Genomic DNA, 57671 nt, shown 5'->3' with positions numbered 1-57671 from the left:
TATGCGCGCCGGTTTTTGTTAAGTGAAAACCTCGCCGGTTGGCTAATATCGCTCGAGTTTCTCTGTCCGAATTTCTTTGCCACTTAGAAGCATTTCGTTTCTTTACCGAAAATATCGGAGAGAAGGAGATTTGCCAGTCGACTGGTACCCAGGCGGAACAGTTTGTTATCCAGCCACTCTGTACCCAAGACCTCTTTGACGATGGTATAGTATACGACGGCATCGCGAACCGTATTAATGCCTCCTGCCGGTTTGAAACCCACCTTCCGACCAGTTTTCTTATAGTATTCCTCTATCGCATCGCACATTACCAATGCGGCGAACGGGGAGGCTCCGGGGATATCCTTTCCGGTTGAGGTCTTGATAAAGTCGGCGCCCGAATACATGGCGAGGAGTGCCGCTTTTTTGATATTCGTTGCGGTTTGAAGCGCACCGGTTTCGAGGATGACTTTTAAGATATGTCCGCCGCAAACTTCTTTCAATTCGTTGATTTCATCGCACATTTCGCGGTATTCTCCGTGGAGGAACTTGCCTACGGGGATTACGATGTCTATTTCGTCTGCTCCTTCGTGTAGGGCCATAGCCGTTTCCGCTACTTTCACTTCCATGAATGTTTGAGCGGACGGGAAGCCTCCGCTGACGCAAGCAATGTTCACGCTGTCGACTTCGAGCGTGTCGCGGACTATTTCCGCAAAATTAGGATAAACGCAAATCGCTGCGACATTCTCCATGTCGGGATAGTCATTATCAAAGTCGTTGACCTTCTTGGTAAAGTTCATGACGCTTACGTCTGTGTCGGTAGTTTTCAGGGTAGTCAGGTCTATACAGTTGAATAGCAGTTTCTTTACTTCGACGGTATCGTTTTCTGCAGCATGCTCTTCAACGAGATGATGTAAAATGTGTGCTACTTCGTCGTCATGGAGGTGGGTATTATACATGGCAAGTGCTTCCGTATACTTGTTGTGCCATTCTTCGGGTGCATGATCATGTTTTCGGGTGTGATCGTGAGTATGTTCCATTACGCTTTTAATTTTAGATTGTTTATATGTCTTTCTTTATCTCTCTCGGTTTTCTTTTTCAAGTTTTGTTCGAAAGCTTCCGTCAGATCGACTCCCGTTTGGTTGGCTATGCAAAGCAAGACCCACAGGATATCAGCCATTTCATCGGAAAGATTGTCTTTTTCGCCGAGTTTAAATGATTGGTCACCGTACTTTCTGGCCATGATGCGTGCTAATTCGCCTACCTCTTCCGTAAGAATTGTCATGTTGGTCAATTCGCTAAAATAACGCACGCCATAAGTCTTGACCCAATCGTCGACTTGTCTTTGAGCTTCCTCGAGTGTCAGTTCGTTCTTCATATCATAATTTGTATAAGGTGATGAGTGCAAGCATACTCGGCATGACGGTTAAAATCACGACAATATAGACAAAAATTCCCGTATTTAAAACATCTTTCAGCATTAATGATGCCACGATTGCAGAATTGATGTATTCGATATACTGTTTCATCCGTTTTACTCTTTGTTTTTAGAGTCCATACAAATGGTTACGGGGCCATCATTAACCAATGTGACTTTCATATCGGCGCCGAATTCACCTGTTTGGATCGGTTTTCCCAAATCTTCGTTTAATCGCTTGATGAAATATGTATAGAGAGGAACGGCGATTTCGTGTTTGGCAGCCTTGATATAAGACGGACGGTTGCCTTTTCTGTACGATGCGTGCAGCGTAAATTGGCTGATCAGCAAGATGTTGCCGCCTGTTTCTACGATGGATTTGTTCATAACTCCTTGCTCATCATCGAAGACTCTTAAGTTTACTATTTTTTTGCTTAGCCAATCCGCATCTTCTCGCGTGTCGGCTTCCTCTATTCCGACCAGAATTACAAAACCTTCCCGGATCGACGATTTGCAAATGTCGTGGACGGTTACTGCAGCGCTGCTTACTCTTTGAATGACGATTCGCATACTTAATTTATTCTTCTTTATTTAATCCGTTTAACACCTTTCTGGCAGCAGCAGGGCCGATTATTTTCGCAATCTCGTCTTCCTGAGCCATCTTGATCCTTGCTATGCTTTTGAATGTTTTCAAGAGGGCATTTTTTCGTTTTTCCCCGATTCCCTGAATCTGATCGAGCGCGGAAGCGATTTGTCGTTTGCTTCGTTTTTCCCGATGAAAAGTAATGGCGAATCGGTGTACCTCTTCTTGTATATTTGCCAATAAGTGGAAGAGCGGAGTATCTTGTTGGATGCCGATGACTTGCGGAGGAAATCCATATAGCAGCTCGTGGGTACGGTGACGATTGTCTTTTGCCAAGCCTGCAATCGGAATATTCAGGTGCAATTCGTCTTCCATGATTTCTCTTACGACTTCCATCTGTCCCTTTCCCCCATCCGTAATGATTAAATCGGGTAAGGGGAGATGTTCATTCATTAATCGGCGGTATCTTCTGGAGATTACTTCTTTCATCGAGGCGTAATCGTCGGGGCCTTCCACCGTTTTGATGGTATATCTTCGATAATCCTTTTTACTCGGTTTACCCATTTTGAATACTACGCAGGCAGCCACGGCATCACTCCCTTGAATGTTCGAATTATCGAAACATTCTATCTGGGCGGGCAATTTTTCCATGTGAAGTTGATTTTTTATCTCGGTCAGTATTCGCACCTTCTTTTGTTCCGGATTCAGTTTATCGGCTTGTTTTAACCGGTCGATTTTGTACTGTTTGACATTCATTATGGACAGGTCGAGCAGGTGTTTTTTCTCTCCTCGTTGCGGGATGGTAAACATTACTCCGTCCATTTCCATGTCTAATTTAAAAGGTACGATGATCTCTTTCGAAACGCTGCGATAGCGTTCACGCATTTCGACAATACCCAATTGGAGGAGCTCTTCTTTGGTTTCGTTCAGTCGGATTTTGTATTCGAAGGTAAACGCTTGATTGATGCTTCCTTTGACTATGTGCAGGTAATTTATGTATGCTGATTTCTCGTCCATTTCGATGGAGAATACATCTACGTTATGAATGCTCGAATGGACCACTTCGCTCTTCGAGCGATAGTTCTCTAACAGTTCGTGACGCTCCTTCATGATTTGCGCCTCTTCGAATTTCAATTCGTCTGAAAGTCTGTACATTTCGTCTTTCAGTATATCGCTTACTACCTGTATATCTCCTTTGAGAATATTTTTTATTTCAAGAATATTTTTCATGTATTCTTCTTGAGACTGTTTTCCGATACACGGCGCCTTACAATTTCCCAAATGATATTCTAAGCATTCTTTAAATTTCCCCTGCCTTATGCCTTCCGGTGTGAGGTTTAAGCGGCATGTGCGCAGAGGATATAGTTTCTTGATCAGGTTCAATGCGGTGTACATTATTTGCGGATGACTGTACGGGCCATAATACGTCGATCCGTTTTTGATAATTCGTCGTGTTTTAACTATTCGAGGAAAATATTCGTTGCTTACGCAGATCGACGGATATGTTTTGTCATCCTTTAATAAGACATTGTATCGGGGTTTATAACGTTTTATCAGATTGTTCTCCAAGAGTAAAGCGTCTTCTTCCGTATTCACTACGATATACCGGATATCCTGTATCTTGCTTACCAGCATTCGTGTCTTTGCGCTCTGTTGCCCTTTGTTGAAGTAGGAAGAGACTCTGCGTTTCAGGTTTTTAGCCTTTCCGACGTATATGATGGTTCCTTCTTCGTTCCTGTACTGGTAGATTCCAGGGCTTTCCGGGAGATTGTGAATAATTCCCCAGAGATAATCCATCCTTTTTCTTTCCTCCTCTTTTTCTTTCATCGGCAACTGTCGTTTAATGGTGTTCGCTGACAGATAGGAGCGTATAAATGTCTGTATCTTTGGGGAAGACGTCGCGTCCTTTTAAGTCTTTTATTTCGATGATGAAGTTGACATAGATTTTCTTTACACCGAATTTTTTTACCAAACGTTCCGCTGCGGCCATCGTGCCCCCCGTGGCTAAGAGATCGTCGTGCAACAGGACGATATCGGTTCCTTTTAGCGCATCTCTATGTATCTGGATCGTGTCTGTTCCATATTCCTTGTCGTACGTTTCTTCCAACACGTCGGCCGGCAATTTTCCCGGCTTCCTCGCCATAATTAGTCCCGCACCCAGTCGCTCGGCTATGGCTCCTCCTAAAACGAATCCGCGCGATTCTATGCCCACCACCTTGGTGATGCCTTTATGCTTGTAATAGTCGTATAGGTCGTCCGTCATGATTTTAAGGCATTCCGCATTTTTGAATAAGGTCGTTACGTCGTAGAATAAGATTCCTTTTATAGGAAAATCGGGAATGATTCTGACGTTGGCCAAAAGTTTTTCTGTATTCATAATCCGTATTTTATCGTTCTTCTTTAATTTGTTTGTTTCACGTGAAACAGGGTTTTCTATCTCCCTAACAGAACCAGCAATACGTTGATATCGCTCGGCGATATTCCGGGGATTCGGCTGGCTTGCGCGAGGGTTACCGGATCTATCTTTTTCAGCTTCTGCCGGGCTTCGATCGTGAGGGAGTTGAGTCGGTCATAATCGAATTTCCCTTTTATCCGAATGGATTCTAACCGATGGATTTTATCTGCTATAATCCGTTCGCGATGAATGTAACCCTGATATTTCATTTGCACTTCGGCGGCTTCGATGATTTCCTCTTTTCTGTCTGTCAGCTGATCCAGTACTTCGTTGAATGCGGGAATATATTCGGCGATGCGGGTCAGCGTAATTTGAGGACGGTTGATAAGATCGATCAGTTTGCAGCCGCGGAGCAGGGGGGAAGTTCCTAATTTCTCGAGAGCATCGTTCACCCATGAAGCTTTGATCGGATAAGATTCGGCGAATTCGACAATCGACTTTATGGCCTCTTTCTTGCTGTGCATCCTCTCATACCGGTCTTGTTTCGCTAAGCCTATTCGATAAGATCGTTCCGTCAGACGCATATCGGCATCGTCTTGACGGAGCAGGATTCTGTATTCAGCCCTGGACGTGAACATGCGGTACGGCTCGTCCACGCCCTTGGTTACCAGATCGTCGATCAAAACTCCGATATATGCTTCGTCGCGACCTAAGACGAAGGGCTTGCCGCCGAAGCAGTTGACGGCAGCGTTGATACCGGCTATAATTCCCTGTCCGGCGGCTTCTTCATAGCCTGTGGTGCCGTTGACTTGTCCGGCGAGGAATAGATTCCTGACGATTTTAGACTCCAGCGTGTGTTGAAGCTGTGTAGGATCAAAGAAATCATATTCGATGGCATAACCGGGGCGGAAAACGACCAGATCTTTGAAAGCGGGAATCTTTTTCAGGGCATGGATTTGTATATCGATCGGTAGAGAAGAAGAGAATCCGTTGAGGTACATCTCATGGGTCGTCTCTCCTTCCGGCTCTAAGAACAGCTGATGTTGCGCCTTGTCAGGAAAAGTGAAAAGCTTTGTCTCTATGCTCGGACAATACCGAGGGCCGATGCTTTTGATCTGTCCGTTGTACAGCGGAGAGTCGGGAAGTCCTTTCCGGAGGATGTCGTGTACCTCTTTGTTGGTGAAGCATGTCCAGCAATCTAATTGTTTCAGTTTGCGAGGTTCGCTTAAGAATGAGAAACGGTGGAAGTCATTTTCTCCCGATTGAGGTTCCATTTCCTCGAAATGAACGCTTCGACCGTCGATGCGGACGGGAGTGCCCGTCTTCATCCTTCCCGCAGAAATGCCGTTCTTGGCGATCGACTCCGTAAGGCGGTACGAGGCCGGTTCGGCCGTTCTGCCTCCCGGGACTTTTTTTCTTCCGATGTGCATCAGTCCGTTCAGGAATGTCCCTGCCGTGAGGATGACGCATTTAGCTTTGAATGTAACTCCCCAGAGGGTAGTAATGCCAGTCGCTTCGCCGTTCTCAGTCAATAATTCCTCTGCGGTGTCTTGCCAGATAGTAAGGTGGGGAGTATTCTCCAATATTTCCCGCCAGGTCCATATGTATTTTCCTCTGTCGCATTGTGCCCGCGGGCTCCACATGGCCGGACCTTTCGAGCGGTTCAACATCCGAAATTGAATGGCGGTACGGTCTGTAACGATACCCATATAACCTCCCAATGCGTCTACCTCCCGAGCGATTTGCCCTTTGGCAATACCTCCGATGGCCGGATTGCAGCTCATCTGGGCGATCTTGTTCATGTCCATGGTGATCAGACACGTTTTTGCACCGAGATTGGCGGCAGCGCTGGCGGCTTCGCATCCGGCATGGCCGGCGCCGATAACTATGACATCGTAGTTGAACTCCATGAATATCCCTTTGTTTTTACCGTGCAAAATTACGAAAAGTTAGCGTAATCCGGTCGTTTCCGCCTTTATAAAATCCGTTCAACCGTTTGAAACGTTCCCCGATTCGAGCAGGGACAGGGCCTTGTTTTCTGCTGCTTCCATGATTTCGCGTTCGCCCGGACCTTTGTCATTGATTCCGCAAAGGTGGAGAATGCCGTGAACGAGAACCCGATGCAGCTCTCTGTCGTAGGTTTGCCCGAAGAGCTCTGCATTGGAGCGTACGGTATCCAAACTGATGAAAATATCGCCCGAGAGGCTGGAACCTGTACAGTAGTCGAAAGTGATGATATCCGTATAGTAATCATGTTGCAGATATTGGCGGTTGATGGCTAAGATTTTCTCATCCGAACAGAAAATGTAAGCAATGGTTCCTATTTTTTTTTCGTAGGAAGCGGCCACCCGTTTGATCCATTCGGTTATTTTTGCTCGGCTTATGGCGGGCATTCCGATATCTTCGCTTTGATAACTGATCATAATGTTTGCATTTGTACGCCAAAGTTACCCATTTTTCTTAATGCACGAAAAGGGTTTGAACATATATTTATCCTTTCTTTTTTCGATGTTTATCAGCATCATTCAATACGAGCTCCAGTATCAATGCAAACGGTATTCCTTGAAAAGTGTAGATCTCGCATAAGGAATACGTGTTTGCTTCAAAGGGGATAAAAATCTCTACCGTTTAGGTACGAGATCGATTCGTCGACGTGGTGCAACCTGTCCGTCGACGTTCCGAACCCCGTCGGACACGTTGGGTAACCTGTCCGTCGACGTTCCGGACCCCGTCGGACACGTCCCGAACCCCGCCGGATACGTTGGATAACCTCAAATTTGACGTTCCGGACCTCGTCGGATACGTTGGGTAACCTGTTCGTTGACGTCCCGGATCCCGTCGGATACGTTCTGGACCCCGCCGGATACGTTGGATAACCTCAAATTTGACGTTCCGGACCTCGCCGGATACGTTAGACAACCTCAAATTTGACGTTCCGGACGTATCCGGATAGGTTGTACTACCTATCCGACGGGATAAACAACCTCGCCGACGGGGTTCGGGACGTGTCCGGTCAGGTTTTCGATGAACTTCTTTTATCGAATAAAAGGGAAAGCCATATAATTTTCGTATCTTGTGCCCGTGTTGCGGAAGAGAAATGAATGGATTAAATAACGATTTAACCTTTAGCGCTATGTCTAACTATCAATTAGCTATTGTCGGCGGCGGTCCTGCGGGATATACGGCAGCCGAGTGTGCCGGAAGAGCCGGGCTGCGTGTCGTGCTTTTCGAGAAAGGAAAGATGGGAGGGGTTTGTCTGAACGAAGGCTGTATTCCGACCAAGGCATTGCTTTATTCGGCGAAGATTTACGACTATGCCAAACATGCCAGACCGTACGGGGTAATCGTCCCTGAAGCTACTTGCGACCTGGAGCAGATCATGAAGCGAAAGGCGAAAGTGGTCCGCAAATTGGTATTGGGTATCAAGGCCCGCTTGAAAGCCGCGAACGTGACGATGGTGGAGGGAGAAGCGCGGATCGTCGATAAGAACACGATTCGATGCGGTGAGGAATTCTACGAGTGTGAAAACTTATTGCTTTGTACCGGTAGCGAGACGTTCGTACCTCCCATTCCCGGCATGGATAAGGTGCCTTATTGGACGCATCGGGAAGCGTTGGAGAATACGGAAATCCCTGCATCCTTAGCTATTATCGGCGGCGGCGTGATCGGGATGGAGTTTGCTTCGTTCTTCTCCTCTTTGGGCGTGCAGGTCACGGTGATCGAGATGTTGGATAAGCTCATCGGGCCGATGGATCGCGAGCTGTCTGCCATGTTGCAGGGCGAGTATGCGAAACGCGGAGTACGCTTCCTGTTGGGAGTAAAGGTCGTGGGGGTCGCTTCGGGCGAAAGCGGCATTACCGTCTCGTATGAGAATGCGGAAGGGTCGGGATCAGTGGTTGCCGAGAAACTCTTGATGAGCGTAGGGCGTCGTCCCGTCATGCGAGGATTCGGTTTGGAGAATTTGAACGTGGAACTGAACGGTCGGAATATCAAAGTGGACGAGCATTTGGAATCTTCGGTCAGGGGAGTTTATGTCTGCGGCGATTTGAACGGCGTATCGCTATTGGCGCACACGGCCGTGAGAGAAGCGGAAGTAGCCGTCCATCACATCCTTGGAGTCCCCGAGCGGATGAACTATCGAGCTGTTCCGAGCGTCGTCTATACCAATCCGGAGATAGCGGGAGTCGGTTTGACGGAGGAAGACGCTCAGCGGGATGGCGTCGCTTACAGGGTTGTGAAGCTGCCGATGACTTTTTCCGGCCGTTTTGTCGCAGAGAACGAGGGCGTGAACGGCCTTTGCAAATTGTTGGTTGCAGAGGATGACACGGTGCTTGGCGCGCACATCCTGGGCAATCCGGCTTCGGAATTGATTATCCTGGCAGGGATGGCCGTAGAAAATCGTTCGAAAGTAGCAGAATGGAAGCGTTACGTCTTTCCTCATCCTACGGCAGGTGAAATTTTCCGCGAATTATAGATGAAACAAGTACTCGCCGCTCTTTTTGTGCTCGCCGCCAATCTGCTGAACGCCCAGCCGCTTTCGGAGCGCTTGGACGCATGGGTGCGATCGGATGCGTTGAAGATGTCCGAAACAGGTGTTACCGTCTTTGATCTGACCGAGGGGAAATTGCTGTATGCTTATCAGGATGAGAAACTTTTCCGTCCTGCTTCCGTTGAAAAGATCATCACTTCGGTTACTGCTTTGGCAAGGTTGGGAGAGAATTTTTCGTACGATACGAAACTCTGTTATACCGGAACGATTCGGCAGGACACCTTGCATGGAAGTCTGTTCGTGGTGGGCGGCTTCGATCCGTTATTTTCGGACGAAGATCTGAATCGGTTAGCGGATGCGGTCATCGCGAACGGAATACGTGTTATAACCGATACGCTGGCTGCCGACGTCTCGATGATGGACTCCGTTTATTGGGGACCGGGTTGGTCGTGGGACGATGCGCCTTATTCGTTCCAGCCCTACCTCTCTCCTTTGATGCTGAACGGAGGATGTGTCGACGTGACGGTCTCGCCTCGAGAACGGGGAACGAGAGCGGCTGTCGATTGTAAGCCTTTTTCCGACTATTATCGGGTCGATAATCGGGCGATAAGCGATGATCCGAATGCCGGAAGACTGAAGATTACGCGTAATTGGCTGAGCAACGGGAACATCATTTCCGTGACGGGCAATGTGACCCGAACGGTGAAAGAGAGTTTGAGCGTCGTCTCGTCGGAGAGATTTTTCCTTCGGACATTCTTGAATCGTCTTCATGATCGGGGGGTATCCGTCTCGCATATCGCTTTAGCAGATTGTCCGGCTCCGACGGCGGAGAGAGAGATTACGACCTTTTTTACCTGGAGCCGTCCTTTACGCGAGGTGTTGAAGCAAGCCTTGAAAGAAAGCGACAACCTCTGTGCCGAATCCATGTTCTATCAGCTGGCGGCGAATCAATTCAACCGCAAACGGCTGACGGCCCAGGACGGTACGGATGCCATAAACACGTTCATGGACGGAGCGATAGGGATGAATCCCGATCTCTATCATATCGCAGACGGCAGCGGGGTTTCTTTGTATAATTACATCTCTCCTCGCCTGATGCTGGAATATCTGAAATACGCCTATTATCACCGGGATATATTCTTGCCTTTTTATGACGCATTGCCGATAGCCGGTGTCGACGGGACCTTAAAGCATCGAATGAAAGGCACGAAAGCGCAGTATAACGTGCATGCCAAAACCGGCTCGGTAAAAGGCGTAAGCTCTCTGGCGGGCTTTATAAAAGCTGTCGACGGACACCAGTTGGCATTCGTCATCATCCATCAGAATATCATGCAACTGAGGAGCGCGCGCGCCGTTCAGGATAAAATTTGCATCGAATTGGCCAAGTAAGTGGGATGAGAAGGAATCTTTTCGGAAGAAGTTGAAAGTGCGGAGGATATTCCCTATTCCTCGTTTAGCTGTTTGATGATTTTTCAGGTGGCTAACGGTTTTATCTTCGCCTTCGATCCTCGTTTCGGTGAAAGTACGCTGATCCCGGTCGGCGGCGGTTTGCGCAAAGATGTTCAATCGAAAATTTTGAATTCATAGCCCTGTTCCAACAGCCAATCGATGGAGCGCGGCAATGCATATTTCATGTTTCTCTCCGATTTGAGAGAGTCATGGAAGGTAATGATCGATCCGTTGCGGACATATTTCTTTACCTTCTCGAAGACTTCCGCTCCGTCGAGGCGTTTGCTGTAATCCCGAGTGACCACGTCCCACATGACCATCCGGTATTTATTGCGAAGGATCATGTATTCCGTCCAACGCATGAAACCATGCGGCGGACGGAACAAGTCGGTATGGATCAGTTCGTTCGCCTTCTCTACATTGGCGAGATAATGTTTGCTCAGGTAGTGCAGGCCCTGGATGTGGTTATACGTATGGTTCCCGACGCGATGTCCCCGCTCCACGATCATCCGGTATTCTTCCGGATGTTTTCTCACGTTGTCTCCGACCAAGAAAAAGGTCGCTTTCATCCGGTATCTGTCTAACAGATCCAGCACCCAGGGAGTGATTTCCGGTATCGGTCCGTCGTCGAACGTGAGATAAACGGCTTTAACGTGTTTGTCCATGCGCCAGAGAGCGCGTGGATAAATCCAGCGGAGCAATAGGGGCGGTTGTTCGATAAACATGTCGACGTCGTTGAGATCTGCCGTTATTTTTCTCTTTTGTTCGCTCCTATACGCTTGTTGAACGTTTCGTACAGCGTGTCGAATATTCGGGAATAGTGCACCGCACTTTTCGTATAGATATTTTCCTTTTCTGCATTGGGTGCGAGCGCTAATTTGGCATAGCTCTTATTGATTTCGTCGAGCATGTAAATGTAGCGGATGCACGTTTCGTATGAGTCCCGGAAGCGTTGTTCGTCCAGGCTCTCGTACCAGGAAATGTATTCCACGGCGTTGTTGGCCATTTCCTCCAGGATAGGCAAGGCTTTTTCCGGATGCCCTAAAGCGATATAATTTTCGGCCATTTCTTTCGAACTGCTGTAGATATAATCGTGAGGAACGGTAGCGGGAGGAATCACTTTCAGACTGTAATCCAGTACTTCGAGCGCTTTCTCCTTTTCTTCCCGCTTGATCAGTTCCGAGGAGAGCGTGACGAACATCCTCCGGTGCGTGTCGCACATTCGCAAGGTCGTTTCATCTAAATAAACGTCGGGATTATCGATTCCGCCGAACTTGAATTTGTGCATCAGGTTGTCGTACATCTTGTCCGCGTCGATGCTCGTCTTTGTCTCTTTGCTGTTGAATGGCGTGAGGCGATAGGCCAGTCCTTCTAACATAAAGTTATTGCCCAAGTTGAGGTGATTTTCGCTGCCGACCGTAATTGCGATGTAGAGGGGGCGTTCCCAATTGGTATTCGCCAACATCTCGAGCATCATCAGCTCGCTCTTGTAGAGCACGCGTTTTCCTTTCAGAGAAAGGTGCATGTAATCCGGAATTACGCCGTGCAACGAGTCAGGAATCAGCATGCCCGAACGCTTCACGGCTTCTTTATCCACGCGGACGACGATGCTGTCTGTCGGGACGATCCGCAATCCTTCGTCCTGCGGGTGACGGATCCAATGTTCGAGGATATTTTTCAGTTCGTACGGATTCTCGCCGAAGTTCTTCACGGCTTCTTCCGGATTTTTTCGATAATATTCGTCGAGATGCTTCATCATGTTTGGCTGGATCTGAACGGCTTCGTTGTGCCCTGAGACATATTCCAACCGGCTCCAGTCGATCGGGACGGAAGGAGAGTCGTAGGCCGGACGTTTCATCTGATCGATGTACCAGTCCGTCTGCAAATAGCTGAGGTTGCACACGCGGACGTCGGTGCGCTGACCTTCCGTCTCCTGATTGTACCACAGAGGGAAGGTATCGTTGTCGCCGTTGGTGAAGATGATCGGGTTTCCTTTCTCCTGCGTACTGTTCAGGTAGTTCTGCCCGAAGTCGCGGCAAGTATACCGGTTGCTGCGGTCGTGATCGTCCCACGTTTGGGAAACCATTTGAATGGGTACCAACACGCACAGGACGGATGCGAGGATGGCGGCCGCTCGCCCCTCGATTTTCTTTTGCAACCAACTGGCGATAGCGGGAACCGCCATGCCGATCCAGATGGCGAAGGCGTAGAACGACCCGGCGTACGCGTAATCCCGCTCGCGGACCTGTTGAGGCGTTTGATTCAGGTATAGTACAATGGCCAAGCCGGTCATGAAGAAGAGGAAGAACACCACCCAGAACTGGCGGATGCCGACGGGGTCTTCGTGCACGTTACCCGTACGGTCTGTTCGCCGATGCGTTTTATAGGCTTGCCAGAACAGGCCGATCAGTCCGAGCAGTAGGGGTAAACCGTAAAAGACGTTGCGTCCCTTGTTGTTTTTCAGTTCGCTCGGCAATAGGGTCTGATCCCCTACCAGGAAATTATCCAAGGGGCCGATTCCGCTTATCCAATTTCCATGCTCTATCTCGCCTTGACCTTGTATGTTGTTCTGCCGGCCAACGAAATTCCACATGAAGTAACGCCAATACATGAAATTGACTTGGTAGGTGAAGAAGAATCGCAGATTATCCCATTGGGTAGGAATTTTGATCATGGAGATCTCTCCCGCCTGATCGTAAGGAACCTGCTTCCCCGTCACGCCGCCCAACCATTCTTCGTAAGCCTGCGCGTATTTCTCTTCGTAGATGCGCGGAAACAGCATGTTTTGCGCATACTTGTATTCCGATTTGTGGCGTACGACCTCGTAGCTGTCCTTTTCGTGTTCCGTGGCTTTCTCTTTCCGTTGATACACGGGAGCGCCTTCGACGATGTCGTACTGATAACCTCCCTCGACATGTTGGATGGCGGGTTTCGAGGCGTAAGTCGGTCCGTAGAACAGCGGCCGTGTCCCGTATTGTTCTCTGCCCAAGTATTCTCCCAGGGTAAAGATGTCCTCCGGCGAGTTCTGATCCATGGGAGTATTCGCCGTCGAACGGATGACGATCAGCGCATAGGAAGAGTATCCCACCAGGATCATCGTGACGCAGAGTAGGGCGGTGTTCATCATCCTTGCGTCGGGGTTCCACACCTTGATCTTACCGGATAAGACGACCGTTAGGGCGGCGAGGACGATCGCTCCGATCAGCAGAGACGTTGCTCCGTAGCCGTAGAAAGGAATGCCTATCAAAGCGATGGCAAAAAGGAAGGCGAGGTTCATCCGCTTCCGGCTCTTTTCCGTGTAAGTTTCGGAAATGCCCCAGATTAACGTTGAGGCCAGCAAAATGATGTATACGATCAATCCCGTATTGAAGGGCAGACCGAACCCGTTGACAAAGAGGAGCTCGAACCAGCCACCCACTTTCGTAACGCCCGGAACGATCCCGTAAAGGACGACGGCCACGAGGATGGCGGATACGATCAGCGCCGACAGACTCCCTTTTATATTCGCAGCGGGATGCGTGCGGTAATACCACACCAAAACGATGGCGGGAATACAGAGCAAGTTCAGCAGATGAACTCCGATGGAGAGCCCCGTGAGGTAGGCGATCAATACCAAGTAACGGTCGGAGTGCGGCCGATCGGCGACGCTTTCCCATTTCAGGATCAACCAGAACACGGCGGCGGTGAAGAGGCTCGAATAGGCATATACTTCGCCTTCGACGGCACTGAACCAGAACGTGTCGCTCCACGTGTAAGCCAAAGCACCGACTACGCCGGAGGCGAGGATCGTGATCAATTGAGCGACGGACATCTCATGCCGCTCGGGGCAAACTAAACGGCGTACCAGATGCGTAATGGTCCAGAATAGGAACAAAATACATCCGGCGCTCATCAGCGCGCTCATTATATTTACCATCCGCGCCACTTGCGACGGGTCGCTCGCAAACTGGCTGAAAAGGTTGGCCGTCAACATGAAGATCGGTGCGCCGGGAGGGTGGCCGACTTCCAATTTATACCCGGTCGTGATGAATTCGGGACAGTCCCAAAAGCTGGCGGTCGGCTCTATGGTCAGGCAGTAGGTGAACGCTGCCACGGCAAAGACGATCCAGCCCGTCAGATTATTTAAAAACTGGTAGTGTTTCATGAAACTTCATCTGTTCAATTAATTGCAAGGGACAAAGGTAAACAGAAAAATCTGTTTTTATGCGGCAAGTCTGTTATTTAGTGTTATCCAGCGGTGAAATTCTTCCTTTCTTCGGCTTCTATCCTGCCCGTTCGTTCTTCCGGCAGGCGACGTTCCAGCGAGTGATTTACATAGACGAGGGATTTCGCCAAGGGCGCAAGGGCGTTTATATCGTGACTGACGAGGATGATGGCACTGCGACGATTGATTTCTTCCAACAGGGAATAGAGCTGCGAACGGAATGCTTGGTCGATGTAGGTATCCGGCTCGTCTAAGAGGAGTGCCTCGGGTTCGGAGACGATCGCTCTGCCGAGCAGGGCGCGTTGAATCTGTCCGCCGCTCAGTTCGCCGATCGCTTTTTGTTCCGATCCTTCCAATCCCATGCGGACGATGATCTTTTTCACCTGTTCATGCTGCGCTTTCGTAAACGGTTTCCACAGCGATTTCCGTCCGCCCAGCCCGGAGAGGATCGTTTCGTACACTGTGATGGGGAATTTCTTGTCGATACGGTGGTATTGGGGGAGGTAGCCCATCGTCAAGCTATCCGTCGATTTCCCGTCCCTGAAAAAAGTGATCGTCCCTGCCGCCGGCTTTTTCAGCCCGAGGAGATGTTTGATCAGCGTCGTCTTCCCGCCCCCGTTCGGGCCGGTGATGAGGAGAAAATCCCGCTCGAACACCGTCAGGTCGATGTCGGTCAGAACGGTTCTGTTTCCGTAGGTTGCCGTGAGCGCTTTTATTTCGATGCAGGGTCGACTGTTCATCTTGTTTGTGGGATATGCGCCAGCGATTGGGCGATGTGAATCATTTCTTTTGGCCAACGATAACTCAAAGGGTTGATCTGAACGACGGACAATCCCATTTCGTCGGCAATGAGCTGCGCGTTTCGGGTGTCGAATTCCTTTTGAATGAAGACGACACGTGCCCGCCTCTCCTTTCCTTCTTTGACAAGGGCTTGCAGATAGGCTGACGGGGGTTCTTTCCCCTCGTGTTCGATAGCGATTTGCGTCAGTCCGTAATCGCGGGCGAAATAGCTCAGGGCGGGATGGAAGATGAGGAAGACAGAGTCGGCCTGTTGCAAGTAAACCCGTATGACGCTGTCGGTATACTGAATCGTCCGCTGCAGACTGTCCAATCGATGAGTATAGTACGTTTTGTTCGCCGCATCGATGGTACATAGAGCGCGACAAATGTTGTCGGCGATGATCACCGCATTTCGGGCGGAGTTCCATACATGCGGTTCGATATACGGGCCGTGATGGCGAGCATGGTGGGAGGTTTCGTTCGCGATCAGCTCGATTCCCTCCGAGGTGTCGAAGACAGACAGGTGCGGAGCGTTCGCTTTCAGTTTGTCCATCCAGTTCAATTCGAAGCCGATGTATCCGATGCGGAAGTAAGCTTCGCTTCGCGAGAGATCGATCAGTTGTTGCGGAGTCGGGTCGTAGGTTTCTGGGCCAGCTCCTTCTGGAACCATGCTCGTTACGCGATACCGGTCGCCGGCAATGGCTTCCGTAAAATACCGCAGCGGTTCCAGCGTAACGGCGATTGTCTTTTGCCGGTCGGAAGGCTGGTGTCTGCATGCCGTCAAACCGAACAGGACGAGGCCGAATAAAAGATTTCTTTTTCCCATACTGTTAAAAGAGAGAGTGTGTTTGTAATGTTCCCCAAATAATAATGGCATAGCGAATCGCCTTCCCGACAGTCATCGACAGCGCAACCCCCCAGAGATTGGCCCTCATCATGCCCAGCACAATGCTGATGGCGCTTCCTAAGATGGGGATGAAGGCGAAGAAAGCCATCCACGCTCCTTCCCCGCGGACGAAACGCTCGGCCTTTTCCCGCTTTTGTTGGTTCACATGCAAGTATTTCTCTATCCACTCCGTTTTGCCCAGATGCCCTATCCAGTAACAAGTCATTCCTCCGCTGACATTCCCCAGCGTGGCAGCCGTTAAACAGGAGAGAGGAGACAGTTGCAACGGACCGATGCATGCGATGAGGACGGCTTCGGAGCTGAAAGGCACGACGCTTCCTGCAATAAACGAAGCGAGGAAGAGCCCCACATATCCCCAATCGGTGAGAAACGGCATTATCGCATCCATACATCAAATATAGCCCATAATACCAATAGGATTAACGTAACCGTCAACGCTATCGCGGAAAATCGGGTTTTCGACAGTACCAACCAATGACTCATCAGAAGAGAGACGATGATGAGTTGCATTGACAGTAACTGCTGAAAATGTTGCGGCTGGAAGTAACCCAAGGCATAGATACAAACCTCGATAAGGAGGAGGAAGGAATAATAGATCCGAATCTGCGTCTTGTCCTGATAGGAGACGAGCAGGTAATGAATGCTGCCGGTCAACGAAAAGAAAGTGACAATGGCGAAAGCAACGACGTGGTTGACGGAGATTCCGCCGTAATCGGGCGAAAGGACGGTGCATAACGATCGGAGCGACCCTGCGAACAGTTCCGGTTTGTCGGAAAGAAAAGCATATCCGAATAAAAACCAATACGGGAGTGCTGTTCCTGAAAGTGCGGCGAAAAACGTTTTCACCGTCAGGGAGCGGAAGCGCTTCATTCCGAATAAAAAGGGAAGGACGAAGTATAGTAACGGAGGGAAGACCATGCTGCCCGCACTCAGAAAGAAGAAAGAATTGAATGTATTCCCGATACTTTTCTCGTTCTCATAACTTGAGAAAAGCTGATGGATAGCCAAGATGAATGCCAACGGTACGAGGTTGATCGCCTTGAAAGGATGAAGGAACGAACAGATGGCCACGATGATCCAATACAGAGAAACCGGCAGGGCGGTTCTGGTCCTTATCAAACTGAATCTGGTATTCAGTTCTGTCAGGATGTAACCCACGAGCACATAGATCGACAGACTGCCCGCATAACCGATCGAATCGAAACGGACACTCCACAGTACGATGCACGAGAGAATGGCGACGAGAAAGGATAAATTTCCCGTCGTGACCTCGCGTTGATATCTTTTTCCTGCGGTCATCTTTTGCGGGCAAGTCACAGATCCGCTCCGATGTCGGAACGGAAGTATTTCTTTTCGAAGTTTATTTCCTTTGCTGCGGCGAAAGATCGTGCAGAGGCTTCCGTTTTGTCGGTTCCGTACGAACTGACGGCGATCACTCTGCCGCCGCTCGTCACCGTCTTCCCTTCTTTGAAGGAAGTGCCGGCGTGGAACGCGATGCTGTCCGTGAGCCGATCCAATCCGGTTATTTCGAAGCCTTTTTCGTACTGTTCGGGGTATCCGCCCGACACCAGCATTACGCAAACGACGGAACGGGAATCCGTCTCTAAAGACTTCGTCTCCAAGTCGCCGTGGGCTACCCCCTCGAACAGGTCGACCAGATCACTTTTGATGCGGAGCATGACCGATTCCGTCTCCGGGTCTCCCATTCTGACGTTGTATTCGATCACCATCGGATTGCCCTTCACATCGATGAGTCCGAAGAAGATGAATCCTCGGTAATCGATGCCTTCGTCGGAGAGACCTTTTACGGTGGGACGGATGATGCGGTCTTCTACCTTCTGCATCCATGTCTTGTCGGCGAAGGGGACGGGCGAAACGCTGCCCATCCCTCCCGTGTTCGGACCTTTGTCGCCTTCTCCTATCCGTTTGTAATCCTTTGCTTCAGGGAGGATCTGGTAGTGCTTGCCGTCGGTCAGAATGAAGACCGAACATTCCGTGCCGCTTAAGAATTCTTCGATAACTACCGTCGAAGAGGCAGTGCCGAACATGCCGCCGAGCATCTCTTTCAGTTCTTTTTTCGCCTCGTCGAGGGTCGGTAGGATCCGTACACCCTTTCCCGCCGCCAATCCGTCGGCTTTCAAGACGTAGGGAGGCGCCAGCGTTTCGAGAAAGGCGAATCCTTCTGCTATCGTTTCGGCGGTGAACGCCCGGTATTTGGCGGTAGGTATGCGGTGCCGATTCATGAAGCGCTTGGCGAATTCCTTACTCCCTTCCAACTGAGCGCCGGCCTGGGAGGGGCCGATCACGGGAATATGTCGCAACGCGTGATCGTTCCGAAAGAAATCGGTTATACCTTTTACCAAGGGAACTTCCGGCCCGACGACGACCATGTCGATACCCGAAGCGAGGACAAACCGTCTGATGGCCTCGAAGTCGTCGACCCCGACGGCTACGTTCTCGCCGACCGAAGCCGTTCCCGCATTGCCGGGAGCAATATATAGTTTTTCCGTTTTCGGACTTTGGGCTATTTTCCATGCCAGCGCATGTTCCCGCCCGCCGGAACCTAACAAAAGTAATTTCATGTTTATTTCATTTTAAATGTTCCTCGAAGTAGCGGGTGATGCGGGTGTACAGGTGCACCCTGTCGCGCCCGAACATGTTATGTCCGTCTCCCGGATAGACGAAGAAATCCGGTTGAACCTCCGCATCGATACACGCTCGAAGGAAAGTAATCGCATGCTGGGGCACGACGGTCGGATCGTTGGCTCCGATGATTATTTCCAACCGTCCCTTGAGATTTTGCGCACGAAGTTTCAGATTCGCCTTCTCATACCCTTCCGGATTCGTTTGGGGAGTATCCATGTAACGTTCCCCGTACATGACTTCGTAATATTGCCAGTCGATGACGGGGCCTCCGGCTACACCGACTTTAAACACGTCGTTGTAGGTAAGCATGAGGTTGGCGGTCATGAACCCGCCGAAACTCCATCCGTGAACTCCTATGCGGTCAGCATCCACATACGGCAATGATTTCAGGAAATCGACGCCTTTCATTTGATCTTTCATTTCTTCCGTACCGAGTTGGCGGAACGTGCAGTTCTCGAACTCCAAGCCGCGGTTTTCGCTTCCCCGGTTATCGACCGTCAGCATGACATAGCCCGACTGAGCCATGTAGATGTCCCATCCTCCGGCGCCGTAGTTGCGAACGTCGCGAATCAGTTGGGCATGGGGCCCGCCGTAAACGTATATCACGGCCGGATATTTCTTGGTGGGATCGAAGTTTACCGGCTTGACAAGCCGATAGTAGACCGGTGTTTTCCCGTCGGCTGCCTGCAGAGTACCCAAGGTGATCTCGGGCATATTGTATTCGTCCATCGGGTCGGAGGAAGTCAGCAAGTTCACGGATTTCTTTTTGCCGCTGACGGATACGAGGTCTATCCGACGGGGAATCTCATGGGATTGATAGTGATCGATCACATAGTCGCCTTCGGTCGATAACTTTACGTGGTGCACGCCTTCTCCCGCACCGATCAAACGCCTTTTTCCGTTCGTTATATCGACGGCGTAGGCGTTGCTTTGCAAGGGAGAGATTTCCGTCGTCATGACGATCGCTTCTTTCGTCTTGCTGTTGAATCCGACGATATCTTGGACCACCCAGTCGCCTTTGGTCAATTGTTTGATGCATTTTCCTGTCGTATCGTACAGGTATAAGTGATTGAATCCGTCTCTTTGACTTTGATAAATGAATTGATGCTGATTCCACGGTACGAATACGATCGGATGCAAGGGTTCCACATACTTGGGATGCGTTTCTTCTAACAAGACCGCTTCCTTTTCTCCCGAAACGGCGTCGTATCGGACCAATTGGGCCTGGTTCTGTTCCCTGTTCAGTTCGATGACGTAGAGGTGCAGCTCATCGGGACTCCATGCGAGATTGGTGAAGTAGCGGTCTGTCGGGTCGCCTGTTTGCAGATAGATCGTCTGTCGGGTCGCCGGGTTATAGATGCCGATAGTCACTTTGTGGCTCGTCATTCCGGCCATCGGATACTTGTCCGGCTCCAAGACGGCGATGCGCGCGGCGGTATTTACTTGAGGATAGTCCGTCACCATCGATTGGTCCATCCGGTAGAAAGCCAACAGCTTGCCTTTCGGGCTCCAGAACGTGCCCTTGTGGATGCCGAACTCGTTGCGGTGGACGCTTTGACCACACACGATGCCGTCGGGTTCTTTGGTCACCTGTTGTCGTTCACCTTCGCGCGTGGTGACGTACAGGTTATTGTCCAGGGTGTAAGCCAGCGCCCGGCTTGTGGGATTCCAGTCCTTATTCTTTGCTTTTTCGTCGATAGGTTGGTGCCATATTACCTCTTTTTTATCCAGATCGACAAGGATTTGGTTTTTAGGCTCGCTCAGCAGCATCAGTTTCTTCGTATATGGGAACGAGGCGTAGTGCAGTTGATGGGTTTTATCCAATCCGGCGGTTTCCAATATCCGGTTTACTTCGTCGACGGTGATGAATATGGTCTCTTTACCGTCTTTCGGGTCGATGGTCTTGATATCGTCCACGTCGCAATCCATCAGGCGGTTGTTCCACCATGTCAGTCCGTGGTTGTTTTGGGGGAGCAGGTTGTAAAAGTTTTTACCGCCCGGCAGCAGGTCTTCTAATGTAAAGCTTTTTTTCGTTTGCGCAAAAGCTGCAGCTGACACCATCGTTAATGAAGCTAATAAGTAAAGTGCTCTTTTCATTCGTTAATCCTGATTATTTCTTTTCCTCGTATATTGTGTTTCGGAAGGTCGGTTGGCCTTCTTCCCGTTCGCTCTTTCCATCCTCTTGCGTTCGGGGTACGACATCGGCTTTTCTCTTTTTCCTTCTTTTCTTTCTTCTTGCTGGGCTCTGTAGCTGGTGCGGCGTTCTTTGCCGAAGTCGTTCCGTTTCTCTCCTAAACGATGAGGGCGGAATGTGTTGCGGTTCGTTTTGAACTGCTTTTCCGGCCGACTCGAGCAGAACTCCGCGTATTTCCCGCTGAAGATTTGGTATTTGCGGAATTCGCAAGCCAACGCGCCGTTGTAGAGGGAGATACGGTCGGAAGGTTTCAGTCCGATTTCGTTGAAGCATTCTTCCTTGTAGCTTAGAATCCATGCGTCGTTTCCGACGAAGGCGTGCTTCAGCCGTTCGCCGATCATTTGGTACAGTCCTAACAGATCGTCCGAAGCGATCCGTTCTCCGTAGGGGGGATTGGTGATGATCAGGCTCTTTGCGGCCGGTTGTTCGAATTGTTGAAACGATTGGAGTTTCAGTGCGACGGCTTTGCTCAGGCCCGCTGCTTTGACGTTGTGCGTGGCCACGACGATGGCTTTCGGGTTGTTGTCGTATCCGTAAATGTGGTGGGCGAAGGCCCTCTCGGCGGAGTCATCGTTGTAGATCTCGTCGAACAGGTCTTGATCGAAATCGTTCCACTTCTCGAAAGCGAAACCTTTGCGAAAGATACCCGGCGCGATATTTTTAGCGATCAACGCCGCTTCGATGAGGATGGTGCCCGAGCCGCACATCGGATCGATCAAATCGCATTCGCCGCGCCAGCCGGTCATCAGGATCATCCCTGCCGCCAGTACTTCGTTCAGCGGAGCGTCGACCGATTTCTGGCGGTATCCGCGTCGATGCAACGATTCGCCCGAACTGTCTAACGATAGCGTGCAATCGTCTTCGGCGATGTGAATATGGATCAAGATATCCGGATTTGTCACGCTGACGGAAGGACGTTTTCCCGTCAGTTCGCAAAAATAATCGGCAATGGCATCCTTTACGCGATAGGCCACGAATTTGGAATGCCGGAAGTTTTCCGAGTATACTACCGCTTCCACGGCGAAGGTTCTTTCCGTATCGAGATAATCTTTCCACCGGACAGTTGTCTTTACCATCTCGTATACGTTGTCCGCATCGTTGGCCTGAAAATGTGTGATCGGTTTTAAAATCCGGATAGCGGTGCGCAAGCAGAAGTTTGCCTTATACAGCATGGCTTTATCACCGGTAAAGGAAACCATCCGTCTGCCTGTTCGTACGTTATGGGCTCCCAACTCCATGAGTTCTTTTGCCAATACCTCTTCCAATCCTTGAAAGGTTTTGGCTATAAGCTCGAATTCTTCGTTCATCGTCGATGATAATTACGTGATTACGGTATGTCGCTGCAAAGATAGTGTAATTTTGCTTATTCTCTGTGCGGAAATAGATAAAATAGGGAGGAGATTTTTCCGAATACCTGCTACTTCCGCTTCCGTTTTTAATGGTTGCTAAGTCAGTCAAAGGGTCCAAAATAACTTTTTGAAGCTTGCTAAGCCGGTCAAAGGCATTTTTTAAATGTTTCGAGGCTTTTGCCAGGGGATGGCCGTTGCGTCGTATCCGTTTGTCGCGTCATCCGAAGAAAAGGTATCCGATGAAGATAGCTGCGACGATGCCGGCAAAATCGGCGATCAAACCGCATGGGAGGGCGTGGCGTGTCTTGGCGATATTTACGCTCCCGAAATAAACGGCCAGGATGTAAAATGTCGTATCCGTAGAGCCTTGAAAGATGCACGAGAGGCGTCCGACAAACGAATCGGCCCCGTAGGTCGCCATCGCATCGAGCATCATGCCTCGGGCGCCGCTTCCGCTCAGGGGTTTCATTAAAGCGGTGGGAAGCGACGGCACGAAGTCGGTCGGCAGTCCGCAAAGGGCCGCGGCTTTGCCGATACCGTTTATGAAGTACTCCATCGCTCCCGAAGCGCGGAACACGGCAATGGCTACCAGTATGGCGATCAGATACGGAATAATGCGCACGGCTGTGTGGAAACCCTCTTTGGATCCTTCGATAAAGGTATCGTATAGATTGATTTTCCGGCGGATGCCGGCCAGGATAAAAGATACGATGATGGTAAAGAGCAGCAGATTGGCCGCCAATGTGGCGTAGGTGTTCAGATCGGTTTGCGAGAGCAGGGAACAGCCATAGACGAGCGCGGCGAAAAAGAGGCTCACTCCGCCTAAGAAAAGCAGCACTGTCCGGTTCAGTAGCTGAATCCTCTGGTAAATGCTCACCGCCACGATGCCCGCTAGTGTGGAAACGAATGTCGCCAACAGGATGGGGATGAAGATATCGGTCGGTTGGGCGGCACCCTGCTGGACCCGATAAACCATGATGCCGATAGGGACGAGGGTCAGTCCCGAAGTGTTCAGCACCAAGAACATGATCATGGCATTGCTGGCCGTCGTCTTGTTCGGGTTCAACGTTTGCAGGCCCTCCATCGCCTTCAGTCCCAGGGGCGTCGCCGCGTTGTCGAGCCCCAACATGTTGGCGGCGATGTTCATGAAAATACTTCCCATGACGGGATGACCTGGGGGGATCTCCGGAAAAAGTTTCGTGAACAGGGGGCTCAGCAGATGGGCGAACTTCCGGACGACTCCACCGCTTTCTCCTATCTTCATGATTCCCAACCATAACGACAGCACGCCAGTTAAACCCAGCGAGATTTCGAAAGCCGTCTTCGAAGCGCTGAAGGTAGCATTGATGATGTCGGTAAAGACTTGCATGTCGCCGAAGCACACCAGCCTGATCAGCGCTGCGATGAAAGCGATGAGGAAAAAAGCAATCCAGATGTAGTTGAGCGCCATAATGATGGTTTTTCGTTCCGTTTGGGCAAAAGTACGAATAATTCCGCTACTTTTGCAAAATGTTTTTCGCAAACCGTAAACGAAGAGGGCCTTTCTGTCGACAGGGTGGGGCTGTCGGAGGCTGGAGGCTTTCCCGATGGGTCGGCAATGAAAAAAAACGAAAATTGTCTTGAATGGAAAAAAACTCGTATCTTTACCACGAATTTGATATATTGTTATGGCTATAACCATTAAGCGGGTCTCGAATCGGAAAGAATTGAAAACGTTCATCCGGTTCAACTATGAATTGTATAAGCATAATCCTTATTCCGTACCGGATTTGTACGAAGACATGTTGCGTACTTACGATCCGAAGAAGAATGCAGCCTTCGAGTTCTGCGAGGCGGAGTATTTTCTGGCTTACGAGCATGATGTATTGGTCGGTCGGGTGGCCGCCATTATCAATAAACGGGCGAATGAGACGTGGAATAAGAAGGAAGTTCGTTTTGGCTGGATCGATTTCGTGGACGACAGGGCGGTTTCGGAGGCATTGCTCGATACCGTTGTCCGATGGGGCAAAGAAAGAGGCATGACTGCCATCGTCGGTCCGCTGGGATTTACCGATTTGGATGCCGAAGGGATGCTGATCGAGGGATTCGATCAACTGAGCACGATGGCGACCATTTACAATTATCCGTATTATCCGCGTCACATGGAAGCTTTAGGCTATGTGAAGGATGCGGATTGGGTGGAGTACAAAATTCTGGTTCCCGATCAGCTGCCGGAGAAACATCAACGGCTTTCGGAAATGCTCTTGCAGCGATATCGGTTGAAGATTAAAAAGCTTCGTAGCAGAAAAGAAATTCGAGAAGGGAATTACGGCCAGAAGATTTTCGACTTGATTAACGAAGCTTACGCTCCGCTCTACGGGTATTCCCAAATGACTCAGGGGCAGATCGATGAGTACGTGAAGACTTATTTGAATATCCTGGATTTGCAAATGGTCACGTTGGTAGAAAATGAGCACGGCGAGTTGATCGCCGTCGGTGTTTCGATGGCCTCTTTGTCGGAGGCCTTGCAGAAAGCTAAGGGAAAATTATTCCCTTTGGGCTGGTTCTACCTGTTGAAGGCCTTATTCCTTAAGCGTCCGACGACGCTGGATCTATTATTGGTTGCCGTCAAACCGGAATATCAGAGCAAGGGTGTCAATGCCTTGCTGTTTTACGATTTGATCCCCATCTACCAGAAGCTGGGGTTTAGGTACGGGGAAAGTAATCCCGAATTGGAGCAAAACACAAAAGTGCAGGCGCAGTGGGCCTATTTTGAACATATTCAGCACAAGCGCCGCCGCGCTTTTCGAAAAGATATTGGATGATAAGAAGAGACGATCATGATGAGGGAGAACGAAAAAGCCATGGACGAACATATCATCTACGATGATGACAATATCCGGCATCTGACCGATATGGAACATGTCAGGACACGTCCCGGCATGTATATCGGCAAGCTGGGTGACGGCTCGCATATGGAAGACGGTATTTATGTGCTGTTGAAAGAAGTCATCGATAACAGTATCGATGAATTCAAAATGAATGCCGGCAGTAAGATAGAAATTACCATCGAGGATAACCTTCGGGTCGGCGTCAGGGATTACGGTCGCGGGATTCCGCAGGGCAAGTTGACCGAAGCCGTCTCCGTGTTGAACACCGGGGCCAAGTATGACAGCAAGGCGTTTAAGAAAAGCGTCGGATTGAACGGGGTCGGCCTGAAAGCCGTCAATGCATTGAGTGCCGATTTCCTCGTTCGGAGTTATCGGGACGGAAAGGTGCGCGAACTTCGATTTGCAAAAGGCGAACTATGGGAAGACAAGTCTGAAGATGCCGCGGGGCAGACGGGCACGTATGTCTTTTTCGAACCGGACCAGACCTTGTTTGCCGGTTACAGCTATAATCCGGAGTTCGTGGAGACGATGCTTCGGAATTATACTTATCTCAATGCCGGTCTATCGATCATTTTCAACGGCAAAAAAATCGTTTCCCGCAACGGTTTGGCGGATATGCTGAACGATACGATGACCGAAACCGGCATCTATGATATCGTTCACTTGAAAGGAGAGGATATCGAAATAGCCTTTACGCATACGAATCAATATGGCGAAGAGTATTATTCGTTTGTCAACGGCCAGCATACCACGCAGGGAGGCACTCATCAAAGCGCCTTTAAAGAACATTTGGCCAGAACCGTTAAGGAATTCTTTAGTAAGAATTTGGATTACGCCGATATCCGCAACGGCTTGGTGGCGGCCATTGCCATCAACGTCCAGGAACCCCTGTTCGAAAGCCAGACGAAGATAAAGCTCGGCTCGACAAATATGGGCCCGGAAGGTCCTTCCGTGAATAAGTTTATCAGCGATTTCGTCAAGACGGAGGTGGATAATTTTTTGCATAAGCATCCCGATACGGCCGAAATCATGATGCAGAAGATACAGGCTTCGGAAAGAGAACGCAAAGCGATCGACGGCATCACGAAATTAGCTCGCGAGCGAGCGAAGAAAGCCAATCTCCATAACAGAAAACTTCGCGATTGTCGAGTGCATTTGAGCGATACTCGCGGCGGACAGCAGGAAGAAAGCTGCCTCTTCATTACAGAGGGCGATTCCGCCAGCGGCTCGATCACGAAGAGCAGAGACGTCAATACGCAAGCCGTATTCAGCTTGCGGGGCAAACCCCTGAATTCTTTCGGCCTGACCAAGAAAGTCGTCTACGAGAATGAAGAATTCAATTTGCTGCAAGCCGCATTGAATATTGAAGAAGGCTTGGAAGGCTTGCGCTATAACAAAGTGATCGTAGCTACCGATGCCGATGTGGACGGAATGCATATTCGCTTGCTGATGATCACTTTCTTTCTGCAATTCTTTCCGGATCTGATAAAGAAAGGGCACGTGTATATCTTGCAGACTCCTTTGTTTCGTATCAGAAATCGCAGGACGAAAATCAGGAACAAGAAAATCATCGCTGAAGTAGATGCGAAACGGGATACGAATGAAAAAAAGAGCGATTTTATCACGCTCTATTGTTATACCGAGGAAGAGCGTCAACGAGCGATCAAAAACCTTGGGCCGGATCCGGAAATTACCCGATTCAAAGGGTTGGGAGAAATCTCGCCGGACGAATTCAGGTTCTTTATCGGAAAAGATATCCGTCTGGAACAGGTTACTTTGCGCAGGACGGATCAGGTAAAAGAACTGCTGGAATTCTATATGGGAAAAAATACGATGGAACGCCAGGGATTCATCATCGATAATTTAGTCGTGGAAGAAGATCTGACGGAAGATTTGATCGAAGCATGAAAAGAGCATTGTTTACAGGGACATTCGATCCGTTTACCGTCGGGCACGAGTCGATAGTAAACCGGGCCTTGGCTTTTATGGATGAAATCGTCGTCAGTGTGATCGAACGTAACGTACATAAAGAAACTCTTTTTTCTGTCGAGCGGCGCGTTGACATGATTCGACGGGTATACGCCGATAACCCGCGTGTAAAGGTGATATCGTATGGAGGCTTGACGGTGGATTTCGCAAAGGAACAAAAGGCGGAATTTATCATTCGGGGAGTCCGATCGATCAAAGATTTTGAATACGAAAAAGAGATGGCGGATATGAATAAACGTTTGTCGGGCATTGAAACGATTCTGCTGCTTACGGAGCCGGATTTGGCTTGCGTCAGTTCTTCTGCCGTAAGAGAATTGTGGGTTTTCGGCAAAGATGTGACGGCATTCTTGCCGAAAGGCGTAAAATTAGATCGAAATGAAATGTAAGAGAAGAATAATATGGTGCCTGCTGGTTTCGTTGTGCTCCATCCACGCGATGAATGCCCAGAAACATTCTTTTTTGAATAAACCGTCGAATAAATTGCAGATGGCCGAGTATGCCATAGCGAATCTCTACGTCGATTCGGTCGATGAGGCGCAATTGGTCGACAGTGCCATCATCAAGATGCTGGAACAATTGGACCCGCATTCTACTTATTCCGACCCCCAAGAAGTAAGAGAACTGACGGAGCCCTTACAAGGAAAGTTCGATGGCATAGGTATACAGTTTAGCATGGTGGAAGATACGTTGCTGGTGATTCAGCCGATAGCGGGAGGGCCTTCTGAAAAAATAGGCATATTGGCGGGCGACCGGATTGTCACGGTGAACGACACGACGATAGCGGGCACGAAACTGCGAACTGAAAAGATTATGCGTAAACTCCGTGGCCCGAAAGGCACGAAAGTCAATGTGAAAGTCTTGCGCAGAGGAGTGGACGGATTGTTGGACTTTACGATCAAAAGGGACAAAATACCGGTTTATAGTATTGACGCTTCGTATCTTATCAACAAGAGAACAGGGTATGTCAAAATCAGTCGTTTTGCTGCCACCACGCATAAAGAGTTTCGGGAAGTCCTCCAACATTTGCAGAGAGAAGGGATGAAAGATCTGATACTGGACTTGCAAGGCAATGGAGGAGGCTATTTGGAAGCGGCCATCGATATGACGAATGAGTTTTTAGGAAAGAAAGAACTGATTGTCTATACCGAAGGGCGGAAGAATCCACGAAGCGAATTCCGCGCAAAAGGAACAGGCTTGTTGCAGAAGGGGAGATTGATTATACTGATCGACGAGTATACCGCTTCGGCGAGCGAAATAGTCACGGGTGCCGTTCAAGATTGGGATAGAGGAATTATCGTCGGGAGGAGGAGCTTCGGCAAAGGGTTGGTGCAACGACCTATCGATTTGCCGGACGGTTCAATGATTCGCTTAACGGTGGCTCGGTATTATACTCCATCCGGGCGTTGTATTCAAAAAACGTATGGCAAGAACCTGGCAGACTACAATGAAGAGTTGCTGAAACGGTATAACAGCGGCGAAATGATAAATGCAGACAGTATCCACTTTCCCGATTCGTTGAAGTATCAGACCTTGAAATTACGCCGTACCGTTTATGGCGGCGGTGGAATTATGCCCGACTACTTTGTTCCGGTGGATACGACCATGTATACCGCCTATCATCGCCGAATAGCGTTGAAAGGCGTCTTGTTGAGGTATCATTTTCAATTGATTGATGCCTACCGTAATGAATGGGTTGAAAAGTATAAGAAATTGGAAGATTTCAACCGCCGCTTCGAAATTACCGACGGCATGATCCGACAACTGATCGATTTGGCAAAGAAAGAGGGAATTACCTGTAAAAATGAAGACGAGTACCGAAAATCGCTCCCTTTGATGAAATTGCAGTTGAAAGCTTTAATAGCAAGAGATTTATGGAATACGAGCGAGTATTATCAGATAATCAACGAAGCTAATCTAAGCGTAAAGAAAGCATTGAATTTGCTGAAAGAAAAAGAGTTCGATCAACTCTTTATAAAAAATGACCGACCGGTTGGACGGTAAAAAGCGAAAGGAACTTTCAGCAATGGACAGTTATGAATAATAAATGTGAGAAAAGAAAGTCGTGTTCCCATCAAACAGAATTAAAGAAATATTTCTATAATTCCTTGCGTTATAGAGATCTTTCGTTTAATTTTGCGTTATTGATTCATAAGATGTGACTTGAGTTTAGTAATTTAATAATTCATAATTTAAATTCGATCATTTATGTGGTTAAGTAATTCATCTATTGGAAGGAAAGTGGTGATGAGCATAACAGGTCTCGCCCTTATCCTGTTTCTGACGTTTCACTTGTCGATGAATCTGGTAGCCTTGTTTTCCGGGAATGCCTACAATGCTATTTGCGGATTTTTGGGTGCCAATTGGTATGCATTGGTAGGGACGGTCGGATTGGCAGCATTAGCGGTGGTTCACATCATCTATGCTCTCTGGTTGACATGGCAGAACCGTGCCGCACGCGGGACAGACCGTTATGCCGTGACCGATCGGCCGAAATCGGTAGAATGGGCGTCACAAAACATGTTTGTGCTGGGAATTGTTATCGTGCTCGGACTGTTGCTCCACCTGTTCAATTTCTGGTATAACATGATGTTTGCGGAATTGATCGGCAATCCTCTTCTGGGAGGTTTGGATGCGACGGACGGTTACGGCTATATTCAGCAAACGTTCAGTTGCTGGCTCTATGTCGCATTGTATGTCGTTTGGTTAGTGGCTTTGTGGTTCCACTTGTCTCATGGATTCTGGAGCGCGATGCATACGCTCGGTTGGAACAATCAGATTTGGATGAAACGGTGGGAAGTTATCGGGAAAATTTATACCACTTTGCTTATTTTAGGCTTTATAATCGTTGTGCTTGTATTCTACTTCGAGTCTTTTTGAAGACTTGACCCGTTGAATTTTTTAATCGATAAAATCGTAAAAATATGACTACTATAAATTCAAAAATACCTGAAGGTCCCTTGGCTGAGAAATGGACTAACTATAAAGCTCATCAGAAATTAGTAAATCCTGCTAATAAACGTCGTTTAGATATCATTATCGTCGGAACGGGATTGGCAGGCGCATCCGCAGCAGCTTCTCTGGGAGCGCAAGGCTTTAATGTTTTGAACTTCTGCATTCAGGATTCTCCTCGCCGCGCTCATTCTATTGCGGCGCAAGGAGGGATTAACGCTGCCAAAAATTATCAAAACGACGGAGATTCTGTCTATCGGTTGTTCTATGATACCATCAAAGGCGGCGACTATCGTTCCCGCGAAGCGAATGTGTATCGGTTGGCTGAAGTCTCGGCCGCTATCATCGACCAATGTGTGGCACAAGGCGTTCCGTTCGCTCGTGAATATGGCGGGACGTTAGCGAATCGTTCGTTCGGCGGCGTACAGGTCTCGCGTACATTTTACGCCCGCGGACAAACCGGACAACAGTTGCTGTTGGGGGCTTATTCCGCTTTGAGTCGGCAGGTCCATCTCGGTACGGTGAAGTTGTATACCCGCTACGAGATGTTGGACGTGGTGCTCATTCGGGATAAGGAGGGAGTTGAACGTGCTCGCGGCATCATTGCCCGCAATTTGGTGACAGGCAAGATCGAGCGCTTTGCCGCTCATGCCGTTGTCATCGGTACGGGCGGTTATGGAAACGCCTACTTTCTCTCCACCAATGCGATGGCTTCGAACGGCTCTGCCGCCATGCAATGTTACCGGAAAGGCGCATGGTTTGCCGATCCCTGCTTTGCTCAGATTCATCCGACTTGTATTCCTGTCCACGGCGATAAGCAATCCAAATTAACCCTGATGTCGGAATCACTTCGTAATGACGGCCGAATCTGGGTGCCCAAGAAGCTCGAAGATGCAAAAAAATTACAAGCGGGCACCTTGGATCCCAATGACATCCCCGACGAGGACCGCGATTTCTATTTGGAGCGGCGCTATCCAGCATTCGGTAACCTGGTTCCTCGCGATGTGGCGTCTCGTGCTGCAAAGGAACGTTGCGACAAGGGTTTCGGCGTGAATAACACGGGGTTAGCGGTATTCCTGGATTTCAAATACGCGATAGCCCGTTTGGGCGTAGACGTCGTGAAACAGCGCTATGGAAACCTGTTCGATATGTACGAGGAGATTACCGATGTGAATCCCTATCATAATCCGATGATGATCTTCCCGGCCATTCACTATACGATGGGCGGTATTTGGGTGGACTATGAATTGATGACGTCCATAAAAGGTTTATTTGCTATCGGCGAAGCCAATTTCTCGGATCACGGAGCGAATCGGTTAGGCGCTTCCGCTTTGATGCAAGGACTGGCCGACGGTTACTTTATTCTGCCTTATACCATTCAAAACTATCTGTCCGATCAGATTCAGGTTCCGCGCTTCTCTGTCGAACTACCTGAATTCGAGGAAGCGGAGAAAGCCGTTAAGGATAAGATTCAGAAGTTAATGAACATCAAGGGCACGCGCTCGGTCGATTCTATTCACAAGGAACTGGGGCATGTCATGTGGGAATACGTCGGGATGGGACGTACGAAAGAGTCTCTGACTACTGCTTTGGCTAAGTTGAAAGACATAAGAAAGATATTCTGGAACGATCTCCGTGTTCCAGGTAATGCCGAAGACCTGAATGTCGAACTCGAAAAGGCTATTCGTTTGGCCGACTTTATCGAAATCGGCGAATTGATGGCTTACGACGCTTTGAATCGGGAAGAATCTTGCGGCGGACATTTCCGGGAAGAGCATCAGACGCCGGAAGGCGAAGCCGAACGCGACGATGCCAATTTCTCTTACGTTGCTTGTTGGAAATACAAAGGCGAAGGTGTAGAACCGGAATTGATGAAGGAAGATTTGAACTATCAGTATATCAAGGTTCAAACTCGTAACTATAAGTCTTAATCATTTAATCGAATAGAAATCATGGATAAAAATATAAGTTTTACGCTTAAAGTTTGGCGACAAAGAGGTCCGAAGGAAAAAGGGCACTTTGATACGTTCCAAATGAAAGACATCCCCGGTGATACCTCTTTCCTGGAGATGATGGATATCTTAAACCAGCAGCTTGTGGACGAAGGTAAGGAACCGATCGTATTCGATCATGATTGCCGCGAGGGCATCTGCGGCATGTGTTCCATGTATATCAATGGCCATCCGCATGGTCCGGCAACCGGTGCCACGACCTGTCAGATTTATATGCGTCGCTTCAACGACGGCGATACGATTACCGTAGAACCATGGCGTTCGGCAGGTTTCCCTGTTATCCGCGACCTGATGGTCGACCGTACGGCCTACGATAAGATTATGCAAGCCGGTGGCTATATTTCTGTGAATACGGGCGGTGTTCCGGATGCCAATGCCATTCCTATTCCCAAGAAGGATGCCGATGAGGCGATGGATGCAGCGGCCTGCATCGGTTGCGGTGCCTGTGTAGCCGCTTGTAAAAACGGTTCGGCCATGCTTTTTGTCTCGGCTAAAGTCAGCCAGCTGGCATTGCTTCCGCAAGGAAAGATAGAGGCGCCGCGTCGCGCTAAAGCCATGTTGGCCAAGATGGACGAATTGGGTTTCGGTAACTGTACGAATACCCGTGCCTGCGAGGCGGAATGTCCCAAAAATGTTTCCGTCAGCAATATCGCTCGGTTGAACCGCGAATTTATTTGCGCCAAGCTGAAAGATTAATCTACGAAGATCCTTGGGAACGAGAAAGTGTGTCGACAATAGGCACACTTTCCTGTTTTATTAGGTGGCACGGGGCAAGAGGTATTCTGTCTTCGAAGGCTTACGGCGAAATTACCGATCGCCGGCATTAGTGTCGGATGGCTTTCGTTTTGATAAGTAAAAACCTTGTTTTCGTGAAATAATATTAATATAGCCGTTTTTTCTGGTTCTTTTTTTGTAGAGAGCACGGAAGAAGCTTACATTTGTATTGTGATTTTTTTCATAGTATTAGATTTAAGGTTAACAAAGGTTGGAGTACAGCGGTACTCCATTTTTTATGTATCGCTTTAAACGGAGAAGGCTCGGTTGCCCGGCTTTCTTTTAATTTCTTCCGAAAGAACTAATTTGTATAATTTGTCGCTGGGGCGGATCTTTTCCGGAACTTTAAAGGAAACGTGTTCTCCTTTATGAACCGTTTGGACGGGTTTTAAATCGACGCGGGCTTCTTCCAGAGTAAGGAAGATCGCCCCGCTTGTCGGGCCGGTGATCAACAGTTTATCGCCTATTTTCATTTCGGCTGCTTCGACAATGAATTCTGCTACGCCGATATTCGAGAAATATTTCACTCCCGAACCGACGTAGACTTTGCGCTCCGTAGCTTCCGAGCCGTAATTCTCGCTCCATTCCCCCAAGCGTTGTCCTAAATAGTAACCGTTCCAAAACCCTCGATTGAAAACCGTTTTCAGCCGCTCGTCCCAAGCCGATTTTTTTTCTTCCGTAAAGGTGTTCTCAAGGTAAGATTCGATGGCTTCCTTATAACATTCCACCACGGTGCGTACGTACTCCGGGCTACGTGCGCGACCTTCGATCTTGAACACCCGGACGCCTGCCTCTATCATCTCGTCCATAAATCTGATGGTCTTCAAATCTTTGGGAGACATGATATATTGGTTGTCCACATCCAGTTCGATGTCGCTTTCGCGATCCTTCACTGTATAAGCCCGTCGGCAAACCTGCATGCAAGCTCCGCGATTAGCCGACGCGTTGAGGTTGTGCAAGCTCAAATAACATTTCCCGGAGATGGCCATACATAGCGCGCCGTGACAGAACATCTCTATTCGGATCAATTCTCCCTTCGGGCCGCGGATCTGTTCTTTCCGGATGGTATCGTATATCGTTTTGACTTGCCTGAGGTTCAACTCGCGCGCCAAGACGACGACATCGGCAAAACGTGCATAGAACTTCAATGCTTCGGTGTTGCTGATATTCAGTTGGGTGGACAGGTGCACCTCTTGTCCCACTTCGTAACAATAATTCATGACGGCGATATCGCAGGCAATCACAGCGCTGATATGTGCCGCTTTCGCCGTATCGACGATCTTTCGCATGAGTGCGATGTCCTCATCGTAAATAATCGTGTTGACCGTAAGATAACTCTTGACGGCATGGGCAGCGCAAATCTCGGTTATTTCTTTCAAGTCGTCGAGAGTGAAAGTATGGGTGGAATGAGCGCGCATGTTCAAGCTCTCGATACCGAAGTAGATCGAGTCGGCGCCGGCCTGAATCGCTGCGGCGAGCGATTCCCGCGAGCCGATAGGTGCCATGATCTCAAAGTCTTTTATACGGTCGTTCATTGTTTTTATTCTGATCCACATGCAAAGGTAGGAGTTTTTCCGTACTTTTGCAGGGAGGAAAGGACAAAAGAATGAAAATCAAAGATATCGACTTGGGTCCATATCCGGTATGCTTGGCACCGATGGAAGATGTGACCGATCCGGCTTTCAGATTGATGTGCAAGCGCTTCGGGGCGGACTTGGTATATACGGAGTTTATTTCGTCGGATGCGCTGATCCGGTCGGTAGAAAAGACTCTGCGGAAGTTGCATATCAATGACGAAGAGCGTCCTGTGGCCATTCAGATCTACGGGAAAGATACGGAAACCATGGTCGAAGCGGCCAAGATGGTGGAAGAAGCGAACCCCGACATCCTGGATCTGAATTTCGGTTGTCCGGTGAAACGCGTGGCGAGGAAAGGAGCTGGAGCCGGCATGTTACAGCATGTTCCCAAGATGTTGGAGATGACCGGAGCCGTTGTGAAAGCAGTGAACCTGCCCGTTACGGTAAAAACACGTTTAGGATGGGATGATGAACATAGAATCATAGTAGATTTGGCCGAACGATTGCAAGACTGCGGCATAGCGGCTTTGACCGTTCATGGAAGAACGAGAGCGCAGATGTATAGAGGCGAAGCGGACTGGACCTGGATCAGTAAGGTAAAGGAAAACCCCCGCCTGTACATTCCCGTCATAGGCAACGGAGATATCGCAACCCCTCAGCGGGCGAGAGAATGTTTTGACAGATACAACGTAGATGCCATCATGATCGGGCGAGCCAGCTTCGGACGCCCGTGGATATTTAAGGAGGTGAAACATTTTTTGCAGACGGGCGAAGAACTGCCATCCTTATCTTTCGAGTGGCGACTCGATGTATTGCGCCAAGAGATTGCCGAGAGCGTGGACTTATTGGGCGAGCGGAGAGGCATTTTGCATGTTCGTCGCCATTTAGCGGCTTCGCCTTTATTTAAAGGAATTCCTAACTTTCGGGATACGCGGATCAAGATGTTACGCGCAGAGACGGTCGATGAATTGTTTGCCGTCCTCGACGATGTTAACCGGCAATCTCCCGACTTACTGAAAACCGATGCGATATGATCTTTGTAATCTCATGGAGAGGGAGAAAGTGTCGATCATCCGGAGATCTTCTATTTAGAAAGTAATCTTTTGCTGAGATACCGTATCGGATACCATACGGCAATAAATCCGACGAACAATACGGTTGCAAGCACTAAGACGACGTCAGTCGAATGGACGCTGACGGGATAAGCGTCGACGACGAATCCTGCCGAGCTTCCATCTCCTAAGGAAAGAAGGCCGAATGCTTGTTGAAGGAAACAAAGCGTTAAACCTAAAACAACCCCGATGATCGCTCCGAAGAGCAAAATCAAACGCCCTTCGAACAGGAATATCCGGGTGATGAGTTTGTCGTTGGCTCCGAGATTGCGCAAGGTGATGACGTCCGCTTTTTTATCGATGATCAGCATTGAAAGAGAACCGATGATATTGAAGCATGCGATAACCAAGATGAACGTCAGGAAAAGATAAGAAATCAACTTTTCTACTTCCATGATGCGGAACGTATCAGCTTGCTGTTCATAGCGATCCTGAACGATGAAGTCACTTCCCAAAAGCCGTTGTATCTTTCTTTTCGCTTGACGTACGTGGACGTTCTCTTTTAGCCGGATCGCGACGGAACTCACTTCCTTATCGTATTGAAAAAGTTGCCGGGCGAACTGCAGCGAAGTAAGAATGTAGGAAGCGTCGTATTTCTGCTGGTTTACGGCAAAGATTAATCCGGACGAAAATAAGCGTTCTGTCATAAAACCGGCGGAAGGATTGGCTACATTGATTTTGCTTCCGCGTTTGGGAGCGTAGACCGTAAGCGGATCGAGGAAATGGATGCCGGTATTTAAAGAGGAGATCAATTCTACTCCGGGAATTGCATAGTTTGCCACGTCGTCGTGAAGCACCGGCTCTCCCTTTCCGAATAGGATGCTGTCGATGGGAGCTACTTCTTCGTAGTTGTCTTCTACTCCTTTTATGACCGCCATTGTCTGACGATCCTTGTATTGCACCATTGCATTTTCTTCGAGCACTTTAGAGAGTACAGCGATTTCCGGCAACTCTCGGAGGGATTGAATGCGCGGATCTTCGCCGTCGAATACTTTTCCCGTTGCAACGCAGACTTTCAGTTCGGGATCGAAAGCCGTAAAGAACGTGGCGACCAAATCGCGAAAGCCGTTAAAAACGGATAAGGTGCATATCAATGCCACGGTGGCCAGCGCGACTCCGCAAACGGAAATGCCCGAAATCACATTGATAGCGTTGTGCGATTTTTTGGAAAGCAGATAACGTCTGGCAATGTAGAAGGAGACATTCACTGCGGTTTACTTTTTCAAGAGTTCGTCGATGTGCTCGAGTTTATCCAGTGATTCATCCAAAAAGAACTTCAGTTCCGGTATGATCCGTAACTGAAAACGGACACGAGTACCCAGCTCGTACCGTATCGACCGTACATTATCGGTTACGTGCTGAATGATTTCCTGTCCGCGTTCCGAAGGGAAAACGCTCAGATAAGCCTTGGCCACGCTCAAGTCGGCGCTTACGCGTACTTCCGTTACGGTGATGATGATGTGCTTCATCGATTTGGCTTGTATCAAGAAGATGTTGCCGAGTTCTTTCTGCAATAATCGAGCAATTTTATTTTGTCTTTTCGAATCCATATCGTTACTTTTTTCGGATGATGGTCAAACCGTCGCGCAGAGGAAGGATTACCTTTTCCACCCGCTGGTCGGCCGCCACCCGGTCGTTGAATTTTCTAATGCCTGAAGTTTGTGGGTCGTTTTTTGCCGGTTCTGTCAGTATATGGCCGTCCCATAATGTGTTATCGGCGAAGATAAAGCCGCCGGCTCTCAATTTTTTCAACACCAATTCATAATAATCCTCATAGTTACGTTTGTTTCCGTCGATGAAAGCCATATCGAAGACGATATTCATGTCGGGCAGCAACGTCAATACGTCGCCCATGTAAAGGGTTATCCTGTCTGCGTACGCAGACCGTTCGAGCCAAGGGCGAGTAAATTCTTCCTGTTCGTCATTGATTTCGAACGTATGCAGCATCGCTCCCTCTTTCAAGCCCTCTGCCATGCAAAGCGCGGAGTAACCGCTGTAGGTGCCGATTTCTAACACCTGACGAGGACGGATCATCTCCACAAACATCTTGAGCATTCGACCTTGCAAATGGCCGGAAGCCATCCGCGGACGCAGGAGTTTCAGATGAGTAGCCCGATACAACGCATTTAGATAATCGTCTTCCCGATCGATATGCGAAAGGATGTAGTCGTCTATCGGATCGGTTTCTTTCATCGTTGTCGAACTTCTGCTCTCTTTAACAAAGCCTCCACGCCTAAGCGGTAGGAATCTAATCCGAAACCGCAGATCACGCCCAGACACGCACAGGAAATCAGGGAGGTATGTCGGTATTCTTCCCGTCGATAGACATTCGAAATATGCACCTCAACCACTGGCGCTGGGATAGCCCGAATCGTGTCCTGCAACGCAATGGAAGTGTGCGTGTATGCGCCGGCGTTTAAGACGATCCCCTTGGAAGCGAAGCCTGCTTCCTGCAACTTGTCGATCATTGCACCTTCGAAGTTCGATTGAAAGGCATCCAATTCGATTTGAGGATAAGCTTTCCGCAGTTCGTTCAGGTAGTCATCGAACGATCTGCTGCCGTAAATGCCGGGTTCCCGTTTTCCCAGCAAGTTGATGTTCGGACCGTTAATAATTTGAATCTTCATCATGGCAAACTCTCTGAAGTTTTTCTAAATTTGTATTTCGAAGCAAAGTTAGCAAAAGAAATGAGAATGAGCGAAGAAACAAACAAGATATTAGCGAAATACAGGCAATATTTGAAGCTGGAGAAATCGCTTTCCGGCCATACGGTCGAGGCTTATCTGACGGATTTGACCAAACTCATGCACTACCTCTCGATCGAGAAGAAGTCGCCGCTCGAAGTCGGATTGGAAGATTTGGAAACGTTCTCGGCAGCTTTGAAGGACATAGGCCTCCATGCGAAATCTCAGGCGAGGATCCTGTCCGGTATTCGCTCCTTCTATCATTTCCTTTTGCTGGAAGATTACCTGGAAAACGATCCGACGGAACTTTTGGAATCGCCTCGAATCGGATTCCATTTGCCGGAAATCCTGTCCGTCGAAGAGATCGACAACCTGATAGAAGTCATCGATCGGACAGCCAAAGAGGGGCAACGGAACCGGGCGATCTTGGAGACGTTATATAGCTGCGGACTTCGAGTCTCGGAGCTTTGTCGCCTGAAAATCTCCGACTTATATCTCGACGACGGCTTCATCAAGGTGGAAGGGAAAGGCGACAAACAACGCCTGGTGCCCATTTCGCAGAAAGCGATCCGAGAAATAACCCTGTATTTCGACGACCGCAACCACCAACGCATCAGGCCCGGTTATGAGGACTATGTCTTCATCAGCAAATTTGGAAAGAACATCTCCCGTATCATGGTTTTTCACATCATCAAGGAGTTGGCGGCCCGCATCGGTTTGAGGAAGGCGATCAGCCCCCATACCTTCCGGCATTCTTTTGCGACGCATTTGCTGGAAGGCGGCGCCAACCTCCGAGCCATCCAGGCGATGTTGGGGCATGAAAGCATCGGAACCACCGAAATATATACCCATATAGACCGCAACCTGCTTCGAAGCGAAATCATCGACCATCACCCCCGAAACATTAAATTCCACGAAGAACGATGCCGATAACCCGTTCCGTTTTACTCTTTTTAATATAATTTGCAGAAAAAAGAGACTCTGGTCGAGTGATTCGGAAATGTTTTTCCTATCTTTGTCCTGATAAAAGACGGAGAATTTATTTATAGATAAACCATAAAAAATAGAGTAACCCATGATTAAAAAAATGTATTTGCCTTTGATGGCAGTAATGATCGTCGTATTTTCCGCTTGCGGAAAGATGGGAGCCTTATCGTCCGACTACTTCACGACGAACCCGCAAATCCTCGAAGCGGTGGGCGGAACAGTTCCCGTAACCATTAATGGCCGGTTTCCGGAAAAGTATATGAAGAAGAATGCCTCCGTACAAGTAACCCCGGTGTTAAGATGGAATGGCGGCCAAGCGAAAGGCCAGCCCGCTCTATTTCAGGGGGAAAAGGTAGAAGGGAACGGTCAAACCATCTCCTATAAAATGGGTGGTGACTATACGATGAAGACCTCATTCGACTATGTGCCCGAGATGGCCAACTCGGAACTTTATCTGGATTTCGTCATCACCAAAGGAAGGAAGTCGTACGCCATTCCTTCGGTTAAAATCGCCGACGGTGTGATCGCCACTTCCGAACTCCCGACAGTAAACAGCGCTCATGCCTCGCATGCCGACGACGCGTATCAGCGCATCATCAAGCAAGCCGAACAGGCGAACATCATGTTCCTCATCCAACAGGCGAATCTGCGCAACAGCGAACTGAACTCGGAAGATATCAAAAATTTCCACAAGAAAGTGGCGGAATTGAACAGCGATACCAAGAATTATAGGATCGACAATATCGAAGTTTCCGCATACGCTTCGCCCGACGGCGGCGTAAGTTTGAATACGGACCTGGCGAAGAGTCGCGAAAGCAATACCGAGAAATACATGGCCAGACAGCTGAAGAAGGCGAAGATCGATGCCAATCTGGATGCCAACTATACCGCTCAAGACTGGGAAGGTTTCAAGGAGCTGGTTTCCAAATCCAATCTGCAAGACAAGGACTTGATACTGCGCGTCCTGTCCATGTACAGCGATCCGCAGCAGCGGGAAACCGAAATCAAGAACATCTCTTCCGTATATAAAACGTTGGCCGACGAGATCTTGCCCCAGCTGCGCCGCGCTCGGCTGACCGCGAATTACGAGATCATCGGCCGTTCCGACGACGAGATCAACGAAGCCTTCGACACCGATCCCAAAGTGCTGAACGTAGAGGAACTTCTGTACGCCGCTACCCTGACCAACGATAACGCTCGCAAAGAAGCCATTTATAATAAGACGAAAGAACGTTACCCGAACGATTACCGCGCCTACAACAACTTGGGCGAACTGGCTTATGCAGCCGGTGACATCGATATGGCGCAATCGTTCTTCCAAAAAGCCGCCTCACTGAATGCGAATGCCGCCGAAGTCAACGCGAACTTAGGACTGGTGGAATTGGCGAAGAACCATGTCCCCGCCGCCGAAGCTTATTTAGGCAAAGCCACCGGCGCCAGTGCCGCCAACGAAGCGTTGGGCAATCTGTATATCAAACAAGGACAGTATCAGAAAGCCGTGAATGCGTTCGGCAATGCGGCTACCAACAGCGCCGCGCAAGCACAGATCCTGGTCAAGGATTACAACAAGGCGAAGAGCACGTTGGAAAGCATTAAAAACCCCGATGCAATGACCGATTACTTGATGGCGATCGTCGGTGCCCGCACGAACAACGCCTCGTTGGTCAAGAGCGCCATGCAGCGGGCGGTGATGAAAGATCCCTCTCTTGCCGCTAAGGCAGCAGCTGACCGCGAATTCGCCAAATATGCCGACGAAATAAAATAACCAACCGGAATCGACTCGTCATAACACCGAAGAGGGAAGAACGCCTGCCCGCGTTCTTCCCTCTCTTTTATGGCCTGTCCGGAAGAGAACGGCAATCGTCGGAAGCCCTGTCGGAACGGCTTCGAAATTCGGTCGGAAGTTTTTTTTAAAATAGTTCGGCAATTCTTTACAGAAGATTAGTATCTTTTCGGAAAAAGATTAGTTTCTTTTTGAAGAAAGATTAGTATCTTTTTGAAGGGAGTTCAGTCTCTTTCCGAAGATTGCCCGGCAGCTTCGGAGGAGCGAGGAACGATCGGGGCGGAAAAAGCCGCCTTCCCGGCTTTCGTCTGCAAAATATCCGATTTTATGATGCGATATTGGCTTAAAATAGTTAATTTCGCAACAAACTACATCGACATGAAAGCATACGGCCTCCTCTTCCTCGCGCAGCTATCGCTTCTCACCGCTTGCGGCGGGAAGAACACGTTTACGCTGGAAGGAAAATTGGAAGGGTTGACTACCGACACCCTGTTCCTCTACTACATAACCCCCGAATACCGCTTCGACACGTTGGTGGCAAAGCAAGGAAAGATCGAACTCACGCTTCGGCCGGATACGTTGAGCATCTTCCGCCTCCTGCTCGATAACGGGGAGAGGATTCCGATCATCGTGGAGAAAGGCAAGAAAGCGACGGTCAAGGGGAATAACAGGCTATTCGTCTTAAAGGGAGAGGGCGAGAATAACCTGCTGGGCGAGATGCTTTATGCACTTAAGAAGAGGGAAGTAGCGAACCTGCCCGTGAAAGCGGCCGTCGATACGTTTATTCGTTCGCATCCCCGCTCTTATGCGAATGTTTGCCTGATAGACGAGTTTTATGCCCACGACAGCGCGCCGGACTATAAACACATCGTTGAGCTGATCGAATCCCTGAGCGGAAATGTGCAGGATACCCGCTACCTTTCGGATTTATTGGCAAAGGCCAAGGAGTCGGAGAAACGGGAGAAAGCCTATGTCGATCTTCTTCGAGAACCGGACAGCAACGGGAAATATATCGACTTCCATACGCTCAGAGACCGGTATGTCCTCCTCAGTTTTTGGGCCAGCTGGGACCGACAGAGCGTGGAGGAGCAGGATTCTTTGGCATCCGTGATCCAGGAACTGAGAAAGGAAAAGTTCACGGCGGTCAGCGTCTCGCTCGATCTGGACCGCAAAGCCTGGACGGATGCGATCGGCCAAAGAGACACCGTACAATGGAAACAAGTCTGCGATTTCAAGGGATGGAAGGGGAATCTGGCCGCTCAAGTCGGGCTTTCGACATTGCCGACCCATTTTTTTGCTCGATAAAACCAGGCGGATCGTAGACCGCCATATCGCCCGCGAGGCCATCGTACGGAAAGTAAGAGAATTGACGAAACAGGATAAAGAGAACGAAACACAACGGAAAAGACTGCTAAGAAACAGATAACCATTTATAAACAACTCTCTGGACTAACATACTATGCTTGTAAAAGTTTACGGCGCAGCCTTGCAGGGCATCGACGCCACCATCGTCACCATCGAAGTGAATAGCTCGCGCGGCATCAAGTTCTTTTTGGTCGGCTTGCCCGATTCGGCCGTGAAGGAGAGCCATGAACGCATTTATTCCGCCTTGCAGGTCAACGGATTTAAGTATCCTTCTTGCCAGATCGTGGTCAATATGGCTCCGGCAGATATAAAGAAAGAAGGTTCGGCCTACGATCTTCCGTTGGCTATCGGCATACTGGCTTCTACCCGACTCGTCGCCGAAGAGAAACTCGCTCAGTACATGATCGTCGGAGAATTAGGACTGGACGGAGGCCTTCAGCCGATAAGGGGGGCGCTTCCCATTGCCATTGAGGCGAGGAACAGCGGTTTCAAAGGGCTCATCCTCCCCCGGCAAAATGCACGGGAGGCGGCGGTGGTAGACCGGATCGATATCCTGGGTGTCGAAAACATCAAGGAAGTGATCGAATTCTTCAACGCCCAACGTAGCTTGACACCCACGGTGGCCAACACGCGGGAGGAATTTTACCGGCATCAGTGCACGTTCTCTTCCGACTTCTCAGATGTAAGGGGACAGGAGTCTGTGAAACGCGCGTTGGAAGTAGCGGCTTCGGGAGGGCATAATTTGATCATGATCGGCAGCCCGGGCAGCGGGAAATCGATGATGGCCAAGCGTTTACCGACGATTTTACCCCCGCTCTCCCTGGCGGAGAGCTTGGAAACCACGAAAATCCATTCGGTGGCGGGGAAGCTGGGAAAGGATTCTTCCCTGATCACGACCCGCCCGTTCAGGAGCCCACATCATACTATTTCGCAGGTGGCGATGGTGGGCGGGGGGACGACTCCGCAACCCGGCGAAATCAGCTTGGCGCATAACGGCATTCTCTATCTCGACGAACTTCCGGAATTTAACCGAAGTGTGCTCGAAGTGCTACGGCAACCCTTGGAAGACCGGCGCATTACCGTATCGAGGGCCAAATACAGTTTGGACTATCCAGCCGGCTTCATGCTGATCGCCTCGATGAATCCGTGCCCTTGCGGATATCACAACCATCCCGCCCGTCGGTGTGTTTGCGCGCAAAGTCAAATTCAAAGATACTTGAACAAAATTTCGGGCCCCTTGTTAGACCGGATCGATATTCAGATAGAGATCGTTCCCGTCCCCTTCGAGAAGCTGTCGGAAGACAGATGCGGAGAGAACAGCGCGACCATCAGGGCCAGAGTTCTCCGGGCGAGAAAGATACAGGAAGAGCGGTTCGAGGCTTACCCCGGCATCTACTGCAATGCGCAAATGGAGAGCAGGTTGCTTCGGCAATTCGCCAAGCCGGATGAGACGGGACTTCGCTTGCTGAAGTCGGCCATGACGAAGCTAGACCTTTCGGCTCGGGCGTACGATCGTATCTTGAAAGTCTCGCGCACCATCGCCGACATGGAAGGGAGCGAACAGATCAGAACCGCTCATTTAGCCGAAGCCATCTCTTATCGCAGTCTTGACAGAAGAAGCTGGGGTGGATAATAAAGAATAGTACTATTATAGAACTTCCCAAATAGAGTCTTATCATCTAACTAAAACAACAAATTATCATAATCTAAAAAACGGAGTCATGTAATAAACATGTCAGTTCATATTCCTCAATATACAACTCTGACAAAGAAAGAGGCATAGGAGCAAAAAAATAAACTCCTATGTCTCTCTGTATTTTATCAATTCGATAATTCTTATTATCAATTAAAAAGTGAAACCTATACGACACGCATGGTATTTTCCTTTTACGCTAACTGTCTCGTTTTTTTTCCCAACTCTTACATCTGTATCATATGATATTTGATTAAAAGCATAGCCTACATAAAAATGTTTTGTTAAATACAAACCTCCTCCTACTTCGAATACAAATCCAGATTCATCAGTACTGGTACAATAGTTACCATATCCAACTTTTCCTGTAGCATAAGCTTTTAGTCCATTAAATGATGGTGATGTTAGGCGCAAACCAGACATAGCTTCCACTAACAAATCATCAGTTGGGAAATTATCAAAACTGCTGATACCTTTAACAGTTAAGACATCCCATGCAATATTAGGGTGAAAGTTTATTTGATACCTCAACCCTAAATCCATTGATGCAACGCCATTTCCTCCAACTCCTGCTTCTACAGAAAATTGATGTTTGTTTACTTTATCTTGTGCTCTAACTACTATAACACAAAGAACAAGCATAAATAAGAAACAAATTCTTTTTCATAACAATGTAAATTTTAATTTAATAAATCTTTTATAGTTTTGTTGTGACGCAAAATGCCGATAAAGGTGTAGTAGCACCGTATCACTGCAAACGATACCATGATTCTCAGTTTTTTCTTGTTAATTGCAAATGTAGCTATTTTTCTTTTTTTCGCATAGAATCGTCTCGAAATTCTATTATATTTTAGCTACGAGTCTATCAAGAATCGCATCAGCTAGCGTAGGATCACCAATATAGTCATACCATTTGTTCATTGGCAGTTGTTTCGATCTGCTCCACATATGATATCTTCTATATGTGCATTAGTATATCTCAGACAACTAGTTTTAAGATACATCTTTGTTTTTCGGTCTCTTCTATTTAATATTTCAACATCTATCATTTTAGCGATGGCTATTTCCAGACTAGGTCTATTTTGAGCTGGAACGTTCATTATAGTTTCTAGAGAAGAAGCCATTCTCTATCTGGACGTAGCCCATTTTCTTTGCAAATTCAGTTACCCTCACGTGATTAGATCGTGCAGTATCAATCATCACTTCAGCAGATATAGTTTTTTCCCTTCTGGTATGCTCTCTTCTTGGGTATATAATGGATTTACTTGTTCGTTTACCAGAGGAGTCGATTCAAATATATCCTTCATAGTCTATGCACCACTTTTCTAATTATTTGTAAGTTTGGATATGCTAAAAAATTTAGACTCAAAGCATTGCAGTTATGATTTCTTTTTCCCTTGTAGTCAAGGTGTTAACTTGAGAAAATCGTATTTTTGAAATGTGAATTAATAAGAACTTGAAAGAATTGCAGAGGTGATTTTCATAGTTAATTAGAGCATAAAGCCTTGTGGTGGATGCCTTCAAAAGATAACAGATATTTCTAGACCTTCTTTTACTTGACTGTTTAGATTTGCAGATTGAGATAACACCTATATCTCGAATACAGCGCAAGGTGAACAAAGCAGTGAAATCCGCAAGCGAGTCATAGCTGCACGTAATATCCAGACAGAAAGGTTCAAAGAGGTGAAGGATGTTTTTTGTAATGCACAAATGACGTCAAGACTAATCCATAAATATGCAGAGCCTGACAAAGATGGCTTACTGCTGCTTCATAAGGCTATGACAAAGTTAGACTTATCGGCACGTGCATACACTCGTATCCTAAAGGTAGCACGAACCATTGCCGACCTTGAAGGAAGCGATAATATACAAACCCACCACTTGGCAGAAGCCATCGGATATCGAAATCTCGACCGCAGCAATTGGGGAGAATAAAGTCGCCTTAGCTTCTCATCGGTTTCTAAAAAACTATTTTTCAATAGAAAAGCAGTCATGTTTCTGCACGAAATGCAGAATGTTTCTTGGCAACATGCATAAAAATGACTACCTTTGCATCGAAAGAACGAATGAGAGACATAGTTTATGACGCTAAATATACCAAACATACCGATGACTGCTAATGTGTTGACATCGTATCTGACAGACTTCAAGGCTCCAATGCAGAAGATATTGGAAATGGAAAAGGCTGGTGATATTGTGCGCTTGAAGCGAGGTTTGTTTGTAAAGGCTTCATCATCTTATAATTTAGCCTTAATAGCCAACCATATCTATGGACCGTCTTATGTATCGAAAGAGTCTGCATTGAGACTCTATGGTTTGATTCCCGAACATGTATATGCTACTACATCGGTATGCACCAACCGCTCACGTATCTTCGATAATCAGTTAGGTAGATTCTCTTATGATATCCTCCCCCTCGACTACTATCGACTGGGTATCAACTTACACGAAGATAATGGAGTGTGCTATCAGATAGCTACGCCCGAGAAGGCTCTAGCCGACTTGATTATACTTTCAACAGGTGTGAGACTTCGTTACAAGAACGAGACAATTTCCTATCTTAAAGATTACCTCCGCATTGACATGGAAGAGTTCATCAAGCTTAAGCCAGAAAGATTTGAGGAATATGCCGAGGTGAGTAAAAAAAAACAAGCAATGTTGAACATAGCTAAAATATTGAGATAATGACAATATATGAACAAATGCTTTCTCGATATGCGGAACAAGATCGTAAGGCCAACTACGAAGTAATGCAACAAGTAGCCTTGGCTGGTCTTTACCGCGCTGGTTTCTTTGAGCATGCCGCCTTTTATGGTGGTACATGCCTTCGCATCTTCCATGGGTTACAGCGTTTCTCTGAAGATATGGACTTCTCTCTATTGACAGAAGAACCAGATTTCAATTTCGAGCAGTTCTTCCCTGCCATTGTCAAGGAGTTTGAGATTGTTGGAAGAACAGTAGAGATTACAAAGAAAGATAAACATAGTTTTGGCAAGGTGGAATCTGCATTTCTAAAAGATACAACCGATGTTTATAATCTGACTTTTCAGCATGAGAAGAGCCTAAAGATTAAGATTGAAGTGGACACAGAACCTCCATTGCTTTTTAATACCGAACAGAAACTGCTGATGATGCCATACTCTTTCATGACTTGCTGTTTCTCTTTACCCGACCTTTTTGCCGGTAAGATGCACGCTCTCGTATTCCGTACATGGAAGAATAGGGTAAAGGGGCGTGACTGGTATGACTTTGAGTGGTATGTGCGCCAAGGCATCAAGCTTAGCTGGACGCATCTACATGAACGTATCCTGCAATTCAATGGAGAAGATATGACTCGTGAACAATTCATGGTTCTTCTTAAGCTAAAGCTCGCCAACACCAACATCAACATGGTGAAGGCTGATGTAGAATCATTCGTAATAAATCCACTTGAACTTGACATTTGGTCAAATGAGTATTTTCTTCAAGTTGCAAAGATGATGCAATTTGAAGAGTGAAAACCTAATAATAGATTCGCACAAACTAATAATGCCTCCTAACTAGTTTATATAAACTTGTATCTTCGGTATTTACAATCAGATGAAGCGAATTGGAATTGGTTATTTCAAGGATATGAGCGAACACCTTATTGAGAGCAGAAAGAAATTTCCTCAAAGGTGCTATAGTTGCATTGTGAATGGTACGATTTATATCTAAACCACCCATGAAAAGAGCTATAAGGCAAGTTCTATCTTCTCTATTGGCGGTGTTTGTGTGCCTTTAGAATGATTTAAATCGCCATATTCATTCCCAAAGAAGGTTCAAAATATTGTAGATATGAGTTGTTTTTGCCTTATAATCATGGCGTTAGTTTGAGATAAAAATCGTATCTTTGCAAAGTGAATTGGTAAGGACTAAGAACAATTGCAGGGATGATTTGCTATATTTTTCCAATCAAGAAGTTTGGTGTGAAATTTGTTCAATGGTTATAATTTGATATAATTTCCGGTCCATATTTTTGTAGACCGTATAGAATACCAAAACACCCAAAACTATACCCGTAACTTTTTTGTCTTTGCTTCATAAAGAATGAGTAAAAATAAGTATCTTTGCAGCGGTTATCTGCTCCTTTGTGACAAAAATGAAGAAAAACTTAATAATGAAAAAGGGGCTGACTCGTTCCTGGAGATTTTCCGGCCTTGCAACCATGATGAGAATTACACTTATGTATTATGTGGATTTCTACAATCTTTTCAATCATCCGGAAAAGGATTGGGAAACTCTTTTGACGCGAATCATGAAGAAGACTATCAACTGTCACTTTTTTGATGAGACTTGAAATAACAAAATACCACTCGGCCATTGAATATAGAATGGCCGAGTGGTATTTTTAATATTTAATCAATTTTATCGGACAGCAATATAAAAAGATATATATTTGATAATCTTCTTCCCAATCTATGTTTAGAGTGTTTCTCTAGATTGCAAAACATTCTAAAAGACAGTTAATATTCTACACTGACGGAGAAACAATCCCTACTTGCGTGTAACAGGGAATTCCGTAATACGTAGTGTTGTACAGCCATAAGGTACCAAAATAATATCTTCCTCAGGAAGTGTGTTTATCTGATATTGTGTACTGTAAGGCAAAGGACCTGCAGAACCATTATACATACTCCACTCATTCATACGCTTTCCTTTAGCATGGATTTCTATCGGAGCGTTTTCAAGATTCCAAGGATATCCTTGCAAAGGCTTTTCCACTACTTTAAATGCCTTATTAAGATTTTTGGGTTTCAACGATTCCTCCATCAGACAATAGTTCCATGGGGTGGTTGGATAAACCTCGTAATACCAGTCACCATAACGGTCACCAAACTTACGGTCATCATTCACTTTATTCCACTTCTCTCCAATCTTGAGAGCATACACTAACGGACCTCTTTCTACAACAGCTGCCCCTTCATACCAGCGCGATACAGAAAGTTCCATCTGGAATTGCACTTCTACACGATCACCAGACTTCCATTCACGATATATTTTTCTGTTTTCACCAGCAGTTCCAATAGCCCAATCATGCCCATTGACACGAATAATAGCTCTCTTACACCACCCTGGTATACGCATATGGAAAGGGAAAGCCACCTTTTTTATATTCTTATCCAAGATAGAGAAAGAAAAACTGATATCTCCACTAAATGGATAATTCGTCTCCTCTATTATACGAACATTGACACCGTGAGCCACTTTAGCAGTAACCGTACTAGGTGAATAATAGAGAGCTGCCAATCCACGATCCTCTGAAGCGAACCATAGGTTACGGGTAAATTTAGGCCAACCTTGATGCAGATTAGAAGTACAGCAAGGATATCCAGCTAATAAGCCAAACACCTGGTCTGTACCATTGTAACAAGTAACAAAATTACGATCCTGTCTAGATACCTGTACCTGATTGAGCTGCTGATAATACTGACGAGCATCAAAAGCATCAGTAATCTGAGTAGGTAGAGCATTGAAAGTTACACGCTCCAACCAGTCTGCCCAATCAGTACGTCCAGTAATTTCCACCATTTTCTCCAGCGAGAACATCATCTCCACTGCCGAACAAAGCTCAGAACCCTGCGTAGGATTACCAGTATGCAGAAGTTCATCACCACCATATAATCCAGTAGGCCATCCATGCGCACGTTTCAAGTCGGAATAACCCTGCTCAATGGCCTTAATGTGTCTATTATCTTTCGTAGCCTGGTAACGAATTATAGGTTGCTTCATAGCTTGTGCCAAGTTTACGCAATGCACACTAAACAAGCTAGTCAGCATTTCTCTTTGCAAGAATTCACCCGTCCAGTCGGTTGTCTGTTGGGTAATCAGATCACCCAGTTCCAACAAAAAGCTATCACCAGTAATATTATACAGCCAGTAAACAATCATCAGGTTGTCACCACCGCGTTCCCTACCCCAAAATGTCCAATAGTCAAGCGGTTTATTTGGCAGCTCCTTCAGCTGATACTTGAAGTAGTTTGTCATGAATGGTATTACTCGTTGATCACCCGTAGCATCATAATACTGTTTCATAAACTTCAGTACCACCATTTTAGGCCACCAGTCACGGGCATTATTACGTTGCAGGCCAGATTCAGGAGCACGGTCCTCATAAGGCCCGAAGTATCCATCAGATTGCTGACTTTGCAATACCCACTCCACCCAAGGTTGAACTTTCTCTTTCAGTTGATCATCGTCCATAATATAGGCCAACGGTAATAAGCCGTCTATCCAATACGGGCCACGCTCCCAAACATCACCATCGCCACCCAACCATCCGTTGCGACTACCCATCACCTTTTCGTAAAGCACATCAAGGTTTCCGGTCATACCATCGCACATGTGCTGCATTTGGTCTTTCAGCCAACCTTCTGGGCGAACTGCACCTATAGGCAACTCCATATAAGGTTTAGAAAGCAAAGGTGAACGATTATTCAAATATAAACCCTGTTCATCCTGAGCGTGAAGAGGAGCTAGTGTCAACATTGTACATACCCCCATTTGTATCAATATTTTTTTCATAAGAATATAAGTTTATAATGAAACTTTAATAGTCTTTGTCACATAAGGTTCCTCGGACTTTTCGAAGGATACACTAAATGTCCGGATATCCGATTCATTTCCAGATATCTCATCTATTATACCATCTATCTTCTTATAACCATCAGGCAAATAGAGACGAATAGTTGAAGATGTACCAGCTCGTCCTTCTATCACAGTCTCCAGAACACCTTCATTTTCTTGCTGAGACATTACACGCACGCCGTTGGACGTATTTCCATAAATCAACGGTGAAATCTGAGGCAATACGGCTGCTCCACCACTGTACATAACTTCAATAGTTGTAGCTTCTCCCAACTGAGTTTCCAATGCCAAATCTACATACTCACGGTTTCCCAGCACACTATAAGAGGTTTCCTTACCATCAACCAACACTTTATTAACAATTGTTCCTGGTGCAAAAGCAGGGATAAAATTCATCTTTATTGGCTTGTCTGAAGATAAGCAATAGGTTATCTTCCCTTTATCACGTTTCATATCAAAAGAGACAGAATTATCACCAACTTTCAGATTAGATGCCTGCAATGTGTCCCAGTCAAACGGGATACGTGGAGCTAATGTAATGCAACCCTTGACTGCATCTGGTACAAATCCAAGCATTCCCTCAATAATTGGCTGAAGAACCATCGTTTCAGACCAACACTGATGTAATGTAACACCTGAAGACTGATATGTGGATCCATTCAACACTTCAGGCATACGACCATAAGAAAGACCTTTATAGTTCAATACATTCGACATAATGTGCGAGAAGCCCTGATTATAGCGGCCAACCTGATATTCAGCCAGAGCTGTCCACCCTGTAAACAATGGCCATACACTACCATAATGATATGCACGAGGATTAAAAATTGGATTTGTTTCATCAATCATACGTACTCCCCAATCAGCAGAATAGCGGGAAGACGCGAAGTCTGATACCATTTGATGTGATTTCTGTTGATCCGTAACCTGCATATAGACAGGTACAGATGTTAACACAATACATTCCTTTGTATAACTTCCATCCTTGAATTTACCGTAATTGAAGAATCCCTTTTCATTCCAGAACTCGCTGTTAATAATTTCGTTTACTGCTGCAGCTTCTTTTCTATACTGCTCTTCACGCTGTGTATCACCTACTAGAGCAGCCAGATAAGCAGCATCGTTTAAAGCTGCATTCCACAAACCAACAAGATAGAATTCTGTATGAGATCCATACAATGCCCCCCTCTCAAGCCATCCATGTCCCACATTGGTTATCTCAATAAGATGATCACCATCTGTATCTGTAGAATAACAGTAATCCATAGCTTTTATTACTGCCCCAATGTGCTTCTTGACAAAATTCAAGTCACCGCTAGCTTTTACATAACGTGACATAAGATTGACAAAAAGTGGCGTAGCATCTGATGCATCGAAATGCACTGAACCACTGGATGTCAGTTCGTGATAGATTTTCCCATCTACCTGCTGAAAGCGTATCAGTGTTTCCAAAACATCACGCACAGTCTGCAAGTCACCCATATCGGCAAAGGTAAAAGCCGCCCAGACTGCATCACGCCCAAAATACCATGCGTATCCAGGACGCCCACTTACTTTATGTGCACCTCCCCAACCACGGCGGGAAGACGAATAACCGGCCATAAGAGATTTACCGATACCTGGAGTCTCGACAATAAACTGCGCAGAACTAAGCGTAGCCCATTTAAATCCGTCGTTGAAAACAGAGTCTGGAGTATGGACAGAAACACATTCATCAAGATACTTCTCATAATAAGCCTGACTTGTTTCAAGTACTTGACTAGGATTTTCAGCAACAGCGCTGTAAGTAGCAATTGCATTGTCAACCCCTTCATTGCCGGCAACAAGGAACATGTCCATAGCCTTCACACCCTGTACATCATAAGCCATCGAAGCTGCAATCTGCAACTTATCCGTATCCTTACCAACTGGTTGTTTACCATTATAAAGTATTCCATCATAACGGCCAGACAATAGTAGCTTTCCTGGCACATTTGAACCAACAAACGACACAAATTCTTTATTTCCGTCATACACCATCAGCATATTTGATTCTGGCGACCAATTATAATATATGCTACCCAAGGTATGTTCATCATAAGGCCACATAAAGCGAAGGTTACTCTTACAATCAATTATGATTCTGCATATTTTCTCTCCCGTCCATTCATAATGAGCTACGGTAACCGGAGCATCAACCTGTGAAACCAGTATCTCTTTCAGTTCCAGAGAAAGCATATCATTACGATAATTACGAATAATTGAATTAGGGCGTAATTCAATGGTTGGTTGACAGGTATTAAGCGAAACCAATGTGTCCTGTCCTTCTATATCAAGCCAAACACGATAGTCACGCAATGCAAGGATAGGGTGAGTCCAAATTTCCTCAATACCTCCACTTTCTTGGGCAATCAGTATTGACCTTTGAGAAGGCAAATCAATAGTCGATTCTCCTGCTTTCCAAGAAAGAGTGTTGACAGTATCAGAAGACAATCCCCAAGGAGTTGGAGCACTGGCATGAATCTTACCTGTAATGAGATCTCCTTGAACTATATCAACTTTTCTGTTTTCCCAGTACATAGTCTTACTTTCCATCTGCTTTCCAGACATATAATCAAGACAGTTTTGAGTAAACTGCTTAAGAATCTGCTTATGAAAATTCTCTTCTGAATAATATAGGAAACCACCAATTGACAAGATCTTACCATTCCCTAACGAGGTTTCCCACAAAATTTTATCCTCTGGATGATAAAATATATATTCCCACAATGTTCCTATAACCCTACTGCCTGCTGCTTTAGGAAATTTATCACCAAAGAATCCTTTTACTCGACATGTGTTATCATTTTTACCATGCCAAGTATATGCACCACCAAACATTTTATCGAACAATGGATGCTCACGGTAAGCATGAAAACCAACCTTTCTACCAAAGCCCTCGTCTACAGCCTGATAGTTTTTTTCTGCGATTTGTTCAGGTTCTATATCCCAATCATTCAGCAAATCAACAGCATCCATTGACAAAATCAGCTTTCCCCCCGATGAGACATAATCCACTATGAGAGATTTAAGCTTAGTTTCAGATTTTAATACACCTGTAGAATCATTCTTATGATACCACACAATATCATAACCATACAATCGAGATGAATCGTTCACCTCAATATATTCGCATCGCATGTTTTGTCCAGATTCAATATACTCGTAAAGAGCTGTAAGCTCGGCAGTTTGCCGGTTAGCATCGCTAACAAGCAAACCTACCATAACTTGCTTTTGCTGACAAGCACCAAACAAAAACAAAGCGATAAATAACAAAAAAAAATTATTCAATGTTTTTACCATATTCCAATCTTATTAGTAGCATTTATTTTGCATCTTTCACACAACGGAAACCAACAGTCGCCTTTCTCTCAAATGAAGGTGACACGCGCAACAAGAACTGTCTGAAATACAACTCACGAGGACCGCCTTGTATATACCAGAAACTGGAAGATGGCAGGAAGTAACTTCCACCCTTTACCATAATATACCGATAAGACGTATTGTCATATACATCATTAGTCAGTTGCCATACACATCCTACCAGATCGTACAATCCATAAGCATTTTTCCCCTTAGGGTATTTACCAACAGGATAAAGTGATCCATCACCTAGGTTACATCGGTCTGGCTCAATACCTTCCAGTTTCCATACAGACAAAGTGTTAGTGATGTAATCTTCTACCCTCTTTACCGGCTTTTTCTGTACCCAAGGCCATTCATTACCTTTCTCAGTCTGTGCTGCATATTGCCATTCCATCTCTGTAGGAATACGTTTCCCTGCCCATTGAGCATAAGCCTGGGCATCTTCAAGTGTTACATATACTACAGGATAGTTTTCCATTCCCACAGGAATCTTGCCATCTGTCCAGTGTTTCAAAAAATTAGTCTTATCAGTAGGTTCATATCCGGTAGCATCAAGAAACTCCTTATATTGGCTATTGGTCACCGGATAAATATCCATATAGAATTTAGGCATAGCTACACTCTCTCCTTCCATAGTAAGATCTTCCGGATAAGGAATAAATGAATCACCTGTACGATATGCATCACAACGGAAATTACCAGACGGTATTGTTACCATACCCTTGGGAGCCTTAGATGCCGGTTCTGTTGGTTGCACTTCTGATATAAGACGAGCACTACCTGGCTTAATCATCAATATCTGTTCATCAAGCAAAGTCTCGCCATCAAACAGCTGGATTACAAATTTACCCTCGTACCCTGGAAATTCATTCAATAATGTCAGTGTCTGTTTATTCGTAGTAAGTTCTTTAGGTTGCTTTTCATAAGAAGGCATACCAGCCCATACACGAATCTTGTCACCCTTTGTACTGGAAACAGTTAGTTTATCACCATTCAAGTTTAAGGTTATAAGTTTTGGAAGATGTGCAATGGCACTCACAGAACTTTCATTATTAGTACCCAGCTCATAAGAATTGAAAGAATTCAAGATGGTAGGAATATACCACTTACCACCTACTTGTTGAGGTAAGAGTTCTTCATGGCTGTAAATATCTACAAAATGGAATCCATCTTTAGGTTTTACTTCAAACAGATTGCCTCTATATCCCTCTGGACATAAAGAATAAATTGTATAAATTGTTTTTTCGTCAGAAGGCCATTCATTAACATAAATACTGTCTTTCAGTGTCGGTAGCAAAGGAGTATAGTCAAAGTTCAAGAAACTCTCTACATTTTCTCGCTGGATGCGTAGAAGGCTACCCCAATAACGCATCTGGTCATCTGACCACTCAAACTTACCAGGTCCAAAACTGTTGATTTCCGTTCCGTAACCATTGAAAAAAGAAACATTAAACTCACGTCTTATTGGTTCAGCTCTTTCCTCAGCCACACGGAAAATGGCAAAATCAGGTTTAATAAACTTGTTAAGATTCAACATCGGACAATAATACAAAGCATTATGTACACGTCCAGAAGGTATTCCTTGCATATCAACAGGTACAGCCATACCCTCACTGTACATAATCACTCCTGGTCGGGCTGCGTCAGCAGCACTCTGAAGTTCAACGCTGGAGCCACCCTTAGTATCTAGTACGAATCCGTCTATATCAGCCGCTTTTGTAATAGTAGTCATACCATCAAAGTGTCCTTCACTGGAGCGTGTGCTACCATCCCATGGATTATAACATACAAAGAATTTAGTACCTAGGCTATGGCACAATGAAGAAATCTCTTTTAGACGAGCATATCCACCTGGTAAATCACGGTACATATCCCACTGGTTACGTTGGTCCATACCCAAAGCAGGCCAAGTAGGCCAGATACCATATACATCATATCCACCCATTTGGCTCTTCATCTTTTCCAAATACTCCCTTACATGAAACTTTCCATCTGTATAATCATAGAAACGTTTATCCCAGTTCATCATCAGATTCACAGCATAGCAACTGCGGAACCACTTCAAGTCTTCCCGTTTCAAAATTGAATCATCGAACATTCCTGGTTCAACATCATATAAGAATCGTTTCTGGAACATCAGTCGTAAACCTTCATGCCAGTCATTGCCCTGATAGTAGTTAAGCCAAACATTATAACATACACTACCACCTGGATTTAGAGTTGTCTCAAAACGTCCACGTTTCCCATTTTTGATAGAAGCTCTATCACGACGAACAAGAGCAGCCAGACACTCACCATCAGCTACCTTTATAGCAGAAAAGCCTAATTCCCAAGCATTATCCGGTACAATAACATTAACCGGCGCAAAATCAGGTCTAAAAAGATGGGTTCTTGACAGATAATGATCACCTTTTCCTGTAATATACACATGATCATCTGAAGCACCTAAAGGTACCACATTATGTAATTTCAGAGTGTCGGAAGAAACATTTTTAAATTCAATGACTCCCTTTAATCCCCAATTATAAGGAACTGAATGGGTTTTCAACTCTAGTTTTGTATTTTCATCCTCAGATGTATAAAACTCTTCACCTATCTGATAAGAAACCAAAGGCAAACCCTCAGCCCCTTTAATCGTAGGGAATGTATTGTTTAAAGACTGTGAGTATGCAAATGTTACATTTGCTATTATTACGCAACTCAAAGAATATTTTTTTAAGTAATTCATTTCTTATTTAATCTTAAAGTCTTTTCTAATTTTACAGCTTCATTATAATTTACTACATAATGCCACCAATTATTCAATTTACCATCTTTAGGATTTACACCTGCATAATGAGGAATATGTGAAAACCACCATTTCATATAACCAATGTGCTCGCAATTCCATTCTGAACAATCTATTAATCTTGCCTTTTTCTCTTGTACATTTGGGTAGTTAAACCACTCATCAGCATAAGTCCAAACTTTTGTTGTGTTTTTCCAATTGTAATCAAACTCTCCATTAGGAGGGAAATGAATATTACCAATATTAGACTTTCCTGGGTCAAACTTTTCATAGTTCTTTACATAACCAGTAAAGCGTTCCCACATTGTCAACTCATCTTTTGTACTTTTATTATCATAATCCCACCAACCATACACCTGCATCATAGTAGACTCAAAACGATGTCCGTAGCTTTCCAGCGCACAAGCCAAATCTCTTTCATAACTCAATCCCATAATGCTTAACAATTCTGTACAACTGGGATTTGAATTTGGTTCAGAATTAATCCAAAATGCATTTTTATCCATCATGTGAGATTCCCACATACCTCCATACGGGAAAGTCCATACCCATACTTCATGAATCTCACCATTATCACGCATTTCGTCAAATCCATAATATTCAACCATTTTATTATAATCATACGATGTGCCTATTTCCTTAAATGTTTTCCAATCTGGCTCAACCTGCCAACGGTTTTTATATAGTTCGGCGATTTCAAGTGAAA

The 57671-nt window shown here is 46.9% G+C and carries 44 protein-coding genes and 1 pseudogene; 17 read left to right on the top strand and 28 right to left on the bottom strand.

Annotated elements, in window-relative coordinates; genetic code table 11:
• Positions 1–83: 83 nt before the first annotated feature.
• The 7 genes from deoC to ybeY all read right to left on the bottom strand — a co-directional run bounded on the left by deoC (position 84) and on the right by ybeY (position 6797).
• Positions 84–1019, bottom strand: coding sequence for a deoxyribose-phosphate aldolase (gene deoC / locus BN102_RS01785; protein WP_019207347.1), 936 nt, complete (start codon positions 1017–1019; stop codon positions 84–86).
• Positions 1019–1345: a nucleotide pyrophosphohydrolase gene (locus tag BN102_RS01780; protein ID WP_035455454.1), complete on the bottom strand. Its 327-nt coding sequence runs from the start codon at positions 1343–1345 to the stop codon at positions 1019–1021. The genes deoC and BN102_RS01780 overlap by 1 nt, the downstream gene beginning before the upstream one ends.
• 168 nt (positions 1346–1513) lie before the next feature.
• A complete protein-coding gene (gene dtd / locus BN102_RS01775) occupies positions 1514–1966 on the bottom strand; it encodes a D-aminoacyl-tRNA deacylase (protein WP_019207344.1) in 453 nt (150 codons plus the stop codon).
• 7 nt (positions 1967–1973) lie between these two features.
• Positions 1974–3806: an excinuclease ABC subunit UvrC gene (gene uvrC / locus BN102_RS01770; protein ID WP_019207343.1), complete on the bottom strand. Its 1833-nt coding sequence runs from the start codon at positions 3804–3806 to the stop codon at positions 1974–1976.
• Positions 3807–3819: 13 nt separating this feature from the next.
• Positions 3820–4356, bottom strand: coding sequence for an adenine phosphoribosyltransferase (locus BN102_RS01765; protein ID WP_019207342.1), 537 nt, complete (start codon positions 4354–4356; stop codon positions 3820–3822).
• A gap of 56 nt (positions 4357–4412) precedes the next feature.
• Positions 4413–6284 (bottom strand): tRNA uridine-5-carboxymethylaminomethyl(34) synthesis enzyme MnmG, encoded by a 1872-nt coding sequence (gene mnmG, locus BN102_RS01760; RefSeq protein WP_019207341.1) that lies wholly within the window; start codon positions 6282–6284, stop codon positions 4413–4415.
• Positions 6285–6362: 78 nt separating this feature from the next.
• On the bottom strand, positions 6363–6797 hold the full coding sequence (gene ybeY, locus BN102_RS01755; protein ID WP_019207340.1) for an rRNA maturation RNase YbeY: 435 nt from the start codon (positions 6795–6797) through the stop codon (positions 6363–6365).
• Between the two features lie 710 nt (positions 6798–7507).
• On the opposite strand from ybeY, the gene lpdA reads away from it, so the two are divergent.
• Both lpdA and dacB read left to right on the top strand, forming a co-directional pair.
• Complete coding sequence (gene lpdA, locus BN102_RS01750; RefSeq protein WP_036787115.1) at positions 7508–8848, top strand: dihydrolipoyl dehydrogenase; 1341 nt, start codon at positions 7508–7510, stop codon at positions 8846–8848.
• The gene (dacB, locus tag BN102_RS01745; protein WP_019207337.1) at positions 8849–10252 is read left to right on the top strand and encodes a D-alanyl-D-alanine carboxypeptidase/D-alanyl-D-alanine endopeptidase; all 1404 of its coding nucleotides are present in this window, start codon (positions 8849–8851) and stop codon (positions 10250–10252) included.
• 173 nt (positions 10253–10425) lie between these two features.
• Here dacB and BN102_RS01740 read toward each other — a convergent pair whose 3' ends face one another.
• The 10 genes from BN102_RS01740 to BN102_RS01695 all read right to left on the bottom strand — a co-directional run bounded on the left by BN102_RS01740 (position 10426) and on the right by BN102_RS01695 (position 23842).
• On the bottom strand, positions 10426–11037 hold the full coding sequence (locus BN102_RS01740; RefSeq protein ID WP_021311005.1) for a polysaccharide deacetylase family protein: 612 nt from the start codon (positions 11035–11037) through the stop codon (positions 10426–10428).
• A gap of 23 nt (positions 11038–11060) precedes the next feature.
• Positions 11061–14456, bottom strand: coding sequence for a DUF2723 domain-containing protein (locus BN102_RS01735; RefSeq protein ID WP_019207334.1), 3396 nt, complete (start codon positions 14454–14456; stop codon positions 11061–11063).
• Positions 14457–14539: 83 nt separating this feature from the next.
• Positions 14540–15256 carry a metal ABC transporter ATP-binding protein gene (locus BN102_RS01730; RefSeq protein ID WP_019207333.1) on the bottom strand — a complete coding sequence of 239 codons (717 nt, stop codon included), beginning with the start codon at positions 15254–15256 and terminating at the stop codon, positions 14540–14542.
• A complete protein-coding gene (locus BN102_RS01725; protein ID WP_019207332.1) occupies positions 15253–16122 on the bottom strand; it encodes a metal ABC transporter solute-binding protein, Zn/Mn family in 870 nt (289 codons plus the stop codon). The genes BN102_RS01730 and BN102_RS01725 overlap by 4 nt, the downstream gene beginning before the upstream one ends.
• Positions 16123–16126: 4 nt before the next feature.
• Positions 16127–16591: a YqaA family protein gene (locus BN102_RS01720; protein WP_035455436.1), complete on the bottom strand. Its 465-nt coding sequence runs from the start codon at positions 16589–16591 to the stop codon at positions 16127–16129.
• On the bottom strand, positions 16579–17502 hold the full coding sequence (locus BN102_RS01715; RefSeq protein ID WP_019207330.1) for a hypothetical protein: 924 nt from the start codon (positions 17500–17502) through the stop codon (positions 16579–16581). Before BN102_RS01715 ends, BN102_RS01720 begins: the two co-directional genes overlap by 13 nt.
• A 14-nt stretch (positions 17503–17516) precedes the next feature.
• The gene (gene purD / locus BN102_RS01710; protein ID WP_019207329.1) at positions 17517–18785 is read right to left on the bottom strand and encodes a phosphoribosylamine--glycine ligase; all 1269 of its coding nucleotides are present in this window, start codon (positions 18783–18785) and stop codon (positions 17517–17519) included.
• 7 nt (positions 18786–18792) lie between these two features.
• Complete coding sequence (locus tag BN102_RS01705) at positions 18793–20946, bottom strand: S9 family peptidase (protein ID WP_036786926.1); 2154 nt, start codon at positions 20944–20946, stop codon at positions 18793–18795.
• A gap of 3 nt (positions 20947–20949) precedes the next feature.
• Complete coding sequence (locus BN102_RS01700) at positions 20950–22350, bottom strand: THUMP domain-containing class I SAM-dependent RNA methyltransferase (protein WP_019207327.1); 1401 nt, start codon at positions 22348–22350, stop codon at positions 20950–20952.
• A 259-nt stretch (positions 22351–22609) separates the two neighbouring features.
• Positions 22610–23842, bottom strand: a complete 1233-nt coding sequence (locus BN102_RS01695; protein WP_019207326.1) for a spore maturation protein — start codon at positions 23840–23842, stop codon at positions 22610–22612.
• 217 nt (positions 23843–24059) lie between these two features.
• On the opposite strand from BN102_RS01695, the gene BN102_RS01685 reads away from it, so the two are divergent.
• The 7 genes from BN102_RS01685 to BN102_RS01655 all read left to right on the top strand — a co-directional run bounded on the left by BN102_RS01685 (position 24060) and on the right by BN102_RS01655 (position 32908).
• A complete protein-coding gene (locus tag BN102_RS01685; RefSeq protein WP_019207324.1) occupies positions 24060–25196 on the top strand; it encodes a hypothetical protein in 1137 nt (378 codons plus the stop codon).
• A gap of 15 nt (positions 25197–25211) precedes the next feature.
• On the top strand, positions 25212–27170 hold the full coding sequence (locus BN102_RS01680; RefSeq protein ID WP_019207323.1) for a DNA topoisomerase IV subunit B: 1959 nt from the start codon (positions 25212–25214) through the stop codon (positions 27168–27170).
• On the top strand, positions 27167–27637 hold the full coding sequence (coaD, locus tag BN102_RS01675; protein WP_019207322.1) for a pantetheine-phosphate adenylyltransferase: 471 nt from the start codon (positions 27167–27169) through the stop codon (positions 27635–27637). The genes BN102_RS01680 and coaD overlap by 4 nt, the downstream gene beginning before the upstream one ends.
• Positions 27627–29252 carry a S41 family peptidase gene (locus tag BN102_RS01670; RefSeq protein ID WP_051007700.1) on the top strand — a complete coding sequence of 542 codons (1626 nt, stop codon included), beginning with the start codon at positions 27627–27629 and terminating at the stop codon, positions 29250–29252. Before coaD ends, BN102_RS01670 begins: the two co-directional genes overlap by 11 nt.
• A gap of 204 nt (positions 29253–29456) precedes the next feature.
• The gene (locus tag BN102_RS01665) at positions 29457–30128 is read left to right on the top strand and encodes a succinate dehydrogenase cytochrome b subunit (RefSeq protein ID WP_021312039.1); all 672 of its coding nucleotides are present in this window, start codon (positions 29457–29459) and stop codon (positions 30126–30128) included.
• A 44-nt stretch (positions 30129–30172) separates the two neighbouring features.
• Complete coding sequence (locus tag BN102_RS01660; protein ID WP_019207319.1) at positions 30173–32131, top strand: fumarate reductase/succinate dehydrogenase flavoprotein subunit; 1959 nt, start codon at positions 30173–30175, stop codon at positions 32129–32131.
• Positions 32132–32152: 21 nt separating this feature from the next.
• Entirely contained in the window at positions 32153–32908 is a 756-nt protein-coding gene (locus tag BN102_RS01655; protein WP_019207318.1) for a succinate dehydrogenase/fumarate reductase iron-sulfur subunit, read from the top strand.
• 326 nt (positions 32909–33234) lie between these two features.
• On the opposite strand, the gene BN102_RS01650 is transcribed toward BN102_RS01655, so the two are convergent.
• Positions 33235–34521 (bottom strand): peptidase U32 family protein, encoded by a 1287-nt coding sequence (locus BN102_RS01650; RefSeq protein ID WP_019207317.1) that lies wholly within the window; start codon positions 34519–34521, stop codon positions 33235–33237.
• Positions 34522–34592: 71 nt separating this feature from the next.
• Between BN102_RS01650 and dusB the strand changes: the two genes are divergently transcribed.
• Entirely contained in the window at positions 34593–35597 is a 1005-nt protein-coding gene (gene dusB / locus BN102_RS01645; protein ID WP_019207316.1) for a tRNA dihydrouridine synthase DusB, read from the top strand.
• A gap of 50 nt (positions 35598–35647) precedes the next feature.
• On the opposite strand, the gene BN102_RS01640 is transcribed toward dusB, so the two are convergent.
• Genes BN102_RS01640 through aroQ form a run of 4 tightly spaced genes read right to left on the bottom strand, consistent with a single transcriptional unit; the run spans position 35648 to position 38302 of the window.
• Positions 35648–36883 (bottom strand): FtsX-like permease family protein, encoded by a 1236-nt coding sequence (locus tag BN102_RS01640; protein ID WP_019207315.1) that lies wholly within the window; start codon positions 36881–36883, stop codon positions 35648–35650.
• Between the two features lie 6 nt (positions 36884–36889).
• Positions 36890–37225, bottom strand: a complete 336-nt coding sequence (gene rbfA / locus BN102_RS01635; protein ID WP_019207314.1) for a 30S ribosome-binding factor RbfA — start codon at positions 37223–37225, stop codon at positions 36890–36892.
• A gap of 4 nt (positions 37226–37229) precedes the next feature.
• Complete coding sequence (locus BN102_RS01630; protein ID WP_019207313.1) at positions 37230–37868, bottom strand: O-methyltransferase; 639 nt, start codon at positions 37866–37868, stop codon at positions 37230–37232.
• Positions 37865–38302, bottom strand: a complete 438-nt coding sequence (gene aroQ, locus BN102_RS01625; RefSeq protein WP_021312044.1) for a type II 3-dehydroquinate dehydratase — start codon at positions 38300–38302, stop codon at positions 37865–37867. The genes BN102_RS01630 and aroQ overlap by 4 nt, the downstream gene beginning before the upstream one ends.
• Before the next feature lie 60 nt (positions 38303–38362).
• Between aroQ and xerD the strand changes: the two genes are divergently transcribed.
• The 4 genes from xerD (at position 38363) to BN102_RS01605 (ending at position 44127) form a co-directional block, all read left to right on the top strand.
• Positions 38363–39292, top strand: coding sequence for a site-specific tyrosine recombinase XerD (gene xerD, locus BN102_RS01620; RefSeq protein WP_036786923.1), 930 nt, complete (start codon positions 38363–38365; stop codon positions 39290–39292).
• 142 nt (positions 39293–39434) lie between these two features.
• A complete protein-coding gene (locus tag BN102_RS01615) occupies positions 39435–41111 on the top strand; it encodes a tetratricopeptide repeat protein (protein WP_019207310.1) in 1677 nt (558 codons plus the stop codon).
• 231 nt (positions 41112–41342) lie between these two features.
• Positions 41343–42434, top strand: coding sequence for a DUF4369 domain-containing protein (locus tag BN102_RS01610; RefSeq protein WP_019207309.1), 1092 nt, complete (start codon positions 41343–41345; stop codon positions 42432–42434).
• 154 nt (positions 42435–42588) lie between these two features.
• Entirely contained in the window at positions 42589–44127 is a 1539-nt protein-coding gene (locus tag BN102_RS01605; protein WP_019207307.1) for a YifB family Mg chelatase-like AAA ATPase, read from the top strand.
• A gap of 213 nt (positions 44128–44340) precedes the next feature.
• Here BN102_RS01605 and BN102_RS01600 read toward each other — a convergent pair whose 3' ends face one another.
• Positions 44341–44829 (bottom strand): hypothetical protein, encoded by a 489-nt coding sequence (locus BN102_RS01600; protein WP_019207306.1) that lies wholly within the window; start codon positions 44827–44829, stop codon positions 44341–44343.
• 201 nt (positions 44830–45030) lie between these two features.
• Positions 45031–45108: an ATP-binding protein gene (locus BN102_RS11075; protein ID WP_245545314.1), complete on the bottom strand. Its 78-nt coding sequence runs from the start codon at positions 45106–45108 to the stop codon at positions 45031–45033.
• Between the two features lie 631 nt (positions 45109–45739).
• Here BN102_RS11075 and BN102_RS01590 point away from each other — a divergent pair.
• The 3 genes and pseudogenes from BN102_RS01590 to BN102_RS01580 all read left to right on the top strand — a co-directional run.
• Positions 45740–46122, top strand: a pseudogene (locus tag BN102_RS01590) (magnesium chelatase subunit ChlI family protein); the annotation flags it as partial.
• Between the two features lie 186 nt (positions 46123–46308).
• Positions 46309–46872 carry a type IV toxin-antitoxin system AbiEi family antitoxin domain-containing protein gene (locus tag BN102_RS01585; RefSeq protein ID WP_156810914.1) on the top strand — a complete coding sequence of 188 codons (564 nt, stop codon included), beginning with the start codon at positions 46309–46311 and terminating at the stop codon, positions 46870–46872.
• On the top strand, positions 46872–47684 hold the full coding sequence (locus BN102_RS01580) for a nucleotidyl transferase AbiEii/AbiGii toxin family protein (RefSeq protein ID WP_019207302.1): 813 nt from the start codon (positions 46872–46874) through the stop codon (positions 47682–47684). The genes BN102_RS01585 and BN102_RS01580 overlap by 1 nt, the downstream gene beginning before the upstream one ends.
• 1018 nt (positions 47685–48702) lie before the next feature.
• Here the strand turns inward: BN102_RS01580 and BN102_RS01570 are convergent.
• The 4 genes from BN102_RS01570 to BN102_RS01555 form a co-directional block, all read right to left on the bottom strand.
• Positions 48703–50730, bottom strand: a complete 2028-nt coding sequence (locus BN102_RS01570) for a beta-L-arabinofuranosidase domain-containing protein (protein ID WP_036786919.1) — start codon at positions 50728–50730, stop codon at positions 48703–48705.
• A gap of 12 nt (positions 50731–50742) precedes the next feature.
• On the bottom strand, positions 50743–54114 hold the full coding sequence (locus BN102_RS01565) for an amylo-alpha-1,6-glucosidase (RefSeq protein WP_083867163.1): 3372 nt from the start codon (positions 54112–54114) through the stop codon (positions 50743–50745).
• 22 nt (positions 54115–54136) lie between these two features.
• Positions 54137–56905 carry a formylglycine-generating enzyme family protein gene (locus tag BN102_RS01560; RefSeq protein ID WP_019207298.1) on the bottom strand — a complete coding sequence of 923 codons (2769 nt, stop codon included), beginning with the start codon at positions 56903–56905 and terminating at the stop codon, positions 54137–54139.
• On the bottom strand, positions 56902–57671 hold a 770-nt coding region (locus BN102_RS01555), incomplete at its 5' end, for a hypothetical protein (RefSeq protein WP_019207297.1). The genes BN102_RS01555 and BN102_RS01560, both read right to left, overlap by 4 nt.

This window comes from Phocaeicola abscessus CCUG 55929 (genome assembly GCF_000312445.1).
Classification (GTDB): domain Bacteria; phylum Bacteroidota; class Bacteroidia; order Bacteroidales; family Bacteroidaceae; genus Phocaeicola; species Phocaeicola abscessus.
This window is presented reverse-complemented; position numbering and strand designations above follow the sequence as displayed.

What these genes read in the sequence shown, in the direction of transcription:
- BN102_RS01720 (WP_035455436.1), bottom strand. Translation starts at nt 16,591, where the DNA reads ATGGATGCGATAATGCCGTTTCTCACCGATTGGGGATATGTGGGGCTC.
- rbfA (WP_019207314.1), bottom strand. Translation starts at nt 37,225, where the DNA reads ATGGATTCGAAAAGACAAAATAAAATTGCTCGATTATTGCAGAAAGAA.
- BN102_RS01735 (WP_019207334.1), bottom strand. Translation starts at nt 14,456, where the DNA reads ATGAAACACTACCAGTTTTTAAATAATCTGACGGGCTGGATCGTCTTT.
- dacB (WP_019207337.1), top strand. Translation starts at nt 8,849, where the DNA reads ATGAAACAAGTACTCGCCGCTCTTTTTGTGCTCGCCGCCAATCTGCTG.
- BN102_RS01660 (WP_019207319.1), top strand. Translation starts at nt 30,173, where the DNA reads ATGACTACTATAAATTCAAAAATACCTGAAGGTCCCTTGGCTGAGAAA.
- BN102_RS01685 (WP_019207324.1), top strand. Translation starts at nt 24,060, where the DNA reads ATGGCTATAACCATTAAGCGGGTCTCGAATCGGAAAGAATTGAAAACG.
- BN102_RS01570 (WP_036786919.1), bottom strand. Translation starts at nt 50,730, where the DNA reads ATGAAAAAAATATTGATACAAATGGGGGTATGTACAATGTTGACACTA.
- deoC (WP_019207347.1), bottom strand. Translation starts at nt 1,019, where the DNA reads ATGGAACATACTCACGATCACACCCGAAAACATGATCATGCACCCGAA.
- lpdA (WP_036787115.1), top strand. Translation starts at nt 7,508, where the DNA reads ATGTCTAACTATCAATTAGCTATTGTCGGCGGCGGTCCTGCGGGATAT.
- BN102_RS01665 (WP_021312039.1), top strand. Translation starts at nt 29,457, where the DNA reads ATGTGGTTAAGTAATTCATCTATTGGAAGGAAAGTGGTGATGAGCATA.
- BN102_RS01680 (WP_019207323.1), top strand. Translation starts at nt 25,212, where the DNA reads ATGATGAGGGAGAACGAAAAAGCCATGGACGAACATATCATCTACGAT.
- xerD (WP_036786923.1), top strand. Translation starts at nt 38,363, where the DNA reads ATGAGAATGAGCGAAGAAACAAACAAGATATTAGCGAAATACAGGCAA.
- BN102_RS01730 (WP_019207333.1), bottom strand. Translation starts at nt 15,256, where the DNA reads ATGAACAGTCGACCCTGCATCGAAATAAAAGCGCTCACGGCAACCTAC.
- BN102_RS01580 (WP_019207302.1), top strand. Translation starts at nt 46,872, where the DNA reads ATGACAATATATGAACAAATGCTTTCTCGATATGCGGAACAAGATCGT.
- dtd (WP_019207344.1), bottom strand. Translation starts at nt 1,966, where the DNA reads ATGCGAATCGTCATTCAAAGAGTAAGCAGCGCTGCAGTAACCGTCCAC.
- uvrC (WP_019207343.1), bottom strand. Translation starts at nt 3,806, where the DNA reads ATGAAAGAAAAAGAGGAGGAAAGAAAAAGGATGGATTATCTCTGGGGA.
- BN102_RS01615 (WP_019207310.1), top strand. Translation starts at nt 39,435, where the DNA reads ATGATTAAAAAAATGTATTTGCCTTTGATGGCAGTAATGATCGTCGTA.
- purD (WP_019207329.1), bottom strand. Translation starts at nt 18,785, where the DNA reads ATGAAATTACTTTTGTTAGGTTCCGGCGGGCGGGAACATGCGCTGGCA.
- BN102_RS01650 (WP_019207317.1), bottom strand. Translation starts at nt 34,521, where the DNA reads ATGAACGACCGTATAAAAGACTTTGAGATCATGGCACCTATCGGCTCG.
- BN102_RS01605 (WP_019207307.1), top strand. Translation starts at nt 42,589, where the DNA reads ATGCTTGTAAAAGTTTACGGCGCAGCCTTGCAGGGCATCGACGCCACC.
- BN102_RS01765 (WP_019207342.1), bottom strand. Translation starts at nt 4,356, where the DNA reads ATGAATACAGAAAAACTTTTGGCCAACGTCAGAATCATTCCCGATTTT.
- BN102_RS01705 (WP_036786926.1), bottom strand. Translation starts at nt 20,946, where the DNA reads ATGAAAAGAGCACTTTACTTATTAGCTTCATTAACGATGGTGTCAGCT.
- coaD (WP_019207322.1), top strand. Translation starts at nt 27,167, where the DNA reads ATGAAAAGAGCATTGTTTACAGGGACATTCGATCCGTTTACCGTCGGG.
- BN102_RS01655 (WP_019207318.1), top strand. Translation starts at nt 32,153, where the DNA reads ATGGATAAAAATATAAGTTTTACGCTTAAAGTTTGGCGACAAAGAGGT.
- dusB (WP_019207316.1), top strand. Translation starts at nt 34,593, where the DNA reads ATGAAAATCAAAGATATCGACTTGGGTCCATATCCGGTATGCTTGGCA.
- BN102_RS01715 (WP_019207330.1), bottom strand. Translation starts at nt 17,502, where the DNA reads ATGACCGCAGGAAAAAGATATCAACGCGAGGTCACGACGGGAAATTTA.
- BN102_RS01630 (WP_019207313.1), bottom strand. Translation starts at nt 37,868, where the DNA reads ATGAAAGAAACCGATCCGATAGACGACTACATCCTTTCGCATATCGAT.
- BN102_RS11075 (WP_245545314.1), bottom strand. Translation starts at nt 45,108, where the DNA reads ATGAACAAATGGTATGACTATATTGGTGATCCTACGCTAGCTGATGCG.
- BN102_RS01600 (WP_019207306.1), bottom strand. Translation starts at nt 44,829, where the DNA reads ATGCTTGTTCTTTGTGTTATAGTAGTTAGAGCACAAGATAAAGTAAAC.
- BN102_RS01700 (WP_019207327.1), bottom strand. Translation starts at nt 22,350, where the DNA reads ATGAACGAAGAATTCGAGCTTATAGCCAAAACCTTTCAAGGATTGGAA.
- ybeY (WP_019207340.1), bottom strand. Translation starts at nt 6,797, where the DNA reads ATGATCAGTTATCAAAGCGAAGATATCGGAATGCCCGCCATAAGCCGA.
- BN102_RS01670 (WP_051007700.1), top strand. Translation starts at nt 27,627, where the DNA reads ATGAAATGTAAGAGAAGAATAATATGGTGCCTGCTGGTTTCGTTGTGC.
- BN102_RS01725 (WP_019207332.1), bottom strand. Translation starts at nt 16,122, where the DNA reads ATGGGAAAAAGAAATCTTTTATTCGGCCTCGTCCTGTTCGGTTTGACG.
- mnmG (WP_019207341.1), bottom strand. Translation starts at nt 6,284, where the DNA reads ATGGAGTTCAACTACGATGTCATAGTTATCGGCGCCGGCCATGCCGGA.
- aroQ (WP_021312044.1), bottom strand. Translation starts at nt 38,302, where the DNA reads ATGAAGATTCAAATTATTAACGGTCCGAACATCAACTTGCTGGGAAAA.
- BN102_RS01565 (WP_083867163.1), bottom strand. Translation starts at nt 54,114, where the DNA reads ATGGTAAAAACATTGAATAATTTTTTTTTGTTATTTATCGCTTTGTTT.
- BN102_RS01695 (WP_019207326.1), bottom strand. Translation starts at nt 23,842, where the DNA reads ATGGCGCTCAACTACATCTGGATTGCTTTTTTCCTCATCGCTTTCATC.
- BN102_RS01560 (WP_019207298.1), bottom strand. Translation starts at nt 56,905, where the DNA reads ATGAATTACTTAAAAAAATATTCTTTGAGTTGCGTAATAATAGCAAAT.
- BN102_RS01740 (WP_021311005.1), bottom strand. Translation starts at nt 11,037, where the DNA reads ATGTTTATCGAACAACCGCCCCTATTGCTCCGCTGGATTTATCCACGC.